This window comes from Microbacterium pseudoresistens, assembly GCF_013409745.1.
Classification (GTDB): domain Bacteria; phylum Actinomycetota; class Actinomycetes; order Actinomycetales; family Microbacteriaceae; genus Microbacterium; species Microbacterium pseudoresistens.
The window spans coordinates 167,649-223,870 of sequence record NZ_JACCBH010000001.1; the positions used below are offsets into that span (position 1 = coordinate 167,649).

Consider the following 56,222-nt stretch of genomic DNA (forward strand, 5'->3'; position numbering starts at 1 on the left):
TACGCCGACGGCGTGAAGCCGAGCGCGGTGCGGAACTCGTTGCTCAGGTGCGCGTGATCGGCGAAGCCGTACTCGGCCGCGATCGTCGCCAGATCGACGCTATGGTCGTCGCGCACCCGTTGGGCGGCTTCCTGCAGGCGTCGCCGCCTGATCATCGCTGCCGGCGACAGACCGACGTGGCGATGCGCCATCCGCTGCAGCGTGCGCTCGGAGACCGCGAGCCGGGCCGCCGCCTGCGCGGGTGTGCGCACCGAGGAGTCCATCATGAGGAGATCGGCCATCGCGTTCGCATGCCGGGCGGGCTCGGAAACAGTCCCGACTCGCGCGGCCAGCCAGTGGGCGAACTCCTCGACCGCGCGTTCCCTGTGCCCCTCTCCTGCTGCCATCGCAGCGGTCACCGCGGTGCGCAGAACCGGTTCGTCGACGGCGCGTTCGGCGTCGACGAGCGCCGCGGGATCCTCGATCAGCGCCGCGACCGCCGCTGGGCGCAGCAGGGCACCGACCACCCATCCGCGTCCCACGAGATCCCGGTGCGACGCGCGCGTCGTCGCGCCGGCGAGCGAGGCACCCTCCTCGGCCTGGACCACGAGGTTCAGCGCCGGGTAGCTCACCACCTCCTGACGCGACGACCGCCCGGGATCGAGATTCCATTCCGGGATCCAGAACCAGGCGACGAGCTCGGCCGCCTCGGCCGGTGCGGGCAGCCGATGGAACTCGGGCAGACGCGCCGGGTAGAGAATGCCTCGAGTCGCGTCGATCATGCCGCCAGCCTAGGCATGAGCGCCGTGACCGACGCTGCTCCGATCAGGTTGTCGCGAATCTCCAAGCGCACGATGCCCACCCCTTCCTAGCGTGAAGGCATGACTACAGACACGCAGAACACAGACACGCAGAACACCACCCCCACCGGAGCGACCGGGACCCATACGACCGACGGACGCCCGCATTCGGCGACCTCGCTGACGCCCTTCCTCGCGGTTCGCGACGCGCGAGGCGCCATCGGCTTCTACCGCGACGTCTTCGGTGCCCGGGTCGTCGATGTCACCGAGTTCGGCGGCGTCGTCTCGCACGCCGACCTCGACTTCGGGATGGGACGCCTCCAGCTCGGCGAGCCGAGCGGCGATTTCCACCTCGTCGCCGCTCCCGACGGCGAGGACGACTGCTACTCGCTGGGCCTCTACGTCCCCGACACGGATGCCGTGGTCGCGCGCGCCGAGGCGGCCGGGGCGACCGTGCGCGAGGCGCCGTCGGACTTCGTCTCCGGCGACCGCTACGCCAGCATCCGCGATCCCTTCGGCGTGCGCTGGTCGATCATGACGCGCGTCGAGGACCTCTCCGACGAGGAGAGCGCCGCCCGTGTCGCCGAGTGGGCCGCGTCGTTCACCGCCTCACCGACCGACGCCGGCTGATCCACCTCACCCGAGCGGCTTGACCTCGATCGCGCTCGGATCGTCTCCCGCGCGGACTGCGGCGAACGCCGTGTAGCCGTCGGCGGCGGCGCGCTCCAGCAGCGTCTTGAGGTTCTTCGGCCGCTTCTCCACGCGCACGCGCGCACCGTCGGCGATGAGAGCCGCCTTGTGCGCGAGCAGCTCGGGCGTGGGCACATCGGCATCGTGCACGAGGACGACGGCGGCGGCACCCGCATCCTCACGCTCGGCGACGAGGTCCACGATCCGCTCGAATCCGATCGAGAAGCCGACGGCGGGCACCTGCTGCCCGAGGAACCGCCCGATCATGCCGTCGTAGCGGCCGCCCCCGCCCAGTGAGTACCCGACCGACGGGTGGGCGAGCTCGAAGATGGTGCCCGTGTAGTAGCCCATGCCGCGCACGAGGAACGGGTCGAAGGCCAGCGGAACCGGATCGATGCCCTCCGCCGCGGGTCGCGCCGCGGCCACGGCCTCGCCGAGTCCCACCAGGTGCGCGACGATCTCGTCGGGAGCCCCCTCGGGCAGCGCGCGGCGGATCTGCGCCTCGCCGTACGGGTGGTAGATGGTCGTCTGCGGGCGGCGCAGGAACATCTCGAACGCGTCGACGGCCGTCGACGTCGCGCCGCGCTCGCGAAGCTCGGCGACGATCCCGTCGGGGCCGAGCTTGTCGAGCTTGTCGATCGTGATGAGCACACCAGGGCGCTCGTCATCGCCGAAACCGAAGGAGTCGAGCATCCACTCCAGCGCGCGGCGGTCGTTCACACGCACCGTGCCGCCCTCCAGACCCAGGGCGTCGACCGTGTCGAGCGAGGCGACGATGAGCTCGGCCTCGGCGCGGGCCGAGTCGTCGCCGATGATGTCGATGTCGCACTGCACGAACTGCCGGTACCGGCCCTTCTGCGGGCGCTCGGCACGCCACACGGGTCCGATCTGGATCGAACGGAACACCCCGGGCAGCTGCCCGCGGTTGCTCGCGTAGAAGCGGGCGAGCGGCACCGTGAGGTCGTAGCGCAGGCCGAGGTCGCTGAGCGCCGCCGGGTCGTCGGCACCCGCACGGATCGCCTCGGCGTCCAGTCCGCGGCGCAGCAGATTGTACGAGAGCTTCTCGTTGTCGCCGCCGATCCCCGCGTGCAGCCGCCCGTACTCCTCCACGACGGGCGTCTCGATCTCGTCGAAGCCGTGGGCGCGGTAGCGCTCGCGGATGACGGCGAGCACGCGCTCGCGACGGGCCTTGTCAGCGGGGAGGAAGTCGCGCATTCCACGCGGCGGATTCACGGTTGCCACGCATCCATCTTCCCAGGTCTGATCGGTATCCCTTTCGGTATACTCAAAGTATGACCATGACGACCATCAAGGTCTCGACCGAGCTGCGAGACCGGCTGAAAGAGCAGGCGAAAGCCGAGCACCGGACGATGGGCGAGCAACTGGAGCATCTGGTCGGACAGCACGGCAGGGAACGCGACTTCGCGGCATTGCGCGAAGCGATGTCCCGCATGACGCCCGACGACTGGGCCGACTACCGCGAGGAGACGGCCTGGTGGGATGCCGTCTCGGCACCGGTCACGGATTGAGTGCGGCGATGGCGAAGCTGAACTCGGGTGACATCGTCTGGATGTCGCCCGATGCGACGATCGGTCGCGAACAGCAAGGACGACGACCCGCCGTCATCGTCGCAGGCAATGAGTTCCTGACGCTTGTCGACTCGCTGGCACTCATCGTCCCTGTCACCTCACGCGGGCGCGGATGGCCCAATCACGTCCCGCTCCTCGAACTCCCCGGGCCGTCATGGGCGATGACGGAGCAGCTCCGCCTCGTCTCCCGGGAACGCCTGCACGAGCATCTGGATGTGGTCGACGAACTCGCGATGCAACGCATCCAGCACTGGATACGGCGATTCCTCGACCTCTGAGCGCGGAACAATGGACGAATGCCGCTGATCCTGCCCACCCCCGATCGCTTCGACGAGTGGGTCGAACTCATCGAGGAGTACGGCGGCCCGGATTCTCCTGAGCTTGCAGGATCCGGCTTCCACGGTAACCGTGAGCCACGCACCCCCGCGCTCACCGAGGACGGATACGCCGAGTGGCTGACGATGCTCGAGGAAGAGGCCGACGACTCCGTGCCGCTCCTGCCCGGAAGGGTCCACAGCTCGTCGTTCTGGATCGTGGATGATGCCGGAGCGTGGGTCGGATTCCTCGCCCTGCGGCGCTCCTTGAACGAGTTCTTGAGGGAGTACGGCGGACACATCGGATACTCGATCCGCCCCTCCCGGCGGCGCGAAGGGCACGCTGCGAGGGCACTGCGCGATGCTCTCGGCGAAGCATCCGCCCTGGGGATCGAGCGCGTGCTCATCACCTGCGACGAGGACAACATAGCCTCGGCGCGCACGATTCTCGCCAACGGCGGGATCTACGAGGACTCTCGCGGCGGGAAGCGTCGCTACTGGGTGGCCACAGGGCGCTCCTGACTGTCTGCGCCTCGGGTCAGCAGCCCTCGGCGGCGCGGACGTCGTCCTCCAGGCCGCGGAGGCGCTCGCGCAGGGCGCGCTCAGCGTCCCAGCCGTGTGCGCGGGCCTGGGCGACCAGGGCGAGGAGGGCGTCGCCGAGCTCGGCTTCGGAGATCGGCTCACCTCGTTTCGACTCACCGTCGGTTCGCGGGGCAGCCGGAGCATCGCCGAGGACGGGGGCGGCGCGACCGAGGAGCTTCTGCGCGAGGGCTAGAGCGGGCATGCTCCGGGGAACGCCGTCGAGCACGCTGCGGCGCTCTCGCTTCTCCGCCGCCTTCGCCGCGTTCCAGTGCACGAGCACCTCGTCCGGCGTGCGTGCCACGGCATCACCGAAGACGTGCGGATGCCGGCGCACCATCTTCTCGGTGAGCCCCCGCGCGACGTCGTCGATGTCGAACGGCTCGTCGGCATCCTGCGCGGCGATCGCGGCGTGGAACAGCACCTGCCAGAGCAGGTCGCCCAGTTCCTCCCGCAGCTCCGCACGGTCGCCGGTCTCGACGGCGTCGATCACCTCATGCGACTCCTCGACGAGGTACGGCACGAGGTCCCGATGCGTGATGCGCTGCGACCAGGGGCACTCCTCCCGCACCCGGCCCATCGTCTCCGCCGCCGCGCGCAACGCGTCATCCGATCCGCTCATCGTCTCCGCCGCGCTCATTCGCTCGCCGCAGCGAGAGTGCGGTACCAGCGCGCCCGCAGCGACACCACCGCCGCCGCGATCACGAGCGAAACCAGCGAGCCCACGAGCACGCCGAGGATGGCCTCGTCGCGCACGAGCGGATCGGCGGCGAAGGCGAGGTTGGCCAGCAGCAACGACACCGTGAAGCCGATGCCGCCCAGCGCACCGGCGGCGAGCAGGTCGGCGAACGGCATCGCCGGGGCGCTGCCGCGCGGACGGATGCGCATCGCGAGCCAGCCGAACACCGAGATGCCCACGATCTTGCCCACCGGCAGGGCGATGACGATGCCCCAGAACGCGGGCGAGAGCTCGGAGGGAGACAGCGAGGGGATCACCACGAAGGCCGCGACGAAGGCGAAGATCGGCAGCACGAGTCCGTTCACCGCCGGTTCGAGGCCGTGCCGCACCCGCCCGGCCGGCACGGGCGACATGACCAGCCCGAGCAACACGCCGGCGATCGTCGCGTGCACCCCCGACACCGCGACCAGGCCCCAGCACACGACGCCGACGACCCCCATGGCGACGGCGATCCCGGCATGCCCCGACGCGTGCAGCCACCGGCTGAGCAGCCAGAACACGATCACGGCCACGAGGGCGAGCACGAGCGGCAGCACGCGCAGGTCGTGGGCGAACAGCACCGCGATGAAGACGATGCCGACGATGTCGTCGAGAATGGCGAGCGCCAGGAGGAACACGCGCACCGCGGCGGGAAGCCCCTTGCCGAACATCGCCAGCACACCGAGGGCGAAGGCGATGTCGGTCGCGGTGGGCACCGGCCAGCCGACCGCCGTATCGGCCGAGCGCCCCGCGACGAGCAGATAGACGATGATCGGCACGAGCACTCCGCCGGTCGCCGCGATCGCGGGCTGCACGGCCTTGCCGAAGCTGTCGAGCTCGCCGTGGGTCAGCTCGTGGCGCAGTTCGATCGCGACCACGAGGAAGAAGAGCGCGAGAAGGCCGTCGGAGACCCAGTGCGCCACCGACAGATCCAATGCGGTGCCGGGGATCGCGATGTGCGCGTGCAGCACCTCGGCGATGGGATCGTGTACGGGCATGTTGGCCAGCAGCAGGCCCAGCGCTGCCGCCAGGAGCAGCAGCAGGGCGGGGAACTGCTGGCCTCGCAGCGGGTTCGACGAGATGCGCATCCGTCTCATCGTATTGCCGCCGTCGTCCGGTGCAACGCGGCAGGACGCCGACTCACCGCGGGCTACGCTCGAACGGTGACGTCTCCCGAACCCACACCCACCGAAGCCATCCGTGTCATCAGCCGCTTCGAGGCGAGCGATGGCATTCCCGACGACATGCGCGCCGATGTGCGCATGCTAGGCGCCCTGCTCGGCCAGGTTCTGCGTGAATCCGGCGGAGACGACCTCTTCGACGACGTCGAGCGGCTGCGCCTGGCGACGATCCAGGCGTACACGGATGCGGAGGGCGGAGCGTTCCCGCGCGCCATCGAGATCGCCGAGTCGTTCACGGTACGCCGGGCCGACGAGGTCGCCCGCGCCTTCACCGCATACTTCCACCTCGTGAACCTCGCCGAAGAGCACCAGCGCGTGCGCGTCCTGCGCGAGCGCAACGGCACGCCCGACCAGCGCGAGGCCGTCGACACGGTGGCCGGCGCATTCGCACACCTGCGCGATGAGGTCGGCGACGACGAGGCGCGACGCCGACTGACCGCGCTGCGCTTCCACCCCGTGTTCACGGCGCATCCCACCGAGGCGCGGCGGCGCGCGGTGTCGTCGAGCATCCGCCGTCTGGCAGGTCTTCTCGCCGAGCACGATGCCGCCAGCGACGGCGGTGCCGAGCAGCATCGCACCCGGCGCCGGATGCTGGAGGAGATCTCGACGCTGTGGCGCACCGCCCCGCTGCGCGCCGAGAAGCCCGCGCCCACGGACGAGGTGCGCACGGTGATGAGCGTGTTCGACGAGACGCTGTTCACGACGGTGCCGCACGTGTACCGCCGGATCGATGACGCCCTGCTCGGCGACGCCTCCGGCGGATCGGCGCCGCTGACCCCGGCCTTCGTGCGGATCGGCTCGTGGGTGGGCGGCGACCGCGACGGCAACCCCTTCGTCACCGCCGCCGTCACCCGCGAGGCCGCCGCGATCGCCGCCGAGCACGTGCTGCGCGGCCTGGAGCGCGCTGTGGCCCGCATCGGGCGCACGCTCACCCTCGACGTCGAGGACACCCCCGCCTCGAGCGAGGTCACGGCGCTGTGGGAGCGGCTGAGCGCCGCCGATCCCGGGGCCGCCGCAGCGGTCGCCAAGCGGTCTCCTGCCGAACCGCACCGCCGCGTGCTTCTGCTCATGGCCGACCGGATCGCGGCTACCCGCGACGGCGACGCGTCGCGCGGATACGCGGCCCCCGAAGAGCTGCTGGCGGATCTGCGCGCCGTGCAGGACTCGTTGCGTGCCGCGGGGGCCGTGCGTCACGCCTTCGGCGGCGTGCAGCACCTCATCTGGCAGGTCGAGACGTACGGATTCCACCTCGCCGAACTCGAGGTGCGCCAGCACTCCGAGGTGCACCGCCGCGCCCTCGCAGAGCTCGACGGCACCGAGAAGGGCCACGACGGAGCGACCGTCGGCGAGGGCCTGAGCGAGGTGACCGCGGAGGTGCTCGAGGTGTTCCGCGCCGTGCGCGACATCCAGCACGCCTACGGGCTGCGCGCCGCCGGGCGCTATGTCGTGTCGTTCACGCAGTCGGCCGACGATCTCGCGAACGTGCACCGACTCGCCCGGTACGCCTGCGGCGACGACGTGCCCGTGCTCGACGTCGTCCCCTTGTTCGAGACCTTCGCCGACCTGCAGTCCGCCCCTGGCATCCTCGCCGAGGTCGTCACCCATCCCGAGGTCGCCGCCCGGCTGGAGCAGACCGGCAGGCGCCTGGAGGTCATGCTCGGGTACTCCGACTCCTCGAAGGACGTCGGACCGGTCGCGGCGAACCTGGCTCTCTACGAGGCGCAGGCCGAGATCGGCCGATGGGCGAAGGAGCAGGGCATCGAGCTCACGCTGTTCCACGGCCGCGGCGGCGCGCTCGGCCGCGGCGGCGGGCCGGCGAACTCCGCCATCCTCGCCCAGCCGCCGCACTCGGTCGACGGACGCTTCAAGCTCACCGAGCAGGGCGAGGTGATCTTCGCACGCTACGGCGAGCCCGCCATCGCGATGCGCCACATCGACCAGGTGGCCGCTGCGACCCTGCTCGCCTCCTCCCCTGAGGTCGAGCGCCGCACCAGCGACGCCGCCGAGCGCTTCGCCGACGTCGCCTCGACGATGGATGCCGCATCCCGCGAGCGCTTCTTCTCACTCGTGAAGGCCGAGGGGTTCGCCCCGTGGTTCGCGACGGTGACCCCGATGGAGGAGATCGGACTGCTGGCCCTGGGCTCTCGCCCGGCCCGCCGCGGCCTGTCGGTCGAATCACTCGACGACCTGCGAGCGATCCCGTGGGTGTTCGCCTGGACCCAGGCGCGGATCAACCTCGCCGGATGGTTCGGCCTCGGCACCGCACTGGACGCCGTGGGCGACGAAGAGCTGCTGCGCACCGCCTACCGGGACTGGCCGCTGCTGCGCACCATGGTCGACAACGTCGCGATGAGCCTGGCCAAGACCGATCCGCGCATCGCCCGCCGCTACCTCGCCCTGGGCGACCGGCCGGATCTTGCCGAACTCGTGCTCGACGAGCTGGAGCTCACCCGGTCGTGGGTGATCCGGCTCACCGGCGGCGACGCGCTGCTGGAGAACAAGCCCGTGCTGCAGCGCGCGGTGACGCTGCGCAGCCCGTATGTCGACGCGCTGTCGCTGCTGCAGCTGCGGGCCCTGCGCGCCCTGCGCGATGCCGAGGAGGGGACCCCGCAGGATCCCGATCTGCAGCGTCTGCTGCTGCTCTCGGTGAGCGGTGTGGCCGCCGGCCTGCAGAACACCGGGTGATCCGGCACTCACGCGCCGTTCGGCGGTGAGCCACGAGCGCGCTACAGTGAAAAAGGCCCAATCCGGCCTTCTCCCCGTGCGCGACACGACCGCGCCTTTCGAATCGTCGTCAAGAAAGCCTTCCCCCGCGTGCTTCAGACCACCGCAGTCTCTTCCGAGTTCCACCCCCTGGCCACCGCCGTGCAGCCCGCCTTCGACGCGGTCCAGGCGCGCAGCCCTCACGAACCGGAGTTCCACCAGGCCGTGCACGAAGTGCTGCACTCGATCTCTCCTGTGATCGAGCAGCATCCCGAGTACTGCGACCTGGGTGTGCTGGAGCGGCTCGTCGAGCCCGAGCGCCAGATCATGTTCCGGGTGCCATGGGCGGACGACTCCGGCAAGCTGCAGGTCAACCGCGGATACCGCATCCAGTTCTCCTCCGTGCTCGGCCCGTACAAGGGCGGGCTGCGCTTCCATCCCTCGGTGAACCTCTCGATCATCAAGTTCCTCGGCTTCGAGCAGATCTTCAAGAACGCGCTCACCGGTCAGGGCATCGGCGGCGCCAAGGGCGGAAGCGACTTCGACCCGCACGGCAAGAGCGAGGCCGAGGTCATGCGCTTCTGCCAGTCGTTCATGAGCGAGCTGTACCGCCACCTGGGCGAGCACACCGACGTCCCCGCGGGCGACATCGGCGTCGGCGGCCGCGAGATCGGCTACCTCTTCGGGATGTACCGCAAGATCACCAACCGTCACGAGTCGGGCATGTTCACCGGAAAGGGCACCGGCTGGGGCGGCGCAGAGGTGCGCACCGAGGCGACCGGCTACGGCGCGGTGTTCTTCGCACAGGAGATGCTGGCCGTGCACAACGAGTCGCTCGACGGCAAGCGCGTGGTCGTCTCCGGCTCCGGCAACGTGGCGATCTACGCGATCGAAAAGGCCCAGCAGCTGGGCGCCACCGCCGTGACCGCCTCCGACTCCTCCGGCTACGTCGTCGACGACGCCGGGATCGATGTGGCCCTGCTCCGCCAGATCAAGGAGGTCGAGCGGGCGCGCATCGTCGAGTACGCGAACCGTCGCCCCGGTGCGCGCTTCGTCGAGGGCGGGCGGGTGTGGGAGGTCCCCGGCGACATCGCCGTGCCCTCCGCCACCCAGAACGAGCTGAGCATCGACGACGCAGAGGCGCTCATCGCCAACGGCGTGCGCGCGGTCTCCGAGGGCGCCAACATGCCGTGCCTCCCGGATGCGGCAGCGGCGTTCCAGAAGGCGGGCGTGCTCTTCGCCCCCGGCAAGGCCGCCAACGCCGGCGGTGTCGCCACCTCGGCACTGGAGATGAGCCAGAACGCCTCGCGTCAGCGCTGGACCTTCGGCGACAGTGAGAACAAGCTGCGCGAGATCATGGCCGACATCCACGACGCCGCCTTCCAGGCGGCGGAGCGCTACGACGTCGCCGGAGACTATGTCGCGGGCGCGAACATCGCCGGCTTCGAGCGCGTCGCCACGGCGATGGTCGCCCAGGGCGCCATCTGATCAGACCTCACGGTCGTGGGCGTGGCGGGCCAGTGATCGCCCGTAGCGCTCGGTGAGCTGCACCATCACATCCGGGGTGTCGCGGTCGACGCCGAACACGTAGCCGGGGAAGTCGAGCTCGCGCTGTGCGGCCTCGATCTCCTCGTGCCGCTCGGGGGGCAGGATCCGCAGCGGCTCCCCGACCGCCACCCAGCCGATCGGCACCACCGCGTCCTCGGGAAGGATCGTACGCAGGTGCACGACGCCGTTGATCCGCACCTCGGCGCGGGCGCCGATCTGCGCGCCGTTGAACACGCGCGTGCCCGTGGCGAGGAACACCTCATCGCCCACCGTCGCCCCCGACACGGTGGCGCCAGGACCGATGAGCACATGGTCGCCGATGTGCACAGGGTTGGCGGCGCTCGCGCGCACGATCGCGTTCTCCATGACGATGACGTTCTCGCCGACGGTGATCGGCCCGCCCTCCGCCGTGATGACGGCGCCGTGCAGCACCTGGCAGCCCGGCCCGATCTCGACGTCTCCGGAGACGACGGCGGAGGGGGCGATGACAGCGGTGTCGTCGATGCGGGGCCGAGCCCCGAGGTGCTCGTAGATCATGCCGCCAGCGTAGCCCCGCAGGCATCACCGCTCGCCCGAGAACATGCGAACGCCCGAGAACAGGCGCCTGGCGCAGCAGAATGCCTGATGCCGGGCGTTCGCCTGTTCTCGGACGGACCTCAGGACGTGACCGGGTCCGCCGGAGCGGCCGCCGAGGCCGGGAACAGCGCCGTGAACAGCTGACCGACCCATTCCAGCAGCGCCGCGTCGTCCACCGGCTCCACGCCCACGCCGAGATCGACGGACTGCGTCGGCATCGGCACGACCAGCGCCTCTCCCCCGCCGATGAGCTTCGCCTTCGGATACAACCGCTTCAGGCGCACCTGCATCGACTCCGCCAGGCGCGCAGGCGCCACGCGCAGGTTCGACCCCATCGCGACGACGTCGGTGAGCCCCGCCTTCGCCGCGCGCCGCCGCAGACGTGCGATGGAGACGAGACCCTCCACCTCCTCGGGAAGCTCCCCGTACCGGTCGATCAGCTCCTCCACGACGAGATCGATAGCATCGTCGGCCGCGGTCGCCGTCGCCGCGGACGAGAGCTTCTGGTATGCCTCCAGACGCAGGCGCTCGCTGTCGATGTAGAAATCCGGGATGCGCGCGTCGATGGGCAACTCCAGCCGCAGTTCCGCGCCCGTCTCGGTCGCCTCGCCGCGGAAGGTCGCCACGGCTTCACCGATCATCCGCAGGTACAGGTCGAACCCGACCCCGGCGATGTGTCCGGCCTGCTCGGCCCCGAGGAGGTTCCCCGCACCGCGCAGCTCGAGATCCTTCAACGCCACCTGCATGCCCGATCCGAGATCGTTGTTCACCGCGATGGTCTGCAAACGGTCGGCGGCGGTCTCGGACAGGGGCTTGGCATCGTCGTAGAGGAAGTACGCGTAGGCGCGCTCGCGCCCGCGCCCCACGCGTCCGCGCAACTGGTGCAGCTGCGACAGGCCGTACCGATCGGCACGGTCGATGATGATCGTGTTGGCGTTGGAGATGTCGAGCCCGGTCTCGATGATGGTCGTCGAGACGAGCACGTCGAACTTGCGCTCCCAGAAGTCGTCGACGACCTGCTCCAGCTGGTTCTCGCCCATCTGCCCGTGCGCGACGGCGATCCGCGCCTCCGGCACGAGCTCGGCGAGCTCCGCGGCGACGCGCTGGATCGACTTCACACGATTGTGCACATAGAACACCTGACCTTCGCGGAGGATCTCGCGCCGGATCGCCGCGGCCACCTGCTTGTCGCTCTTGGCCCCCACGAACGAAAGGATCGGGTGGCGGTCCTCGGGCGGCGTCGCCAGGGTCGACATCTCGCGGATGCCGGTGACCGCCATCTCCAGCGTGCGCGGGATGGGGGTGGCGCTCATCGCGAGGATGTCGACGTTGGTCTTCAGCTTCTTCAGCGCATCCTTGTGCTCGACGCCGAAGCGCTGCTCCTCGTCGATGATCATGAGCCCGAGGTCTTTGAAGCGCACCCGCTCGGTGAGGATGCGATGCGTGCCGATGACCATGTCGATCGAGCCGTCCAGCAATCCCTCGACGACCTGTCGCGCCTCCTTGTCGGTCTGGAAGCGCGAGAGCGGGCGCACCTTGACGGGGAAGCCGGCGAAGCGCTCGGCGAAGGTCTCCATGTGCTGCTTGACCAGCAGCGTCGTCGGCACGAGCATGGCGACCTGCTTGCCGTCCTGGATCGCCTTGAACGCCGCCCGCACGGCCACCTCGGTCTTGCCGAAGCCCACGTCGCCAGACAGCAGCCGGTCCATGGGGATCGCGCGCTCCATGTCGGCCTTGATCTCATCGATCGTCTGCAGCTGATCGGGGGTCTCGGCGAACGGGAACGCCTCTTCCAGCTCGCGCTGCCACGGAGTGTCGGCGCCGAACGCATATCCCTTGGCGGCCATGCGCGCCGAGTAGAGCTTGACGAGCTCGACCGCGATGTCGCGCACGGCCTTGCGCGCCTTGCCCTTGGCCGCGGCCCAGTCGCTGCCGCCCATCTTCGACAGGGTCGGCGCCTCGCCGCCCACGTAGCGCGAGAGCAGATCGAGCTGATCGGTGGGCACGTACAGCTTGTCGCCGGGATAGCCGCGCTTGGAGGGCGCGTATTCGAGCACGAGGTAGTCGCGCGTGGTCTTCGTGGCGTTGCGGCCGCCGGTGGTGACCTCGCGCTGAGTCATCTCGACGAACCTCGCGATGCCGTGCGTGGAGTGCACGACGTGATCGCCGGGCTTGAGCTGCATGGGGTCGACGACGTTCTTGCGCCGCGAAGCCAGCTTCTTCACGACCCGCTGGTCGCCGCCGATGGTGCGCCCGTAGAACTCGTTCTCGGTGAGCACGGCCAGGCGCGCATCCGGAATCTGGAATCCGCCCTCGATGCTGCCGACCACGAGCGTGGCGACCCCGGCATCCGGCGCGGACTCGAGGTCGTCGACGATCCGCGCGGCGATGCCCCGGTCCGACAGCACGTCTCGCGCGCGGTCGAGCAGGCCCGATCCGGAAGCGACGAGCACGACGCGCCAGCCCTCCGAGACCCGGGAGGAGACGAAGTCGACGGCGCCGTCGACGTTGCCGTGGAACGACGGGATGGCCGCAGCCGCCTCGCCATCGGCACCCTGCTCGACGAGCGCGTCGTCGGAGCCGGCGTCGAAGGCGCTGAGGCGCCACCACACGCCGTCGCGGACGTGCACGGCCTCGCGCAGCTCCGAGATCGCGAGGAAGTCGCCCTGCTGCAGATCGATCGGGGCGGATGCGCCAGCGGTCGCTGCGCTCCACGCCGCGTCGAGGAACTCTCGGTTGGTCTCGCCCAGGCTCACCGCGCGCGCCGAGGAGCGCTCGGGGTCGACGAGGGCGACGGCCGCGCCTTCGGGCAGGCAGTCGGTCAGCGGCACCACGGGGCCGGCGACGACGGGCAGGATCGACTCCATCCCCTCCACCGGGATGCCCTCGGCCATCTTCTGCAGCATGCCCGCGATGCCCGGATAGGCGTCGACGAGCTCGGCGGCCCGCGCACGCACCGCGGGGGTCAGCAGCAGCTCGCGGCTGGCCGGAAGGGAGACCTCGGCGACCTCGCCGGGCAGTGAGCGCTGATCGGCAACCGAGAAGGCACGGATCTGGTCGACCTCGTCGCCGAAGAACTCCACGCGTGACGGATGCTCGGCCGTGGGCGGGAAGACGTCGAGGATGCCGCCGCGGACGGCGAACTCGCCGCGGCGCGACACCATGTCGACGCGGGTGTATGCCCGCTCGACGAGGTCGGCCGCGACGCCGTCGAGATCGAACCCTCGCCCGCCGACCCGCAGCACGAGCGGTTCGACCTCGCCGAGCCCGGCGGCGACCGGCTGCAGCGCGGCACGCACGGAGGCGACGACGATCAGGGGGCGTTCGCCGTTCCACAGGGCCATCCGGCGCAGCACGTCCAGGCGCCGCCCGACGGTGTCGGGGCTGGGGCTCAGCCGCTCGTGCGGCAGCGTCTCCCACGCCGGGAAGGTGAGCACCTCCGCCTCGGCGAGGTACGAGGCCATGGCCGCGGCCAGCGCATCGGCGCGGCGTCCGGTCGGCACCACGACGAGCAGCGCGGCCGGTCGGCCCGCCGCAGCGCGGCGCGTGAGAAGAGCGGCGAGAGTCGGCGCATCCATCCCCGACGTCGCCAGCAGATCGGCGTCGGTCTGGGCCCAGGTCAGCGCGTCGCCGAACCGCGGCGCGTCCTGTTCCAAGGCGCGGAGTATCCCCTGCAGAGTCACCGCAGAAGTCTACGCGGGGGCGCCGACGCCGGCTCGCACCGTCGCCGTAGGATGAAGGGCGTGAGCGATCTCCAGCAGCCGTCCGTTCCGCCCGTGCCGCCGCCGGGGTATGCGCCGCCGTCTCCGCAGGCGCCCGCTCCCTCGTACCCGGCCTCGTACCCTGCGCCGACGTACGCGCCGGCTCCCGGCTACCAGGCGACCCCGAGCTCTCAGCCCGCACCGACGTACCAGGCCCCGCCCGGTGCTCTGCAAGGCCCGGCCGCGGGATACGCGGCGCCGCTGCCGGCGTCCGCTGAGCCGCGCGGCTCGACGCTCGGTGTGATCGCCCTCGTCCTGGCCGTCATCGCGGGCGTCGGCTGCACCGTGCTCGGAGGCTGGGCATCGTTCGAGATCGGCCGCGGAATCGTCAACGCCAACGACCTCTCCGCGTTCGACGAGTCGTCGCTGCGCTTCCTCTCCCCCGTGCGCGACATCGTGCTGTGGGCCGAGATCGCCTTCTGGGCGGGCACCATCGCCGGCATCACGGGGCTCGTGCTCGGCATCATCGCCGCCGTGAAGAAGCGCGGGCGCGGCGCGGGGATCGCGGCGATCGTGATCGCAGCCCTCGGCCCCATCCTCTTCGTCGTGCTCGCCGTCACCCTGTTCGGCGCGGGTGCGGCCAGCGGCGCCGCCGGACTCCAGGCCTGACCCGCCGCGCCGGCCCCGGCACTCAGGCGCGCGGGGCGTGGTGCCGCTGCTGCGCGGCGACGAGACCCTCGTCGATGAGCTGCTCGACGGCGTCGGCGGCATCCGAGACCAGGATCGGCAGGTTCGCACGTTCGGCCGCACCGAACGGCGAGAGCACCCAGTCGGCCGGATCCTGACGCCCCGGAGGGCGCCCGATCCCCACCCGCACACGGGGGAAGCCGGGCGTGGTCAGGGTGCGCGCGACATCGCGGATGCCGTTGTGCCCGCCGTGCCCGCCGCCCACCTTGAGCTTGATCGTGTCGAACGGGATGTCGAGCTCGTCGTGCACGAGCACCACGCGCTCCGGTGGCACCGAGAAGAAGCGGGCCAGGGCCGCCACCGGCGTGCCCGAGACGTTCATGAAGCTGTTCGGCTTGGCCAGCACGATTCGCGCGCCGCCGGGGCGCAGCCGGGTCTCTGCCACGCTCGCGCCCGCCTTGTGCTGGCGGAAGGACTCACCGCGCCGCGCCGCCAGTTCGTCGACGACGAGCTGGCCGACATTGTGCCGGGTCGCCGCGTAGCGCGGACCGGGATTTCCCAGCCCCACGACGAGCCACGTGTCGGTCACTGCATCCGTCCCCTCCGACGACGGAGCCCGCCTCCACCCGAACAGGCGGCGACGGGCTCCCGACATCTCGGTGCTTACTCGGCGGCTTCCTCAGCGGCCGGGGCGGCCTCGGCCGCCTCTTCGCCCTCTTCGGCCTCGTCGGTCTCGGTCTCCTCGACCTCGACGGTCGGCACGTAGACGGCGACCACGAGCAGCTCGGGGTCGGCGACCAGGGTCGCGCCCTTGGGCAGCTTCACGTCGCCGGCGACGACGTGCGCGCCGTCCTCGAGGCCCTCGACGTCGACCTCGACGTTCTCGGGGATGTGCGTGGCCTCGACCTCGACCGTCAGGGTCGTGGCGTCGAGGTTGGCCACGGTTCCCGCGAAGGGCTCGCCCACGACGACGACGGGCAGCTCGACCTGAACCTTCTCGCCCTTCTTGACGACGAGGAGGTCGATGTGCTCGATGATCTGGTGCACCGGGTCCTTCTGCACGTCCTTGACCAGCGCCAGCTGCGATTTGCCCTCGATGTCGAGCTCGAGCAGCGCGTTGGCACGACGGATGAGCAGGCCGACCTGGTGGCCGGGCAGCGCGACGTGCACCGGGTCGGTGCCGTGGCCGTAGATGACGGCGGGAATCTGACCGGCGGCGCGCAGGCGGCGGGCGAAGCCCTTGCCGAAGCTCGTGCGGAGCTCCGCGGCGACCTTGGTGTCTTGGGACATGATGTTCTCCTTCAGGCGCACGACGTGGCCGTGCGGTGGTCTGGGGTTCTGTCGTCTCGGCGATGGACACGAGGACGAGAACGCCAGTCACCGTGGTGACCGCTTCGCCGCGTCGATCACGGATGGCGCACACGCGTCATCCCTCGCCGAGGAACCCCTCTATCGTACCCGAAACAGCCGATAGGCTGATGCCATGCTCGATGCGGCCTTCCTCTCCCATGTCCTGTTCTGGTTCATCGGCGCCATGACGCTCGCCGGATCGGTGCTCACCGTCGGCGCGCTGTGCGTCATGGGACGCTCCGGCTACCGCAAGGACTGAGCCGCCGCGGCGCCCGACCTACCGCGACGACGCGGCGCCGCCGGACACCCGGCGCGCGTGCTCGTCGAGGAAGGCGACCGCCTCGTCGACGATCCGCACAGGCGCGGCCGCGACGTCGATCACGATGCCGTCCTCATCCGGCTCGAGAGGCTCCAACGATGCGAACTGCGAGCGCAGCAGCGCCGGGGGCATGTACTCGTGCGTGCGTGCGTCGACGCGCTCCGAGATGAGCTCGAAGCTCCCCGAGAGATGCACGAAGACCGTGCCGGGCGCACGGTCGCGCAGCAGATCCCGATAGTTGCGCCGCAGCGCCGAGCACACGACGACGATGTTGTCGCCGCGGTGCGCATCGAGCAGGTCGCCGATCGTGCGCAGCCACGGCTCACGATCCGCATCCGAGAGCGGAACGCCCGCCGCCATCCGCGCGACGTTGTCCGCCGGATGAAGGCGATCCCCGTCGACCGCTCGCCCCCCGGTGCGGGAGGCGAGCAGTTCGGCGATCGTCGATTTTCCAGAACCCTGCACGCCCATCACGACGACGGGCGGATGGAGCACTCGCTGCGTCACCCCTTCGTCGCCCCCGCCGTGAGTCCGGAGACGATGTACTTCTGGGTGAACAGCGCGATGACCATGATCGGGATCGTCACGACGACGGCGGCGGCCATCAGCCCGCCCCAGTCGATGCTCGCGTATCCGACGAAGTCGAAGATCGCCACGGGCAGCGTCTTCGTGCTCGCGCCGGACAGCACCAGGGCGAACATGAAGTTGTTCCACGAGAAGATGAACGACAGGATGCTCGAGGTCGCGATGCCGGGCACCGACAGCGGCAGCGTGATGCGGAGGAACGCCCCGATCGGGGTGAGCCCGTCGACCTGTGCCTGTTCCTCGAGGTCTTCGGGCATGGAGTCGAAGAACGACATCATGATGTAGAGGATCAGCGGCAGCGAAACGAACATGTGCGAGAGCACGAGCGGCGTGTAGGTGCCGACGATCCGCATGTTCGCGAAGACGAAGTACCACGGAACGAGCAGGCTGACGCCGGGGATGACCCGGGCCAGCAGCACGAGCACGGCCGACTTCTTCATCACGAAACGGCTCATCGAGTAGGCCGCGGGCACCGCGAGCAGAAGCGAGAGCACCGTGGCGACGGCGGCGACGAAGAAGCTGTTCCAGATGAACTGGATGTAGTCGGCTTGCCCGAAGACCGTGTCGTAGTTCTTCGTCGTCGGGCTGAAGACGAAGGCGGCGCCCGGGTTGTAGATGTCGACGTTCGTCTTGAAGGAGGCCAGGAGCATCCACAGGATCGGCGCGAGGAAGGTGACCGCGACGAGCACGAGCATGATGACGCGGAAGGTCTTGTACCCGCGCCCGCGGGGGCGACGGCGCTGGACGGGCGAGGTCGTCACCAGCAGCGAGGTGTCTGTCTTGGCCATCAGCGATCGCCTGCCTTCTTCTTGCGAATGGTGAGCAGCCAGATGCAGCCGATGATCATGAGGAAGAAGATCACCAGCACGGCCGACGACTCGCCGTACTTGTTGTAGTCGAAGCTCAGACCGTAGGCGTAGACGTTGAGGGTCTCGACCTCGTGGAACGATCCGCCGCCCTTGCCCTTCGTGGCGTAGAGGATGTCGAAGGTCTTCAGCGCATCGATCCCGCGCAGCAGGATCGCGGTGATGAAGGTAGGCATGACCAGCGGGAAGGTCACATGCCAGAACCGCTGCCAGGCGTTGGCGCCGTCGACGCGGGCCGCCTCGTCGGGCTCATCGGAGAGCGAGGTGAGGCCCGCGAGCAGGATGAGCACGACCATCGGCGTCCACTGCCAGATGTCCACGAAGATCAATGTCGGCAGTGCCGTCGCCTCGCCCGCGAGCCACGGCTGCGCGGGGATCCCCACCCAGGAGAGCAACTGGTTGGCGAACCCGATGGTCGGCTCGAAGATGAGCCGCCACATCATGCCGACGGCCACCGGCGTGGCCACCAGCGGCAGAAGGATGATGACGCGCACGAGGCCCTGGCCGCGGAACGGTCGCCACAGCAACAGGGCGATCGCCATGCCGAGCACCATCTCGATCACCATCGCCCCGACGGTGAAGATCGCCGTACGCCCGACGGCCGGCCAGAAACGATCGACGTCGGTGAGCACATCGAGATAGTTCGCCATCCCGATGAAGTCGTGCGGCGCGCGGATCGATCCCGACGCGTCGGTGAGGCTCAGGTAGAGCGTCCAGCCGAGGGGGAAGGCGATGAGGAGCGCGACGAATACCATCGCGGGGGCCGCGAACACCCATTTGCGGTGCCGATTGGCCCACCCGGACAGCGATGCGCTGCTCCTCCCCTTCCGGGATCCGGTGATTGTTGTCATGGTCGTCTCTCGTCGTGGTGGCCGGCGGCGCTGCGAAGGTGCACGCCGCCGGCGTCGGAAAGTCGGAAATCGAGAAGAGATCACGCCGGTCGTGCGACGGCGGGCGCCGCACGACCGGCGATGCGGGTCAGGAGTTCTCGTCGTCCAGGAACGCCTGGAAGTCGGCCTGCGCCTTGGCGATGGCCGCATCGACGTCGCCCCCGGTGATCGCCTCCACGATCGGCGCGCCCACGATCTCGCGGGCCTCGGCGACGTTGATCACGAGCGGACGGTCGTAGCCGAACCCGGTCTCGGAACCGATCGAGATCGCCTCGGCCAGCTGTTCCGGGAAGCTCGCCGTGCCCTGCGGGTCGGACCACACCGACGCGCGAGCCGCGGGAACGCCGGCGGTCTGCACCTCGAGGGTCATCTCCGGGCTGGTCAGCCACTTCACGAACTCGAAGGAGAGATCCTTCTTGCTCGAGTCGTTGTTGATGCCCAGCGCCCACGACGGAACGTTGTAGGGCACCGACCCGGCCTTGCCCGACGGGAACGGCGCGTAGCCGACCTTGTCCCAGACCGTCGAGTTCTCCTCGAGGGCGAGGTTCTGGTACAGGCTGGACGCGTCGGTGTAGAAGGCGACCTGCCCCTGCGCGAAGAGCGCGGCGGCGTCGGGCCAGCTCATGTCGGTCGACACGTTGTCGGGGCCGTACTGACCGATCAGGCGGCCGTACAGCTCGTAGGCGGCCTTGGCCTCATCCGAGTCGATGGTGGCCTTGGTGTAGTCCTTGTTGGCGAAGTCGCCGCCCTCGCTGAACAGGAAGCTGGAGAACTGCGTCACCGCTGCCGAGACGCCGGTGCGGGCGACGAAGCCGGCGATCTGGCCCTGCTCCTTGATCTGCTTGGACGCCGCCTCGAGCTCCTCGAGCGTGGACGGAACCGCGATGCCGAGGCTCTCGAGCACGTCGGTGCGGTAGTACAGCACCTCCTGCTCGGTGATGATGGGCACGCCGACGACCGCGCCGTCGAAGGTCGTGGCTTCAACGGGGCCGGACTGGAAGTCGTCCCAGTCCCACTCGGCGTCCTGCGTGACATAGTCGCTGAGGTCGGCCAGATAGCCGTTCTGCGCGAAGAGTTTGCCCTCTTGCAGCGGGCGGTACATCATCACGTCGATCTCGTCGGTGCCCGCATTGAGCTTGACGTTGTACTGGTCGGACAGCTGGTCCTCGCCCAGCTGCGTCACCTCGACGGTGACCCCCTCGTGCGCCTCCTCGAACTCGGAGATCTTGTCCTTGACGATGTCCGTCCACACGTGGTTGGCGAGCGTGACCCGGAGAGTCTGCTCGCCGCCCTCGCCACCGCCGGAGTCGGCGGAGGAGCATCCGGCGAGGAGGCCCGTGGTCAGCGCTGCGATCGCGACACCTGTGGTCGCGACTCGAATCGAACGATGCTTCACTGCATCTCCCTTCATTGGGCACGAATCTCATCCTCCGTGGATGACGTGCTGTGTTAAGGTCGAATAACCCCTATAAATAATACTAGTACCACGAAGCGCCGATAGTCACGAAGCAGTAACGTGTCGGTTCCGCGCCTCGCGGCTCACACGCAAGGAGGCTCACTGTGGACATCACTCTCACCGGACAGGTCGCGATCGTGACGGGCGTCGGGCAGGGGATCGGGCGCGAGATCGTCAAGACCCTCGCCGCCGAGGGCGTGACGACCGTCGCGCTCGACATCAACGAGGGCGACCTCGCCAGCCTCGACAAGGAGCTGTCCGAGATCGGCGGCGAGCACGTGCAGTACGTGTGCGATGTGCGCGACGGCGCGCGCATCCGCGAGATCGTCGCCGATGTGGATGCCCGCTTCGGGCGCATCGACATCCTCGTCAACAACGCGGGCGTCGGCGGCGACGGCCTGGTCTCCGAGCTGAGCGAGGACGTGTGGGACCTCTGCTTCGACATCAACGTCAAGGGCACCTACCTCACCTGCCAGGCCGTGCTGCCGATCATGAAGCGCCAGCGCCGCGGACGCATCATCAACGCCGCATCGTTCGCCGCGATCGTGCCGATTGTGGGCTCCGCCGCCTACGCCGGCTCCAAGTCGGCCGTCAACCAGTTCACCCGCGCCCTCGCCGGCGAGGTGGGCCCCTGGAACATCACCGCCAACGCCTATGCGCCCGGCATGGTGCCCACCACGCTCAACCACTTCACCGAGCGCGACCAGGCCGAGCAGGACCGACTTCTGGACACCCTCACGCTGCGCAGCTGGGGCGAGAAGGCCGACATCGCGAACCTCGTCTGCTTCCTCGCCTCCGACCAGGCTCGGTACATTACCGGTACGTTGATCGATATCAGCGGCGGCAAGCTCGCCACTCAGGTTCCGCGTCTCGCCTACGAGCACGCCGGCGCGCTCTGAGCGCCCCACGTCTGAAGGACACCATGGTCGATCTCACCTCCTCGGGTTCTCCGAGCGCGAAGCACCGCAGCCGCGTGGGCAGCGGACTCTACGCGCACGTCTTCGAGATCCTCGGTCAGGAGATCATCGACGGGACCCTTCCCGTCGACAGCATCGTCTTCGCCGAGCAGATCTCCGAGCGCTTCGGGGTCTCGCGCTCCGTCGTGCGCGAGAGCCTGCGCTCGCTGAGCTCGATGGGCCTGCTCGAGTCCCGCCCGCAGGTGGGAACGCGCGTGCAGCCCAGAGAGAGGTGGGACCTGCTCAACCCGCACGTCGTGTACTGGCGATCGCAGGGGCTCGACTACCGCCAGCAGATGCGCGAGCTGCTCGAGCTGCGTCTCGGGCTCGAGCAGGCTGCCGCGCGCTTCGCGAGCGAACGCATCACGCCCGAGCAGGCGGAGGGCCTCATCGCCGCCGCCGACGGGATGCGGGCCGCGATCGAGGAGAGCCACGACCTCCGGGCGTTCTTCGACGCGGATGCGAAGTTCCACCGGCTTCTTCTCGAAGGAACCGCGAATCCCGTCATCGCCCAGCTGTCCGACACCATCGGCGCCACCCTGCACGCCCGCGCCATGGACACCCGGCCGGGGATGCACGACATCACCGAGACGTCGATCGAGACGCACAGCGCTCTCGCCGCGGCGATCGCCGCGCACGACGGGCCCGAGGCGGAGCGGCTGGCGAAGCTGCTCGTCGCCGACACGCTCGACGAGTTCTCGTGAACGCGATGACGGCGGGCGGCCGCGCAGGCCCGCCCGCCGTCATCGCGTCCGGTCTGTCCGCGAGCGAGATCAGTCGAAGACCATCACGCTCTTGATGTTGCGCCCCGACTCCATCGCCTCGAATGCTTCGAGCCAGTCCGCCAGCGGATAGACCCCGCCGAGCACCTTCTCGGTCTCCAGGCGGCCCGTGGAGAACATCGACAGCACCGCCTCCCACGTCGTCCAGGTGTGCGAGAACGAACCGGCGAGAGTGACGGCCTTGGCCACGAGCGGGTCAAGGCTGAAGTTCAGCGGCTGCGGTCCCCATCCGACCTTGACGATCGTGCCGTAAGGGCGCACGATATCGAGCCCCTGCTTGAGGGCGATGCTCACGCCGGTGGCGTCGATCACCGTGTGCGCGCCGAGCCCGTCGCCCAGGCTGCGCACGAACGCGGTGGCGTCCTGGGCCGTGATGTCGATCGCGTGATCGACACCGAGCTCCTTCGCCTTCGCGAGCCTGGCCGCATCGATGCCGGTGCCGAGCATGACGATCTCGCCCGCTCCGCGCAGTCGCGCCATCTGCGCGGCGAGCTGCCCGATCGTGCCCGCGCCCTGGATGACCACGACGTCGCCGGGCTTGATGTCGGCGCGCTCGACGACAGCGGTGTACGCCACCGCGAACGGCTCTGTCATGGCCGCCTGCTCGAAGCTCACGTTGTCGGGGATGCGGTGCAGCACCCTCGGCTCGGCGACGAGGAACTCGCCGAAGGCGCCGTCACGGATCGCGCCGTACCCTTCGCGCTCGGGGCAGAGGTTGTAGCGGCCGGTGCGGCACAGGGCGCACACGCCGCAGATCTTGGCGGCCGTCTCGCAGACGACCCGGTCGCCGGGCTGCCAGCCGCTCACGTCATCGGCGACGGCGGCGATGACGCCCGCCGTCTCATGGCCGAGCACCAGCGGCAGGGCGATCTCCCAGCTCTGCCCGTTGCGCAGCATGTGGATGTCGGATCCGCAGACGCCGACCGCCCGGGTGGCGATCAGGACGGTTCCGGGCTCGAGCTGCGGTTCGGTGACCTCTCGGATCTCGACGGCTCCGTCTTCGAGCCCGTACTTCACCAACGCCTTCATCGTGCGATCTCCCGTCCGCGCGCGAGCGCGTCGTCCTCGATATCGGGTCGCGCGAGGCTCTCCAGCCCCGCCGCGGCGCGCGCCGCCTCCTGGGTGGCGACCCGGACGGCGGTGGATCCGCCGAAGTACACTTCCCGCGCCTCGCGCAGGAAGAGAACCGACTCGTGCATCTCGTCCATCCCGTTGACGCCGTCCTCGATGCTGACCCAGCCGTCGTAGCCGACGTCGGCGAGCGCGCGGAAGATGCGCGGGTAGTCGTTCATGCCCTTGCCGATCACGCCGTGCTGCAACGCGGGCGAGTAGCCGATCGTGCCGTCGGCGAGCCGGAGGTCGTCGAGGGTGGTCCCGGGGGCGAGGAAGCGATCGGATGCCTGCATCGTGACGACGCGATCGATCACCTCGTCGAGGAAGTCCGCCGAGTCCATGCCCGCCGTGATGGCGTTGGAAGGATCGAACTGCACGCCGAAATGCACCCGATCCTCGATCGCGTCGACGATCTCGCGGAAGACATCGCCCTTCTGGGCGAACTCGACGTGCTGCCAGCTGCCGTCCTTGTAGTGGTTCTCCATGCCGAGCGTGATGTCGAGCTCGCGGGCCACGGGAAGCAGCCGCTCGTAGGCGTCGACGACCCAGGCGACCCCCTGCTCGCGGGAGACCCCGGGGTGCTTCTGCCCCGACAGCACCCGCGTGCTGGCCCCAGCTCCCCCCAGGCGGCGGGTGATGCGCATCATCTCGAGCTGGCGATCGAACTCGGATTCGCGCACCGAGGCGTCGGGGTGCGTGAAGTCGGGCGAGGTGCAGAGCATCGGCATCTCGAACCCCTCGGCGTCAAGGGCCTCCCCGATCGCATCCAGGTGATCGTCGTCGGTGCGCCAGAACATGCCCGAGTAGAGCTCGAGGCCGTCTGCCGGCAGGGTCGACGCCTTGGTGATCCACTCGAAGACGGTCATGGTGCGGGCGTCGCTGAGGGCGGCCAGGTCGCCCTTCGGGAAGACGCTGATTCTCATTGCAACCTCTTTGTCGATGATCTTCACGGGACAGAACGTCCACGTCGAATAAATCTTACCTATAAGATCAGTAGACGCACTGGCATCGTCGCCGAAAGGATTCCGGAATGCCCATCGCCGCACACCGCCTTCAGCAGTGGGTCACCGACCTGCTCACACGCTGGAACTATTCACCCGTCGACGCGGAGTACCTCGCCGATACCCTCGTCGACGCGAACCTGCGCGGCGTCGACTCCCACGGGGTCATCCGTCTCGGCGCGTATCGCGCGCGGCTCGACGCCGGCCTCACCAGCGCGACCGCCGAGCCCGTGCTGAAAGGCACGGGTGCCGCACTGAGCGTCGATGCGAACGGCGCCGCGGGGCAGATCGCCGCGCGGCTGGCGGTGACCGCCGCCCGCGATGCGGCCCGCGAGCACGGCATCGCCGCCGTCGCGATCCACGGCAGCACCCATTTCGGGGCGGCGGGGTACTACGCGCGCGCCCTTGCCGACGACGGCCTCGTCGCGATCGTCGTCTCCAACTCCGAACCCATCGTCGTGCCCTTCGGCGGCCGCGCCCCCCTGTTCGGCACGAACCCGTTCGCGTTCGCCGCCCCGACCAGCACCACCCCGATCAGCCTCGACATGGCCACGAGCACGTCGGCCATGGGCAAGGTGATGGTCGCCCAGGCCGAGGGTCGCCAGGTCCCCGCGGACTGGGGCGTCGACGCCGGCGGCAACCCCACCACCGATCCTCACGAGATCACCGCGCTGGTGCCCGCCGGCGGCCCCAAGGGCTACGCGCTCGGCTTCCTCGTGGAGATCCTCGGCGGCGTGCTCACCGGCGCGGCCATCACCCACGGCATCGGCAACATGTACAACGACTTCTCACGCCCGCAGGACGTCGGCCACTTCATGATCGCGATGGACCCGACCCGCTTCATCCCGTTCGACGACTTCACGGCGCGGATGGATGCGCTCAGCGCGGAGGCGCACAGCGTCTCCCCCGCCCCCGGCTTCAGCGAGGTGCTCGTGCCGGGCGAGCCGGAGGAGCGCACCAGCCGCACCCGGGCCGAGACCGGCATCCCGCTGGCCGCCGCCACGGTCGATGAGCTCCGCGCGCTCGGCGCCGACGCCGGCCTGCCATTCCCCGAGGAGGGCGAATGAAGGTTCTGCTGCCCTCGACTCTCGCGTTCGACATCACTCCGATCGAGGGCGTCGAATTCATCGAGTACGACGTCGACGCCGCCGTTCCGGCCGAACACCACGACGCCGAGGTGCTCGTCACCTGGGCGAACCCGACCGGACCGCTGGAGCAGGCCGCCGCCGCCCTCACCCGGCTGCGCTGGATCCAGACGCTCTCGGCAGGTTCCGATCAGGTGCTGGCCGCCGGCTTCACCCCGAACGCGGTCATCACGTCGGGCCGCTCGCTGCACGATCTCACCGTGAGCGAGCACGCGCTCGCCCTCACCCTCGCCGCAGCGCGAAGCCTGCACACCACCACGCGCGCACAGATCGGGCACCGCTGGGCGGGCGAGCTCGGCGGTGCGCAGCCGATCCACGATCCCGACCGCTTCACCACGCTGCGCGGCGCCCACGTGCTGATCTGGGGATTCGGCTCCATCGCGCACACGCTGGCCCCGCATCTCACCGCGCTCGGCGCGCACGTCACCGGCGTCGCCCGAAGCGCCGGCGAGCGGGGCGGGTATCCGGTCATCGCCGAGTCCGATGTCGACGACGCCCTACCAGGAACCGACGTGCTGATCATGATCCTCCCCGGCACCCCTGAGACCGCGGGGATCCTCACCGCGGAGCGGATCGCGCTGCTGCCACGGCGCGCATGGGTCGTCAACGTCGGGCGCGGCACAACGATCGACGAGCCCGCGCTCGCCGATGCACTGCGCCGCGGGTCGCTCGGCGGTGCCGCGCTGGATGTCACCTCCGTCGAGCCGTTGCCCGCGTCGTCCGAGCTATGGGATCTTCCCCGCGCCATCATCACCCCGCACGCCGCGGGCGGACGCCCCATCGGCGCCGACGACCTGATCGCCGACAACCTCCGCGCCCTCCTCGAGGGCCGCGCCCTCACCAACGTCGTCGCACGCTGAACCGCGACCCTCATCCCCGGGAGCACCCATGTCCACGACCATCCGACACCTCACCCGTGAGAACCTCACCCGCCCGCTCGTGCAGATCTCGCTCGATCTGACCAACAACGACGAGGCGCTGCGCACCGCGGCGGTCGCCGTGGAATCCGGCGTGGACTGGATCGAGGTGGGCACGCCCCTCGTGCTGGCCGAGGGCCTGCACGCCGTGCGCGCCCTGCGCAAGGAGTTCCCCGACAACCCGATCGTCGTCGATCTGAAGACCATGGACGGCGGATACCTCGAGGCCGAGATGATGGGCGATGCGGGCGCGGATGCCGTGCTCGTCATGGCGCGCGCGCACGATGCGACCATCGAAGCCGTCGTCAACGCCGGCGAGCGCTTCGGGATGCTCGTGATGGGCGACGACCTCGCGGAGCCCGACCGGGTGGCGGCCTGCCGGCGCCTGGAGGGGCTGGGCGTGGGGATGCTCATCCACCACATCGGCTACGACCACCGCAACATGCATCCGGAACTCGGCCTGAGCCCGCTCAGCGAGCTCACCGACATCGTCGCCGCCACCTCCGTGCCCGTGCAGGCCGTCGGCGGCCTCACGATCGACGAGGCCATCCGCTGCCCCGAGGCGGGAGCGCCCGTCGTCGTGTTCGGCGCGCCGCTGGCCATCGACGGCAAGACCTTCAGCCCCGCGTCGGGCGATCTCGGCCGGGTGCTGACCGAGGCGGCCTCCCGCGTGCACGCCGCCGAGATCCGCTACCCCGCGAGCGCCTGAGATGACCACGAACAGATCACCGCGCCGCGTCGCCTGGATCACGGGCGGAGGCAGCGGCACGGGCCGCGCCGTCGCCGTCCGCGCCGCCGCGAGCGGGCGGGCGGTCGCCATCAGCGGCCGTCGCACCGAGGCGCTCGAGGAGACGTCCGCGCAGATCGTCGCGGCGGGCGGCGAGGCGCCGCTGATCGTGCCCCTCGACGTGCGCGACCCGGAGGCGCTCGCCGCCGCGCACTCGCGCGTCGCCGCAGAGCTCGGCGCCGTCGACGACCTGGTGCTCGCCGCCGGAGTCAACACCCCTCAGCGCACCTGGGCGGATCAGTCGATCACCGAGTTCGCCGCGATCGTCGAGACCAACCTCACCGCCGCGGCCCGCGCCGTCGACCTCGTGCTGCCCGGGATGCGCGAGAGCGGCGGCGGAACGATCGTCGTCGTGTCGTCGATCTCGGCATGGCGCCTCTCACCCGGCGCGGGCGTCGCCTACACGGCGAGCAAGCGCGGCCTGAAGGCGCTCACCGAGACGCTCAACGGCCAGGAGGGGCGCGCGGGCATCCGTGCCACCCTGCTGCTGCCGGGCGACATCGACAGCGAGTTCCTGCGGCTGCGGCCGGAGGAGCCGGGCGAGGCGGAGCGTGCGCGGATGCTGACCCCCGACGATGTCGCGAGCACCGTGCAGTGCGTGCTCGATCTCCCCGCGCACATCACCGTCGACGAGCTCGTCGTGAGTCCGACCGGCTTCTGACGAGGCGTGGGCGGGCTCGGCTCACCCGTCAGTGCATTTCGACTTGCACGCCGCCGACGTCGAACTCCCCCGCCTGAAGATTGCGGATGCGGCGGACGCCGATCTCGCGCGCGGAGAAGCCCTCGATGGAGGGAATCGCCCGCAGCAGGTACCACTCGTGCTCGTCATTCATGGCGGACAGGATCCCCGCGGCCTTGCCCAGACCGCGCATCCATCCCGGCACCTCTGCACCGAGCTGATCCAGCGCCTCGGTCGCGTTCAACGCGACATCGATGCGGAGGGTGCGCGACTGCCCCGGCTCGATCGTGCATGGCTCACGATAGAACACGTTGAGACCCTCGTAGCGGCCGCGGACCTTCTGAGTGCTCACCGGGTTCTCCCGGTCGTCCTCGGCGAGCTGGATGCGCACTTCCTCGACGCGGCGCTGCTCGTCGGCACCGTTGGTGATCGTCACTGCGACAGCGATGGACGGGTCGCTCCAGCGGAAGGTCTTCGGCGCCTCGAGCATGACGTCGATGCCGCCGTCATCGAACATGTGCGTGATCTTGTCGAAGAAGCCCATGTCCCCACTGTGCGATCCGAAATGCGGAACGGCATCCGTGCCCGCCACGGGGGTGTGCCCCACCGCGAACTCGGCGACCGTTCCGGCCGGACACACCCTGGTGCCGTGTACGGATGCCTCGGTCGGCAGCGCCGCCTACCGTCGAGCCCATGACCGGGACTCTTCTCCGCAGACGCCGCTTAGCCGGGATCGGCATCGCCGCTGCACTCTCGGCGGCCCTAGCCGCATGCGCGACCCCTGCCGCGCCGGATGCGGCGGGTCCGGCATCGGAGGAACCCCCGAACACCCCGGCATCGGTTGCCGACGGTCTCTGCGCGCATGCGGACGAGGTGGCGAAGCTCATCACCACGGCGAACCTGAACGAGGTCGCCGACCCTTCGGCGGTTCCGCAGCGGGTCGCGGATGCGGTGGCGCTGTTCGACGAGGTCGAACCCCCGGACGAGATCGCCGAGGCGTGGGGGCGGGTGGGCCAGCTCTTCACCATGCTCGATGAGGCGCTGGAGGGCAAGACGATCACCTCAGCGGACGATCTGCGCACGGTGCTGCCGCAGGATGATCCGGAGGCCTTCGCCCTGGTGCTGCTCGTTCCCGGTCAGGCGGAGATCGTCGGGCTGCACCTGCAGGACGAGTGCGGTGTCGAACTGGGCCTGTCCACTCCCGCGGTCGCCGATGCCTGCTCGGTGATCGATCCCCTTCAGCTCGGCTCGGTCTTCCCCTCCGGTGCTCCCGCCGGCAAGCCCGTGCGCTGGCCCAACGCCACCGTGGAGTGCACGTGGAGTGGCGACGAGAACGAGGTCGGCGTCGTGTTCGGACCGGGTGAGGCGCTCATCGCCGAGACGTTCCGCGACATGGCGCCCGTGGAAACCGTCGCCGGGGATCCCGAGGTGCTCGTCTACGACGGCGCGCTGGGCCCGTTGCGGTTCCGGGGCGGTCGTACGGCGGTGGTCCAGAAGGAGGTGGCCGCGGTGCTGGTCTCGGTCGCGGCCGGAGGTGACCGGCGCGCTGAGGCCGACAAGGCGATCGCCCTGGCGATGTCCGCGGCGCTCGCGCTGGGCGACTGACCTCACCCCTCCAGCGCGGAGGCGAGGTCGTCACGGCCCGAGATCTCGAGTTTGCGGAACACCTTCGAGAGGTGGAACTCCACGGTGCGTTCGGAGATGAACAGCCTTCGCGCGGCCTCCGCGTTGGTCGCCCCGGTGGACACCTCTTTCGCGACCTCGAACTCACGGGGTGTGAGGGTTGCGACGACAGGGGGCGCCGTCTCGGGGACCGCCGCCCGGCGTGCTCCGCACGCCGCCAACTCAGAACGCACGACGTCGCACAGTGGCGCGCATCCGAGCCGGGTGAACACCTCCTCAGCGAGGTTCAACTGCTCGTACGCATCGGACTTGCGCCGGGCGCGGCGCAGCCGTTGCCCCCACAGCAACCGCGTCCGTGCCGTCTCGAACTCGTCCCCGATGTGCGTGAGGATCGCGACGGCCTCGGCGAACAAGGCATCGGCGCTCTCCTGCTCCTGCGCCGAGACGGCGCGACAGCGTCGAGCCATGCCCCGCATCCCCGCGTGATCCAGCGCCTCAGCCGCGTGCTCGTACTCGCCCAGCTCATCGTCGAGGATGTGCGCCCGGCCCAGGTGCCACGCCGCCTCGACGGCGTCGGGGAGCGTGGAGAGGAATCCGGAGACCACCGAACCCGAACTCTGCTCGATCTCTCGCATCCGCGCCCGATGCTCGAGCGCTCCCTCGAAGTCACGGGCCATCAGAGACTGCGTCGCCCGCACGGCGCGGTCCAGGTGCTCCAGTCCGTCCATCCAGACCCGCGCGTTCACCCGCGCCCGCGCACGGACCGCCTCGCACTCCTCCTCTTCGCCCTGGATGGCACGCAATTGCGCGTAGCGCAGGAGGAAGAACGGCAGCGGTGCGTCGAGATCCGTGTCGCGCAGGGTGCGCTCCAGAGTGGCGAACTCGGGCACCACGCGTTGCCAGTGCCCCGTGGACTGGGGCAGGTACCATGCCAGCGTCCGCAGGACCGAGAGCCCGGTCGCCGTCGGGCCGGACTCGTCGATCACCCTCAGACATCGATCCAGGATGCGCCGCACCTGCGCGTGTTCGCCGAGCCAGTTGAGCACGACCGAGATGAATCCCATCGACGCGCCGAGCTCGTGCACCCGGTCCCATGCGAAGGCGTCGACCCAGTCCGAGCGGAGCACGGCACCCGCGCCGGGTGCGGCGATCATCGTCGCGGCAGCATCCGCGAGCAGCCGCTGCTCAAGCGAGGAACTGCCGGCGCGAAGATCAGTGCCCAACTCGTGAGCCTCGCGGTAGCGGCCGGAGGCGAGCGCCGCCGAGGTGAGGATCTCGAGCAGGCGTGCCGCCGATTCCCGCTCGGCCGCCTCGCCCTCCGCACGTACGCGTGCGCACAGCGCGCGCAGACGGTCGATGTCTTCAGACATGACGGAATGCAGCCACAGATCGAGGACGGCGCGGCGGACGGCGGCTGCCACCCGAGCGCCGTCGGTGCGCGCCTCCTCCTCCAGTCGTTCGATGATCCGCTCCGCCTTCGGGGCGGACCCCGCCCGCAGGTAGCCATCGGCGGCCAGCAGGAGGTGCTGCCACCGCCCGGCGCCATCGTCCGTCTGCGCCAAATGCTCCCGGTACATGCCGGCATCGGCATGTGCGTGATGACGCTCGGCGTACTCGGCCGCCGCCGCCCACGCAATGCGCAGTTCGGTCACGGACGCCTCGGTGCAGCGGCTGAGGTGGAAGGCATAACGCAGCGGGTCGTCGGCGTGGAGATCGGCAAGCGCACGATGCACCCGATCCCGCTCGGCGCGATACGCCGCACGTCGCATCGCTGCGGGGATCACCGGATGCCGGAAGTGCTGCGCATTCGCGTCGAGCCGGATCAGTCCCATCCGCTCGGGCGCGTCCAGATCGCCGTGGTCGCATCCCACCGCGGACAGGAGTGTCGAGCGTTCCTGTTCGTCGACGCTGTCGAAGCTCAGCGCCAGCAGGGCTATCCTCTCCCGCGGCGCGAGAGCGGCGAGGCGCTGCGCGAACAGACCCTCCAGGGATTCACCGAGCGGCAGATCCTCCGGCAGCGGGTCGGCGCCCCGTCGCTGACGGGTGCTGAGCTCGACCGGAATCTCAGAGAGCGCCAGGGGGAGCCCGGCCGACTGTTCGGCGATGCGCGCGATCACCTGTCCCGACGCGTCCGGGGCGACCCGGCTCAGCAGTGCGGCGGCCTCCTCGTCGGTGAACGGCTCCAGCGTCAGCGTCGTGCCGAGTTCGCGCACGTACTCGTCGGCGTCGCCCGGTCTGACCGACAGCACCAGGCACACGGCATCGGCATCGAGCCGACGGCAGGCGAACACGAGGGCGCGCCTGCTCGGCGCGTCGAGCCAGTGCACATCGTCGACGAGCACGAGCACCGGCCGGCTCTCTGCCGCCGCGGCCAGCGATTCCAGCAGCCGGATCGCCATCCGCAACGGGTCGTCTTCCTCGGGCAGAGGGCCGTCGAGCGCGCGAAGCAGTCCATCGATGCCTGCTCCTGGCAGCTCGGTCTCGGCGGGGTGGCCGGCGGCGCGCACGACACGGAAGCGGTCGCGCGCGTCGTCGGCGACGGCATCCAGCAGCGCGGTCTTGCCGATGCCGGCCGGGCCGCGCACGACGATCGTGCGTGCCGAGCCGTCGGCGGCCGCCTCGAGCGCCTGCGCGATTGCGGCCCTCTCCACCGCCCGGCCGATCAACTCCGTCGCCGCCATTCCGCCAGCTTAGAGTGACGGAACCGCGCGGCGCAGAGTGTCCGACGGCGCGGTCACCATTGGCCCGGGATGCGCCGGGCGGCGTCGCGGATCGGGCCGGACGCCGCCCGCGACGTCACTCGCCCACCCGCGCCCTGCGTCGACGCAGGAGCAGTCCGCCGAGCCCGATCAGTGCCGCTCCCAGCACGGCCTCGGCGGTCGCCGCCGGGCCGCCGGTGGCCGGCAGGCCGTCCAATCCGTCCGGCCCACCGGGAACCGAGGGGGCAGGATCCGGGTCGGGAGCAGGATCCGGATCGGGAGCAGGATCGGGATCGGGATCGGGATCCGGATCGGGGTCCGGCGTCACACTCACGCACTTCTCCGGCATCGCGAAGTCCACCGCACCCCACGGGCTTCGCGTGCCCGCGGCATCGACGCGCTCGATCTCCACGGCCACCTGATATCCCATGGAGCTCGGCGGTGCCAGCGCACTGTGATCGCGCAGGTCGAATGTCCAGGTGCCGTTGGAGCCGACGGCATCGTTGTCGCTGTTGAGCTGCTGTCCGGTGACGAGGGGCGTGAAGGCGCCCGAGCCGTAGCCGGCGATGTCGACGAACGCGTTCGAGTCGCCGATGTTGAACGTCTCGAACGTCAGGGTGCACACGTCGAGCGTCTGGACGTCGCCGGTGATCATCCAGTCCGCCACCCCGATGCCGTTGATCTGCGCATAGGCGTCATCGACCGGTGCGGGATCCAGTTCCTCCACGGTCACATCGTCGATGGCCACGGCGGTGTCGGGACAGCCGCGCAGTGGTGCGGTGCCGGAGACGCCGTTGCCCTCCCGGTCTATGGCGGTGACGCACAGATCCAGCTGTCCGACGATGTCGGGAGGGAAGGTGATGACGGTGTCGAAGGGCTCGACATCAGCGCCGTTGTCGCGCCGCGTGAGATACCCGTACGGGCCGATCGACGAGCCCGCTCGCGCGAAGATCTGAATGGCGACCACGCCGCTGCCGGCGTCGCTCGCGCTGGCGCTGAGCACCAGAGGCGCGGGATGCGTGGTGCCCGTCGACGGGGTGAGGACCGTCACGACCGGCGCATCGGAATCGGGCGGCGGCGGTGCCCCATTGCTGGCGTTCGGGGTGACGTCCGAGCCGGAGCGGATCTCCCACTCCGTGCTGCCGTCGTGCACGCGCGCGTAGCTCTGCCCCGGCGCCAGAGCGGGGTAGGTGACGACGTCGACTCCGCCGCCGGTGTTGTGCAGGGTGATCGTCTCGCCGCCGTCGTCGAGGAAAGGCGGATCGACCCAGCGCAGCGCGAAGTCGGCGACCATGTTGCCGCATCCCGCCGAGGTGCTGTTGCCGTCGTCGTCGGTGATCTCGCAGATCGTGGCCCCGATGGCCCCCGTCGTGGGGTCGTAGACCTCGACCCACTCCGTTCCCGTGGCCGGGTTCGCGAAGATCTCGTTGATCACGACGTGACTGCGGATGGTGTCGGCCGAGGCTGCCGGTGCGGTCAGTGCCGCACCACCCAGCACGGTGAGCAGGAGGGTTGCGAACACGCGAGCGGTGCGATTTCGATGGGGCATGGGTCTCCAAGGGCAAGGTACGGACGGGGGTCACCACGGCTTCACAATCCAATCCGGACGGCCCGCACGGGCGCATCCGGGGTCGCCACCGGGGTGTACAGCGCACGCGCCCGCGCTCGACCAACCGCCCGGCGTCTCGGTCCGCCTTCGCTCAGCGATACTCTGGGACGACACCCCGCCACTTCGAGGAGATCAGACCGTGCCCACAGCTTCAGCGAACATCGGAGTCGTCGGACTCGCCGTGATGGGATCGAATCTCGCACGAAACCTCGCCAGCCGCGAAGGCAACACCGTCGCCGTGTACAACCGGAGCCGCGAGAAGACCGATGAGCTGATCGCCGAGCACCCCGAGGCGGGATTCGTGCCGGCCTTCGGCTATCGTGAGTTCGCCGATTCGCTGACCACGCCGCGCACGGCGATCATCATGGTCAAGGCCGGTGCCCCCACGGATGCCGTGATCGACTCGCTCGTCGAGGTTTTCGAGCCAGGAGACATCATCGTCGACGGCGGCAACGCCTATTTCCCCGACACGATCCGCCGCGAGAAGGCGGTGCGCGAGAGCGGGATCAACTTCGTCGGCGCCGGCATCTCCGGCGGCGAGGAGGGCGCGCTGAACGGCCCCTCGATCATGCCGGGTGGGTCGGACGAGTCGTGGGTCACGCTCGGACCGATCCTGCGCTCCATCGCCGCGGTCGCCGAAGGCGAGCCGTGCGTGACGCACGTGGGCCACGACGGCGCCGGGCACTTCGTGAAGATGGTGCACAACGGCATCGAGTACGCCGACATGCAGCTCATCGCCGAGGCCTACGACCTCATCCGTCGCGGCACGGGCAAGAGCCCCGCCGAGATCGCCGACGTGTTCGCCGAGTGGAACCAGGGCGAGCTGGAGTCGTACCTCATCGAGATCACGGCCGAGGTGCTGCGCCAGAACGATGCGGAGACCGGCCTGCCCCTGGTCGACGTGATCCTCGACCAGGCCGGCGCCAAGGGCACCGGCGCGTGGACCGTGCAGACCGCGCTCTCGCTGGGCGTTCCCGTCTCGGGCATCGCCGAGGCGACCTTCGCCCGCTCGCTGTCGTCGCACCCCGAGCAGCGCGAAGCGGCAGCCGACCTGCCCGGCCCCGACGAGGGCTTCGCGGTGGCCGCCGGTGATGTCGACGCGTTCATCGAAGACGTGCGCCTGGCGCTGTACGCCTCCAAGATCGTCGCCTACTCGCAGGGCTTCGACGAGATCCGTGCGGGCGCCACCGAATACGGCTGGAACATCGACCTCGGCGCGATCAGCAAGATCTGGCGCGGCGGATGCATCATCCGCGCGCAGTTCCTCAACCGCATCGCCGACGCCTACGCCGAGACGCCGGATCTGCCGCTGCTCATGGCCGCGCCGTACTTCGCCGAAGCGCTCGGCCGCGGCCAGGCCGCGTGGCGCCGCGTCGTCGTCGCCGCCGCGGAGGCAGGCATCCCCTCCCCCGCCTTCGGCTCGTCGCTGTCGTACTACGACGGCATCCGCGCCGACCGCCTCCCCGCCGCCCTCGTGCAGGGGCAGCGCGACTTCTTCGGCGCGCACACCTACAAGCGCGTCGACAAGGACGGCACGTTCCACACCCTGTGGTCGGGCGATCGCACCGAGATCGAAGCGGTCGACGCGCACTGACGACCGTCAGCGGATGATCGCGGCTCGCACCGCAGCCGTGGGCGCACGTCGCTCGCTCACAGACCACGCATAGCATTCTCCATAGAAATCACATAGGTGATTCCTATGATCGGAGTCATGAGCGATCATTCCCTGCCCGAGCTGCGGCGCCCCGACGGCTCCCCCCTGCGCATCCTGGCCGTCGACGACGAGCCGATGCTCACCGATCTCCTGGCCATGGCCCTGCGGATGGAAGGCTGGGAGGTGCGCACCGCGGCCTCGGGCATGGAGGCGCTCCAGGTCGTGCGCGACTTCGGTCCCGACGCGATCATCCTCGACGTCATGATGCCCGACCTCGACGGTCTGGGCGTGCTGCGCCGGCTGCGCGAGGCCGGCAACCTCGTCCCCGTGCTCTTCCTCACCGCGAAGGATGCCGTGGCCGACCGCATCGCCGGTCTCACAGTGGGCGGCGACGACTACGTGACGAAGCCGTTCAGCCTCGAAGAAGTCGTGGCGCGGCTGCGCGCCGTCATCCGTCGCAGCGGCGGGGCCGCCACGGCCGAAGGGGAGTCGATCCTGCAGGTGGGCGATCTGACGCTCAACGAAGACAGCCACGAGGTCATCCGCGCCGGCACCGAGGTGGAGCTGACCGCGACCGAGTTCGAACTGCTCCGCTACCTCATGCGCAACGAGCGGCGAGTGCTGTCCAAGGCGCAGATCCTCGACCGGGTGTGGAGCTACGACTTCGGCGGGCGATCCAGCGTCGTCGAGCTGTACATCTCGTACCTGCGCAAGAAGCTCGACGCAGGCCACACGCCGCTCATCCACACGGTGCGCGGGGTCGGCTACATGATCAAGGCGCCGCAGTAAGCCCGCCCGCGATGGCCGACCCCGTCCCGCCGCATCCGTCGCCGAAGATGCGCACGCCGCTCACGTTGCAGACCCGCCTCATGGGCGCGGTCACGGGCATCGTCTCGCTCATCGTGGTGATCATCGCGATCATCACCAGTGCGGCGCTCAGCCAAGCGCTGGAGAACGCCCTGGCCGAGCAGCTGCGCACCACCGCGACGACGACCACGAGCCTCGTCTCTCAGCGCGAGAAGCTCGCGGCGCAGAACGGGATCCCCCTGACCACCGCGTTCGTGCTGGAGGGCACGCAGGTGCAGGGCGCCGACCTGCTGCTGGCGCTCTCGCCTGCCGACAGCGCACCCAGCGGCCGCACCGTGAGCGGAAACTCGAGCACCCCGCTCACCGATGCGCAGCTGCTGCAGATCGACCATGCCCTGCGCTCCGAGAATTCCACCACCGTGACACTCGGCAGCCTCGGCTCGTACCGGATCACCGTCACCCAGACGTCCAACGGCACCGCCGTGGTGACCGGGCTCTCCCGCGAGTCGAACCTACGCACGATCACCCAACTGTTCGTCGTCATCGCCCTGGCCACCGTGGGCGGCCTTCTGCTGCTCGCCATCACCACCGTCATCACCATCCGGGTGAGCCTTCGCCCGCTCCGGTCGGTCGCGGCCACCGCCACGCGGGTCGCCAACCAGCGCCTCGACCAGGGTGCCGTGTCGATCACCGAGCGCGTGCCGACCGCCGAGGCCGATCCGCGCACCGAGACGGGCCTGGTCGGCGCGGCCGTCAACACCATGCTCGACCACCTCGACTCCTCCCTCGCCGCCCGCCAGCGCAACGAGGAGAAGATGCGACGCTTCGTCGCCGATGCCAGCCACGAGCTGCGCACACCCCTCGCCTCCATCCGCGGATACTCGGAGCTCTCCCTGCGGCACACCGACCTGCCCGAGGCGACGCACACGGCGCTCGAGCGCATCCAGGCGCAGTCGCTGCGCATGACGCACCTGGTGGAGGATCTGCTCCTGCTGGCCCGTCTCGACGAGGGGCGGGAGCTCGTGCTCTCCCCCATCGACCTCTCGCGCCTGGCCGTCGAGGGGGTCGAGGACGCCCGTCCCACCGCGCCCGACCACGAGTGGGAACTCGACGTCCCGGAGGAGTCCGTCGATGTGCGCGGCGACCTCGGCCGGCTGCAACAGGTCGTCACGAACCTGCTCGCCAACGCCCGCACCCACACTCCCGCGGGCACCCGCATCGCCGTGGAAGTCCTCCGGGACGGAGGACACGGCGTCCTGCGCGTGCGCGACGACGGCCCCGGCATCGATCCCGCCGTGCGCGAGACGCTCTTCGCCCGCTTCGCCCGCGGCGACAGCTCCCGCACCCGCGCCACCGGCGGCACCGGGCTGGGGCTCGCGATCACGAAGGCGATCGTCGACGGCCACGGCGGATCCATCGCCGTGGAAAGCACGCCCGGAAACACCGTGTTCACCGTGCGCATCCCGCTCAGCAACGCCGAGACACCGGCGACGCCCTCAGGGGCGATCAGCTCCCAGGGCGGTCACGCAATCCCCGACCGCACGTCCTCCGACGATTGAGCGCGCCCCGATCCACGCCGCTGTCGCCGTGCTTCATAGCCGCAGGATGCGCCGAGCTCAGCGGCGCAGGATGTCGCGGGTCGTCGTTGCCGGGTCGAGGTCGAGCCGGCGCAGCAGCTGCGCGTTGAGGGCGACCACGATCGTCGACAGCGACATCAGGATGGCGCCCACCGACATCGGCAGGATGAACCCGAGAGGAGCGAGCACCCCCGCTGCCAGGGGCACGGAGAGGAGGTTGTACCCCGCCGCCCACCACAGGTTCTGCCTCATCTTCCGGTATGCGGCACGCGACAGCTCGATCACGGAGAGCACCGACCGCGGGTCGTCGCCCGCGAGGATCACACCCGCCGAGGCGATCGCGACGTCCGTTCCCGCTCCGATCGCGAGTCCGACATCGGCCTGTGCGAGAGCCGGGGCGTCGTTGACGCCATCGCCGACCATCGCGACCTTCTTGCCCTCGCGCTGCAGCTCCTGAACCTTCGCCGCCTTGTCTTCGGGACGAACCCCGGCGAAGACGCGATCGATTCCGAGACCCTGCGCCACCGCCTGCGCCACAGCATCCGCGTCGCCCGTGATCATCACGACCTGCAGGCCGCGCTCATGCAGGGCGTCGATCGCCTCGCGCGACTCCGATCGCACCTCGTCGGCGAGCTTCATCGCGCCGATGACGCGCCCGTCCTGGATGACGTGCAGGATGATCGCGCCGTCCGAACGCCACTCCGAGGCGACCGGGAGCTCATCCGCCTGCTCCTCCGCGAGCAGGTGTGGCCCGCCGACGCGCACGACGCTGTCGTCGAGGGTCGCGGTGACACCCACCGCGGGTGAGGAGGCGAACCGGGAGCTGCGGGGAATCGCGAGCTGCTTCTCTTCGGCCGCGCGCACGATCGCGCGCGCCAGCGGATGCTCGCTATCGGCCTCCGCCGCGGCCGCCAGCGCGAGCACCTGATCCGGCTCAGAACCGTCGACCGCCGAGACGTCCGAGACCACCGGCTCGCCCTTCGTCAGCGTGCCCGTCTTGTCGAAGAGCACGGTGTCGACCGCGCGCATGCTCTCCAGCGCCAGGCGATCCTTGACCAGCACGCCCGCGCGCGCAGCGCGTTCGGTGGCGATGGAGACGACCAGCGGAATCGCCAGGCCCAGGGCGTGCGGGCAAGCGATCACCAGCACGGTGATCGTCCGGACCACCGCCGCGTCGGGGAAGCCGACGAGCGTCCACACGATCGCCGTGATGATCGCCGCTCCGAGCGCGAACCAGAACAGCCACCCGGCGGCCGTGTCCGCGAGGCGCTGTGCGCGCGAGGACGAACTCTGCGCTTCGGTGACGAGGCGCTGGATGCCCGCCAACGTCGTGTCATCGCCGATCGCCGTGATCTCAACGCGGAGCCCCGAGTCGGTCGCGACCGTGCCTGCCGTGACATGATCGCCGGTGCCTCGTTCGACCGCGCGGGACTCGCCGGTGACCATCGACTCGTCCATGGAGGCGCGTCCGTCGACGATGCGCCCGTCCGCGGGAACACTGCCGCCCGGCCGCACGATGACGACATCACCGACGACGAGGTCAGAGGGCGAGACAGTGACGACCTCGTCGCCATCGAGTCTCTCGGCTTCATCGGGGAGGAGGGCGGCGAGGGAGTCGAGCGCCGAGGTGGTCCGCGCAAGGGAGCGCATCTCGATCCAGTGCCCGAGCAGCATGATGACCACCAGCAGCGCGAGCTCCCACCAGAAGTCGAGTTCGTGATGCAGCACACCAAGGGTCGCGCCCCACGACGCGATGAAGGCGACGGTGATCGCGAGCGCGATCAGCAGCATCATGCCGGGCTTGCGCGCACGAAGCTCGCTCACCGCACCCGCGAGGAACGGACGTCCTCCCCACACGTACATGACCGTCCCCAGAACCGGAGACACCCCTCTCAAGCCCGGGACATCGGGAAGGGTGTAGCCGAGGATCGACGCGAACATGCCCGACAGCGCCACGGTGGGAACGGCCAGCACCAGCATGATCCAGAACAGGCGACGGAACTGTGCGACATGGTCTCCGTGACCCGAGTGGTGACGGTGACCGCCGTGACCGGAATGCTCTTCGTTCCCGGTGCGGTCGTGATGAACGTGGTGCTCCGGCGCACCCTCGTGGGGAGAATGGCTCATGGAACTCGTCTCCTGGAGGTCGAGGGCTGACATCTCGTCTGAGTCGACAACAAGATACCCCTGTAGGGTATTCCCATCCTCGCCGAGGTGAGGTGCATCCCCCGATCTCGACATGCCGCCGTCGCTGAGACGATCGGCACGCGGTCGCGCCTACGCGTCGCCGCCGAACATGCTCGTGACCGAGCCGTCTTCGAACACCTGACGGATGGCGGCGGCCAGCAGCGGGGCGATCGGCAGGATCGTCAGCGTCTCCCAGCGGCGCGACTCGGTGAGCGGGATGGTGTCTGTGATGACGACCTCGTCGATCGCGGCATCCTGCAGGCGCTCGGAGGCGGGATCGCTGAAGATCGCATGCGTGGCGGCGACGATCACGCGGCGCGCACCGTTCTTCTTGAGCGCCTGAGCGGCCTTGACGATCGTGCCGCCGGTGTCGATCATGTCGTCGACCAGCAGACACGTGCGGCCCTCGACCTCGCCCACGATCTCGTGCACCGAGACCTGGTTGGCGACCTTGGGATCGCGGCGCTTGTGGATGATGGCCAGCGGCGCACCGAGGCTGTCCGACCAGGTATCGGCCACGCGCACGCGCCCCATGTCGGGGGAGACAATCGTCAAGGTCTCACGATCCTCCGGCGTGAGCGTGCTCCGGAAGTGCTCGAGCAGCACGGGCTTGGCGAAGAGGTGGTCGACGGGCCCGTCGAAGAAGCCCTGGATCTGCGCCGCGTGCAGATCGACGCTCATGACGCGGTCGGCCCCGGCGGTCTTGAGCAGATCGGCGACGAGGCGGGCGCTGATCGGCTCGCGTCCGCGGCCCTTCTTGTCCTGCCGGGAGTAGGGGAAGTACGGCGCGACGACCGTGATCCGCTTGGCGGAGGCGCGCTTGGCGGCATCGAGCATGATGAGCGTCTCCATGAGCCACTCGTTGACCGGTTCGCCGAAGGACTGCACGATGAACAGGTCGCAGCCGCGGATCGACACCTCGAAGCGGGCGTAGATCTCGCCCGACGCGAAGGTGCGGTGCTCGACCGGGGCGATCTCGGTGCCGAGCACGTCGGCCACCTGCCGGGTGAGGTCAGGGACCGAACGCCCGCCCGCGACGACGAGCCGCTTCTTGGTCTTGGCGATAAGCCCTGGCGCGATGCCGTTGTCGCGATCAAGCTCGATCTTCTTCTTGCGCCCCATCGGACCCGCCTATTCCGCCGTCTGTGACCGGGCCGCCGCCTCTGCGGCACCCGTGCCCGCCCTGTTCTTCTCGACCCACCCCTCGATGTTGCGCTGAGGGGCGACGCTCATGGCAAGCGCACCGGCGGGAACGTCCTTGCGGACGACGGCGCCGGCACCTGTCTTCGCACCGGCTCCCAGCTTAACGGGAGCGACGAGCACCGTGTGCGAACCTGTGTGCACCTCGTCGCCGATCTCGGTGCGGTGCTTGCTCACGTCGTCGTAGTTGGCCGTGATCGTGCTCGCGCCGAGGTTGACGCCGCGACCGATCGTGGCGTCGCCCACGTACGACAGGTGCGGAACCTTGCTGCCCTCGCCGATCTCGGCGTTCTTCGTCTCGACGTATGCGCCGATCTTGCCCTCGGCGCCGAGCACGGTGCCGGGACGCAGGTACGAGAACGGGCCGACCGTGGCGCCCGCCCCGATCACGGCGAGGTTCGCATCCGTGCGGCGCACCGTGGCGTCGGCGCCGACCTCGCAGTCCGCGAGCGAGGTGTCCGGCCCGATCACCGCCCCCGACTCGATCACCGTCGCCCCGACGATGTGCGTGTTCGGCAGGAGCGTGACGTCGGCGGCGAGCTTCGCCTCGTCATCGATCCAGGTCGTGGCGGGATCCACGATCGTCACGCCCTCGAGCTGCCAGCGGCGCACGATGCGGGCGTTGAGCAGGCGGCCCACTTCCGCGAGCTGGGCGCGGTCGTTGACCCCGTAGGTGACGGAGACGTCGGAGACGACGGAGGCGCCCACGCGCTGGCCGGCGCCGCGCAGCAGCCCGGGCACGTCGGTGAGGTACTTCTCCCCCTGGGCGTTGTCGACGCCGACCCTCGCGAGGTTCTCGCGCAGCGCGGCGGCGCGGAAGACGTACATGCCCGCGTTGATCTCATTGACGGCGGCCTCGTCGACCGTGGCATCCTTCTGCTCCACGATGCGGTCGACGTCGCCTGCGTCGTCACGGATCACGCGGCCGTAGCCGGTGGGGTCGTCGACGACGGCGGTCATCAGCGTCGCCGACGCCCCCGTGGCGCGATGCTCGGCGACGAAGGCACTCAGCGTCTGTTCGTCGGCCAGCGGGCAGTCGCCGGAGAGGATGAGCACATCGCCGTCGAAGTCGGGAATGGCCTCGAGCGCCACCTCGACCGCGCGACCCGTACCGGGGATCTCGTCCTGGTCGACGACATCGGCGTCGGGGTGCTGCGCGGCGATGACGCCGACGACCTGGTCGCGCTCGTAGCGCACGACGACTTCGATGTGCCGGGCCTGCAGACGCGTCGCGGTCGTGAGCACGTGCCCGACCAGCGGTCGCCCGGCGATCGGATGCAGCACCTTGGGAAGGCGCGACTTCATGCGCGTGCCCTGTCCTGCCGCGAGGACGATGATCGCGAGATTGTTATCGGTCATGCTCCGCCGCCAGGATTCGAACCTGAACCTCACAGCTCCAAAGGCTGTCGTGCTGCCGTTACACCACGGCGGACCACGGCGCCGTCGACATGCGAGGCCCGCGGATCAAGTCTGCCATGCGCGAAGATGGACGAATGAGCACGAGCGATGAGGTCGACCGCATCGTCGGCGCCTGGAACACACAGCGCGCCGACCTGGATTTCTCGCCCCTCGAGGTGCTCTCCCGCGTCGACCGCCTCTCGCGCCATCTCGACCGGGCCCGGCGCGAGGTGTTCCGCCGCAGCGACCTCGAGCCGTGGGAGTGGGACGTGCTGTCGGCCCTGCGCCGCGCGGGCGATCCGTTCCAGCTCTCGCCCAAGAGCCTGCTGCAGCAGACGCTGGTCTCCAGCGGCACGATGACCAACCGCATCGACCGTCTCGTGGGGCGCCGATTCGTGCGGAGGGTGTCGGATCCGGGCGATGGGCGCAGCGTTCTCGTCACCCTCACCGACGACGGCCGGGTGCGGGTGGATGCCGCCATCACGCGCCTGGTGGATGCGGAGGCCGAGCTGCTGGCCCCGCTGGCGCGCGGCGACCGCGAACGCCTCGCCGCGCTGCTGCGCAAGCTCAGCCTGAGCTTCGACTCCTGAGCGGTCCGGAGATCCGATGGCCATGCGCTCGCCCCTGCCCGTCCGCGACGGGGTCGGCGCGACCCGGCTGCACGTGCCGGTGGAGGGGCCGTGGCCCACGATCGCCGCGTACATGGCCGAGCGCTTCTTCCACCTCGAGCCCGAACGGCTGCTGCGCCGCTTCGACCGGGGCGAGATCGTCGCCCGCGACGGCACGCCGCTGGCCCGCGAGACACCGCTGGGGGCCTACGAGTTCGTCTGGTATTACCGTGAACCGCCGGCGGAGAAGCAGATCCCCTTCGACATCGAGGTGCTGCATGTCGACGACGACCTCGTCGTGATCGACAAGCCGCACTTCCTGCCCACCACCCCGGGCGGCAAGTACCTGCAGAACTCGGCCCTCGTGCGCCTGCGGAACCTGCTCGACAACCCCGATCTCACACCGATCCACCGGCTGGATCGCGCCACGGCCGGCCTACTGATGTTCTCGGCCCGCCCCGTCACGCGCGGCGCGTACCAGCTGCTGTTCGAGCGCCGCGAGGTCGAGAAGGTCTACGAGGCGGTCTCGGCGCTGCCGCAGGGGTGGGATGCGGATGCTCCCGCCCTCGCCGGGCGCGCATTCCCGATCGTGTACCGCAACCACATCGAGAAGCTCCGCGGCAACGTGTGCGTCCGCGTGGACGATGACCGCGAGCCCAACGCCGAGACGCTCATCGAGTTCGTGAACGCCGACGAGCGCGTGCTGCACACGTTGCTGCGCCCGCACTCCGGACGCATGCATCAGCTGCGGGTGCACCTCGCGGCCCTGGACGCCGGCATCCTCAACGACGGCTTCTATCCCAAGCTGCTGCCCGAGACGCCCGACGATTTCACCAGGCCGCTGCAGCTGCTCGCCCGCAAGCTGCGCTTCACCGACCCGCTCAGCGGCCGCGGGCGCGAGTTCACCACTCGCCGCACGCTGCAGGACGCCCCGCGCTGATCAGCGGCGCATGACAACGCGGGCAAGGCCGGTGCCGAGCGTCTGCACGAGATGCACGAACACGACGATGAGCACGATCGCGGCCCACATGACGACGGGCTCGAACTGACGGAAGCCATAGATCTGGGCGAAGGCGCCGAGGCCCCCGCCGCCGATGAGGCCGGCCATCGCCGTCATGTCGATGAGTGCGACGACGATGAACGTGTAGCCGAGGATCAGCGGACCCAGCGCCTCGGGGAGCACGACGGTGAGCAGGGTCCGCCAGGGGCCCGCGCCCATCGCCCTGGCTGCTTCGATGACACCCGGTGGCACCGAGACGAGGTGCTGCTCGACGATGCGGCCGATGGCGAAGGATGCCGCCAGTCCGATTGCGAAGGCGCCGGCGTTGATGCCGATGCCCGTGCCGACGACGGCCCGCGTGAAGGGCTGCGCCACGGCGATGAAGATGACGAACGGGATGGGCCGGAAGAAGTTGACGATGAACTCGATCACGACGTTCACGGGCTTGTTCTGCAGCAGTCCGCCACGGCGTGTGACATAGAGCCCCAGCCCGATGACGGTGCCGAGCACGCCGCCCATGACGAGCGCGAACGTCGTCATGTACAGCGTCTCGACGGCGGCGGCCCAGAACTCGGGCTGCAGTTCGATGAGGCGATCCATCAGCGCACCTCCTCCGGCTCGACGTCGATCTCCGTGACGGCGGCGTGCTCCCCGATGGCCACCAGGGCCCCGTCGATCGCGGCGTCGTCGCCGCGGATCGCGAGGGTGAGGTGGCCGAACGCCTTGCCGCGGATGTCGTTGATCCCGCCATAGACGAGCTCGAACTCGAGCCCGGCCTGAGCGAGATCGACGAAGACCTGCGCCTGCGACGAGTCTCCGTCGCGGAACGAGAAGGTCACCAGGCGTCCGCGATGCCGCTCGCGCAGCAGCGAGCGCTCGGACGGAGACGGGATGCCCTTGATGACGGTGCCGACGAAGCGCTGCGACGCCGGGTTCTGCGGCGCGGAGAAGACGTCGAAGACATCTCCCTGCTCGACCACGCGCCCCTTCTCCATCACTGCGACTCTCGTCGCGAGGGTCTGGATCACATCCATCTCGTGCGTGATGACGACGATCGTCACGCCCTGCTCCTCGTTGACCCGGCGCAGCAACGCGAGCACCTCGTGCGTGGTCTGCGGATCCAGGGCGCTGGTCGCCTCGTCGGCGAGGAGGATCGCGGGACGGGTGGCGAGGGCGCGGGCGATGCCGACGCGCTGCTTCTGACCGCCGGAGAGCTGTTCGGGAAAGGCCCGGGCCTTATCCGACAGCCCAACGAACTCGAGCAGTTCGGCGACGCGCGCATCCGTGTCGGCTCGGCTCCATCCGGCGAGCTTGAGCGGGTAGGCGATGTTCGCGCGCACCGACTTCGCGGAGAAGAGGTTGAACTGCTGGAAGATCATGCCGATCCCCCCGCGCACGGCGCGCAGCTTCTTCTCCGGCAGACGCGTGACGTCGACGCCGTCGACGACGATCTCGCCGGAGGTCGCCGGCTCCAGCGCGTTGATCAGTCGCACGAGGGTCGATTTGCCCGCACCGGAGTACCCGATGATGCCGAAGACGTCGCCTTTGTCGATGTCGAGGCTCACGTCGTCGACCGCCACGACCTCTTCGCCGCCGCGGTCGGCGGGCGGGTACGCCTTGGTGACGTTGGTCAGCGTGACGATCGGCATGGTTCTTCTCCGGTGAGCGACGGACGGAGGCGGTGGACGCAGGAATCGGGCGGCGCTTCGCGCACCGCCCGATTCTCCCGCATTACTGCATCAGTTGTTGGCGGCGATGTCCTTCTGAACCTTCTCCAGCGAAGCCACGAGATCCTCGGCCGGGGTCTGCAGCGCCACGGCCGTATCGCCGGACGACTTCTGCAGACCGGCCTGCACGGCCTCGTTCGTCTGGAAGATCTCGACGAGCGTGCGATACGTCTCGTTGTCGGCATCGTCCGCACGGGCGGCGAAGATGTTCACGTAGGGCAGGGCGTTCGGATCGCTCGGGTCGTCCTGGGCGATCGCATCGTCGAACGACAGGCCGGCGGCCTCCACGAAGTCGTTGTTGAGGATCGATGCGGCCACGTCCGGCAGGGAGGTGGGCAGCAGAGCCGCCTCGAGTGCGGTGACCTTCACCTTCGACTTCTCGGTGTCGACGTCGGCAAGGTCCGACAGCGTCGTGCCGCCGCTCTTGAGCTCGATGAGCCCGGCCGACTGCAGCACGAGCAGGGCGCGCGCCTGATTCGACGCGTCATCGGGAACGGCGACCGTCTCCCCGGCGGGGATGTCCTTCACGTCGTCGTACTTGGTCGAATACAGCCCGAGCGGGTAGATCGCCGTGGATCCGATCGGCACGAGGTCGTCGCCCGAGGCCTCGTTGTACTGCGCGAGGTAGATGATGTGCTGGAACTGATTGAGGTCGAGCTCGCCCTCCGACAGGGCCGGGTTGGGCTGCTCGTACGACCCGAAGTCGACCAGCTCGACGGTGATGCCCTCTTCGGCGGCGGCCGCGACGAAGGCCGGCCACTGCTCGTCGGACTTGCCGACGACGCCGATGCGCACGACCTCGTCGGAGCTCTGGGCCTCGCCGGTGGAGTCGCCGGATCCGGAGGCGCATCCGGTGAGCGCGGTGAGCAGGACAGACGCCGCGAGGGCGCCAGCGAGGGTGAGACGGCGGCGGGACATGGGCGTGTGATTCCTCTCGTGGGGGCTCGGCAACAGTAAGCGCGCGTGCGCGAGCACACCGAATCGATTCGTCACACGGAGTCATAGGCCGCAAGATGGAGGCGTGACCGCTCCCGAGACGACGCCTCCGCCGAGGCATCGCGCACCGCGACGGCTGGGCCCGCGGGCGTGGACGCTCATCGCGGCGATCGGCGTGCTCGCCCTCACGCTCATCGTCATCGTGGCGATCCTGCTCTGGCCGCGTCCCGAGCCCGAACCCGCCGCGGCGCCGACTCCTCCCGCCATCGCCTCCCCCACGACGACCCCCACTCCGACGCCGACGGGCTTCCCGGCGAACACCGGCGTCTATGACGTTTCGACGCTGCCGCAGGTCGACGTGTTCGCGGTCATCCCCGCGCTGCCCGTCGACATCGCCCCCGAGGCCCCGTTCGCGGGCTTCACCGCGCATGCCGCCGCGCCCGCGATCCCCGTGTGGGCGGACCCCCTGGGCGATCCGGTCGCCGCGCTGCCCGCGGAGTACACCTTCGACGGCACGACAGTGGCGGTGATCGAGAATCAGGACGACTGGGTGCACGTGCTCCTCACCGGTCGGCAGGCGCTGCCCTCCGAGGGCAGCCCCGCGCAACTGACGGGATGGCTGCGCACGGCCGACGTGCAGCTGTCGCCCGTCGACGCGCACGTGGAGGTGAGCATCTCGGCGCGCACCATCGACATCGTGCGCAACGGAGTGCCCGAGCGCATCGCCACCGACTTCGCCTGGGGCGCCGATGAGACGCCGACGCCGATCGGCCGTGCATTCATCATGATGACGCGCGTGGTGCCCGAGTTCGAGTACACGCGCGGCAACCCGATGGTGTACCTGTCGGTGCAGTCGCCGACGCTCGACGGCTTCGGCGGAGCGGATGCGGCGGTGACGGCCTTCCACTACCACGACGAGCGCACCGGACCGATCTCGAACGGCTGCATCCGCGTCGACGAGGCGATCATCGCCCGTCTCGCCGAGCTGCCCCAGGGCACCGGGGTGTCCATCCGCCCCTGACCGGATATCGCTGCGCGAACGGCGCGGGGTGTTGACGCGGAGCGTGCGTCGGGCCACAGTGAGCCGTGAAGGAGGTTCTGCCATGCGCGAGTACTCGTTCGACAGGATCCCGTTCGCGCGACGCCGCGACGGGGCCAAGCCGCAGGGCGATTACCGCGAGGTGATCCGCGAGCGCGCAGCCGACGGATGGGAGTTCGTGCAGGCGGTCTCGTTCGAGACCGCGGCGCAACCACACCTCGATCTGGTGTTCACACGGAAGGTAGGGCAATGACGCATCCACTTCGCCTGCTGCAGGCGTTCACGCTGTTCTGCGCGGGACTGTTCGGCCTGTTCGTGTTCATGGGCAACCTCATGGACTACGACTCCAACTACCAGTTCGTCAAGCACGTGCTGTCGATGGACACCACCTTCGAGGGCAACGCGCTGATGTGGCGGGCGATCACCGTGCCCTGGATCTGGACGGTCGGATACATCGGCATCATCATCGCCGAGGGCGTCTTCGCCGGCCTCGGGCTCATCGGCGGCGTGAAGCTGTTCCTCCGTCGCAACGCCGATGCCGCACACTTCGACAGCGCCAAGGGGTGGGGCTACGGCGCATACGCCGTGGGCTTCGCGATCTGGTTCGTCGGATTCATCGTGATCGGCTCGGAGTGGTTCGCGATGTGGCAGTCGAGCAGCTGGAACGGCAAGGACACCGCGATGCCCCTCGCCATCCTCTGGGCCGGCTTCGCCGTGCTGCTCGCACTGAGCGAGCCCGAGCGCACAACCGCGGACTGAGGCCGCCGCCACCAGGGAAGCCAACCGCGGTCGCCGACCACCGCATCGACGAACCCCTCGGCGCGCGCGACGATGAGTCGCCACGTCGACTCCGGACCGGAGACGAGCAGCACGACGCGCCCGCCCGGCATCTCGCCCACCGCGTCGCGCACATCCGAGACCAGACCCTCACGGATCCAGAGCACCTCTCCGTCGAGCGAGACGTCGAACATCGTGAAGTACCAGCCGGTGGCGCCATGCACGGCGCAGACGATTCCGACGAGCAGCCATCGCACGAGGCTCCACGGGACGAGCCGGAGCGCCCGAGAATAGTGTCGGCGGAGGGAAGTATCGCTGAGGGAAGTATTCCGCTCAGCGCAGCTCGTCGACCAGCCGCTCGATGCGGGCGCGTATCTCGTCGCGGATCGCGCGCACGGCGTCGATGTCCTGGCCGGCGGGGTCGTCGAGCTTCCAATCCTCGTAGCGCTTGCCAGGGAAGAACGGGCAGTCGTCCCCGCATCCCATAGTGATCACGACGTCGGAGGCCTGAACAGCCTCGGTCGTGAGCACCTTAGGACGCTCGGCGGCGATGTCGATGCCGGCCTCGCGCATGGCCGCCACCGCTATCGGGTTGATCTGGTCGGCGGGCATGGACCCGCCGGAGCGAACCTCGATCCGGTCGCCAGCGATGTCGCGGAGGAAGCCGGCGGCCATTTGCGAGCGACCCGCGTTGTGCACACAGACGAAGAGGACGGAGGGCCTGGTCATGACAGCACTCCCCGCAACGGACGATCGCCGGATGCCACGGTCGGCGCTGGCGCGGCGCAGCAGCTGCTGCCTTCGGCATCGAAGCCCCCGGTGCCGCCGCACACCCCCGTGCCGGGGAGGACGAGTTCATCGCGCTCAGCTGCCTCGTGGTCACCGGCAAGGTGAGCGACGACGCTGCGCACCTGCTCGTAACCAGTGAGGGCCAGGAACGTGGGCGCGCGGCCATACGACTTCGCGCCGATGATGAACAGATCCTTCTCGGGCTGCGCGAGCTGGCGCGCGCCCGTTGCTCCGACGGAGCCGCAGGAGTGGATATTCGGGTCGATCTCCGCTGCGATGCCGGCCACCGCGTCCAGCGACCCGTCCAGGTCGATGCGCACCTCGCGCAGGATGCTGGCATCGGGGCGGAATCCAGTGAGGGCGAAGACGTGTGCGGCACCGGAGATCTTCTGGCCGTTCTCGGCAATGATCGTGAGGCTGTCGCCGTCCTGCGTGAACTCCGCGATACGAAACCCAGTGACCACCTCAACGGCGCCGGCCTCGATGACCTTGCGGGCACGGGATCCGAGCTCAGCCCGCTCAGGCAGCTCATCGCCGGAGCCGCCACCGAACACGTTCACGGCGCTCCCGCGCCGCAGCAGCCAGGTCACCCGGGTGCCGGGCTCGCGACGGGCAAGCTCGCTCAGGCGGAGGACCGCATGCGTCGCCGAGTGGCCGGCGCCGACGACGACCACGTGCATGCCGGCGAGAGCAGACACATCATCGGGGATCCGGTACGAGATGCGCTCCGAGGCAGCCGCCTCACCGAGGGCTGGGTATCCGTCGGCACCCGCCGGATTCGGGAGCGACCATGTGCCGCTTGCGTCGATCACAGACCTTGCGAGAATGCGACCATCGCGCCCGTCCTGGTCGACGGTGTGCACGACGAACGGCTGCGCCTTCCGGCCGCTCATGATGACCTTGTCCCGCCCTCGCCGCGCGATGCCGCTGACGGTCGTGCCATAGAGGATCCGGTCACCCAGAGCGTCGGCGAGCGGCGACAGATAGCTGCTCACCCATTCAGCTCCGGTCGGATAGCCGCTTCTGGGCTCCGTCCAACCGGTCGGCTCGAGCAGGCGTCGCGCTGCGGCGTCGGTGAGCTCCGACCACCCGGAGAACAGACGCACGTGCCCCCACTCGGACACAGCAGCGCCGGCCGAGGCTCCGCGCTCGACGACCACGGCGTCAACGCCGCGCTCCGTCAGGTGGGCCGCAGCTGCCAGGCCTTGCGGCCCGGCACCGATGACGACGACAGGAAGCTCGGACACCATATCTCCTCAGATCGAAGAACTTCAATACGAGTATGTTCGTTCGCCTATCGAAGTTTGTCAATACGTGTCAGAATATCTGTATGAGCCTGCCTGTGACCATCGAGCAGAACACGTGCTGCGTACCGCGCATCACCGCGTCGATCTCCCTCGAGGAGGCCGAGCGTTCCGCCCGAGTATTCAAGGCAATCGGTGACCCCACCAGGGTGATGCTGCTCTCGCTCATCGCCGGAAGTGAAGGCCGAGAGGCCTGCATCTGCGACCTCATCGAGCCGATCGGCCTGTCGCAGGGGACGGTCTCGCACCACATGAGGATCCTCACCGATGCCGGACTCGTCGCTCGCGAGCAGCGCGGCAAGTGGGCCTACTTCACACTCAACGACGGAGCACTCGAGGCCGCCGCGGACGCTCTGCGGCCGGCTGCGCTGGGCATGGCGAGCTAGAAGCCAGAGTCACACGGCTGCGTAGTCGGACCAGATCCCGCCGGCTTGCTCTTGCGCCGGTCTGCGGTGTGGTCGCCAGGAATCGGATCTGGCGCCTGTGCTCGCTCTCGACGCAGCGACGCTCGCGGATTATCCGGACGGGATTGCGACGAAGCATCGACCACTGACGACATCGACCGTCCGTGTCGCGGCGGGGAGACGCGCGTTCGGCGTTCCGGAGACAGCCGGATTCTCTCTCACACACACACGTATCTGAGTTCTGGTTCAGCCAAGCTGCTCCGTGAGGTCGAACCAGCGCAGCTCGAGTTCTGCGACCTCGTCTTCGAGGGCGGTGATGTCCGTCATCTTCTCGGCGAGCCCTGCGTAGTCGGACTGAGCGTGATCGGCGAGGGAATGCTTGGCGGCGTCGATCTGCGCCGTGAGCTTCTCGATGCGGCGTTCGAGGGAAGACGCCTCCTTCTCGGCGGTGCGGCGTGCGGCGCCGTCGAGCGCCGGTGACGCGGAGACTCCGGGGGGCGACTCGCCTGGTCTCGTCTCGCTTCGCTCGCTCGACGACCGGGATGAGAGGGCCGACCGCAGCGTCAGATACTCGTCGACGCCTCCGGGCAGATGGCGCAACCTGCCGACGCCATCGGCGCCGGGGAGGATCGCGTACTGCTGGTCGGTGACGCGCTCGAGGAAGTATCGGTCGTGCGAGACGACCAGAAGCGTGCCGGGCCAGGAGTCCAGCAGGTCCTCGATCGCGGCGAGCATGTCGGTGTCCATGTCGTTGGTCGGCTCATCGAGGATGAGCACGTTCGGCTGATCCAGCAGCACGAGCAGCAGCTGCAGACGCCGCTGCTGGCCGCCGGAGAGGTCTTTCACCGGCGTCGACAACTGCGCAGAGCTGAATCCGAGCCGCTCCAGAAGTTGCCCGGGGGTCAACTCCTGCGCCTTCGATCCCGTGCCGAAGGTGTAAGAGGTGCGCAGGCCGGCGATGACCGTGCGCACTGGATCGCGCCACACCTCGGTGAGCTCGTCGAGACGCTGCGTGAGGGTTCGCACCCGCACGGTCTTGCCCCGCTTGATCCGGCCCGCCGTGGGCGCGACCGCACCCGACACGAGCCCGAGCAGCGTCGACTTGCCCGCGCCGTTGACGCCGAGGATGCCGGTGCGCTCCCCCGGCGCGATGCGCCACTCGACGTCGCGCAGCACCTCGCGCTCGCCGTAGGTCAGCCCCGCGTCGATCAGGTCGACGACGTCTTTGCCCAGGCGCGAGACGGCGAGGGACTGCAGCGAGACGGAATCGCGCACCGGCGGCTCATCGGCGATGAGGGCGTTCGCGGCGTCGATGCGGAACTTCGGCTTCGACGTGCGCGCCGGTGCGCCGCGGCGCAGCCACGCGAGCTCCTTGCGCGCGAGGTTCTGCCGCTTGGCCTCGGTGGCCGCGGCCATCCGATCGCGCTCGACGCGCTGGAGGATGTATGCGGCGTAGCCGCCCTCGAAGGGCTCGACGATGCGGTCATGCACCTCCCACGTCTCGGTGCACACCTCATCGAGGAACCACCGGTCGTGCGTGACCACGAGCAGCGCCCCGGCGTTCGCCGGCCAGCGCTTCTTGAGGTGGCCCGCGAGCCAGGTGATCGCCTCGACGTCGAGGTGGTTGGTGGGCTCGTCGAGGGCGACGATGTCCCATTCGCCGACGAGCAGCGCGGCCAGCGCCACCCGGCGGCGCTGACCGCCGCTGAGACCCGCCACCGGCGCATCCCAGTCCAGATCCGCGAGCAGCCCCCGGATGACGTCGCGCACCCGCGCGTCGCCGGCCCACTCGTGCTCGGGCACGCCGCCGACGACCGACTGCGCGATCGTGAGCGAATCGTCGAGGGTGTCGGCCTGGTCCAGCACGCCGATGCGGGTTCCGGCGCGCATGGTCACGCGACCGGCATCCGGGGTCATGCGCCCGGCCAGCATCGCCAGCAACGAGCTCTTGCCGTCGCCGTTGCGGCCGACGATGCCGATCCGATCACCCTCCTCGAGCCCTAAGGTGATGGAGTCGAAGACGACCTTGGTCGGGAATTCCAGGTGGAGGCCCTCGGCCCCGAGAAGATGTGCCATGTCGTCTCCAGGGTAGACGTCCACGCGCACGGCGACGGGCCGCCCGGAAGTCTCTCCGGACGACCCGCGGGTGCGCAGCGGATGCGGCGCTCGCCTACTGGTACTGATTGACGATGTCGAGCAGGCTCGGCACGTTCTTGTACGCCTCGGCGGCATTCGCCTTCGTGACGATGATCGGGTCGAGCAGGTACGCCGGCACGATCTTCACACCGTTGTCGTACTGCTCGGTGTCGTTGACGTCGGCCTCCTCGCCCTTCTGCAGCTGGCCGACCATCTTCACGCTCTGCTCCACGAGCAGAGCGGTGTCCTTGTTGATCGTGGAGTACTGGATGCCCTCCATGATCGACTTGACCGACTCCACCTCGGAGTCCTGACCGGTCACGACGGGCACCGGCTTGCCGGACTGCTGCACGGAGGTGATGATCGCACGGGCGAGGGTGTCGTTCGGCGAGAGCACGCCGTCGATCACCTTGTCGCCGTAGTCGGCCGTGAGGATGGTGTCCATGCGGTTCTGAGCGTTCTCCGCGAGCCAGCCCTCGGTCGCCGTCTGGCCGATGTCGGTCTGCCCCGAGCCGACGACGAGCGTGCCGTCATCGATCTTCGGCTGCAGCACATCCATCGCGCCGTTGAAGAAGACCTTGGAGTTGGCGTCGTCGGGCGAGCCCGAGAACAGCTCGATGTTGTACGGCGCCTCGTGGCCCGCGCGCTCGGCGAGGCCGTCGAGCAGCGCCTGCCCCTGCAGCTGGCCGACCTTGAAGTTGTCGAACGCGACGTAGTAGTCCACCGCGTCGGTGTTCTCGATCAGACGGTCGTAGGCGATCACGGCGGCGCCGGCGTCGTGCGCGGCCTGCACCTGGGTGGCCAGCTGCTTGCCGTCCTTGGCGCCGATGATGATGACCTTGGCCCCGCCGGTGACCATCGCCTGGATCTGGTTCTGCTGCTCGGCGACCGTGTTCGATGCCGGTGCGTACTGCACGTCGGGCTTGAACCCGGCCTCGGTGAGCGCATCGGTGAACAGCTGACCGGCGAGCACCCAGTTCTCACTGGTCTTGTCGGGCAGTGCCACGCCGATGGTGGCACCGGCGTCGAAGCCGGCGACCGGCGCGTCGGTCGATCCAGCGTCGCCTGTACCGCCGCGCTCGCCCGAGCATCCGGTGAGGGCGAAAGCACCTGCGACGACGAGCGCTGTCGCCGACAGAAGGATTCTTCCAGTCTTCATGTGATCTCTTTTCTGGTGGCGGGTGATCGCGATGCGATCCCCTACTTGCCGCGCACCGTGTCGGCGGCGGGGGTCTGGAACGGCTCCGGCTCGCGTCGGGAGAGCCGTCGCGTGAGGAAGCCGATGATCGAGGGGCGGCCCTGCTGCTTGTTCCACACGTCGATGCCGACGGCGAGCAGGAGCACGAGGCCCTTGACCATGGAGACGACGTCGGCGGGGAAGCCGAGCAACGCCATGCCGTTGTTGAGGAAGGCCATGACGAGGCCACCGATGATGGAGCCGATCACGGTGCCGATGCCACCGGAGACGGCCGCGCCGCCGATGAAGACCGCGGCGATCGCGTCGAGCTCCCACATGTTGCCGTCACCGGGACCGGAGGCCTGCGAGCGGGCGACGAAGATCATGCCGGCCACGGCGGCGAGCACCGACATGTTCATGATGACGAAGAAGTCGACCCAACGATCCTTCACGCCCGACAGACGTGCGGCCTGCCGGTTGCCGCCGACGGCGTAGATGTGCCGGCCGAAGACGGTGTTGCGGGTGAGGAACGTGTAGAGGATGACGAGCGCGAGCAGGATGACGCCGGAGATCGGGAATCCGGTGCCGGGGCGCCCGTTGGCGAACTGCCATCCGGCGAGCAGGATGATGACCGACAGTGCGACGACCTTCACCACGCTCACCCACAGCGGGGCCGACGCCGACCCCATCCGGTGCTGCACGCGGCGAGTGCGGATCTCATAGAACACGACCCACGCCACGGCGAGGAGCGCGAGCACCATCGTGAGCACATTGAAATTGAAGGGGCCCCCGACCTCGGGCAGGTAGCCCGCGCCGATCACGACGAAACCCTTGGGTACGGGCACCGTGGTCGACTGGCCGATGAACTGGTTGGCGCCGCGGAAGAAGAGCATGCCCGCCAGCGTCACGATGAACGCGGGCACTCCGACATAGGCGACCCAGAAGCCCTGCCACGCGCCGACCAGCGCTCCCACGACGAGGCCGAGCAGGATCGCGAGCGGCCAGGGCAGGTTCCAGTCCGCCATGGATTTGGCCACGATGATCCCCACGAACGCGGCCACCGAGCCGACCGACAGGTCGATGTGCCCCATGATGATCACCATCACCATCCCGATCGCGAGGATCAGGATGAACGAGTACTGGTTGATGACGTTGATGAGGTTGCCCGACGACAGCGTCGTGCCGTTGGGCTTGAGGATCATCGTGGCGATCTGGAAGATCAGGATGATCACCACGAGCGATCCGAGGATGCCGAACTGGCGCAGCGACGACTGCGCGCCGCCGAACATGGCCCTCAGATCGGAGAATTGGAACCCGCGCGGGGACTCGGTACCGGTGGTGCCGCTCATGCGCTCGCCTTCTGGTTGGTGGAGGTCATGCTGCGCATGAGCGCCTCCGGGGTGGCTTCGGATGCGGGGATGCAGTCGGTGACGCGCCCCTCGAAAACGGTGTAGATGCGATCGGACATGCCCAGCAGTTCGGGCAGCTCGCTGGAGATGACGATCACTCCCTTGCCCGCCGCGGCGAGTTCGTTGATGATCGAGTAGATCTCGTACTTGGCCCCGACGTCGATGCCGCGGGTGGGCTCGTCGAGGATCAGCAGATCGGGGTCGGTGAACATCCACTTGGCCAGCACGACCTTCTGCTGGTTCCCCCCGGA

Annotated in this window: 54 protein-coding genes and 1 tRNA gene (3 of these 55 running past the window's edge); 25 read left to right on the top strand and 30 right to left on the bottom strand. The window is 69.3% G+C overall.

The annotated features are described in order from the left end of the window. Positions 1-16 carry the final stretch of an APC family permease gene (locus BKA02_RS00840; RefSeq protein ID WP_179430399.1) on the top strand. 1,235 nt of this gene lie to the left of the window's left edge, so 16 of the gene's 1,251 nt are visible here — the last part of the coding sequence; its start codon lies beyond the left edge, outside the window; it ends in the stop codon at positions 14-16. Here the strand turns inward: BKA02_RS00840 and BKA02_RS00845 are convergent. After that, a protein-coding gene (locus BKA02_RS00845) for an AraC family transcriptional regulator (RefSeq protein ID WP_179430401.1) crosses the window boundary here: on the bottom strand, positions 1-761 show its 5' portion. Its footprint begins 43 nt before the window's first position; 761 of the gene's 804 nt are visible here — the first part of the coding sequence; its start codon is at positions 759-761; its stop codon lies beyond the left edge, outside the window. The genes BKA02_RS00840 and BKA02_RS00845 overlap by 59 nt on opposite strands. Before the next feature lie 99 nt (positions 762-860). Here BKA02_RS00845 and BKA02_RS00850 point away from each other — a divergent pair, with 99 nt between their 5' ends. After that, positions 861-1,409 (top strand): VOC family protein, encoded by a 549-nt coding sequence (locus BKA02_RS00850; RefSeq protein WP_179430403.1) that lies wholly within the window; start codon positions 861-863, stop codon positions 1,407-1,409. Between the two features lie 6 nt (positions 1,410-1,415). Here BKA02_RS00850 and hisS read toward each other — a convergent pair whose 3' ends face one another. After that, the gene (gene hisS, locus BKA02_RS00855; protein ID WP_218844626.1) at positions 1,416-2,684 is read right to left on the bottom strand and encodes a histidine--tRNA ligase; all 1,269 of its coding nucleotides are present in this window, start codon (positions 2,682-2,684) and stop codon (positions 1,416-1,418) included. Between the two features lie 77 nt (positions 2,685-2,761). Between hisS and BKA02_RS00860 the strand changes: the two genes are divergently transcribed. From BKA02_RS00860 to BKA02_RS00870, 3 genes are read left to right on the top strand one after another with little or no spacing between them, the layout of a single operon-like run. Beyond that, complete coding sequence (locus BKA02_RS00860) at positions 2,762-2,998, top strand: hypothetical protein (RefSeq protein WP_179430407.1); 237 nt, start codon at positions 2,762-2,764, stop codon at positions 2,996-2,998. Positions 2,999-3,006: 8 nt separating this feature from the next. Next, complete coding sequence (locus BKA02_RS00865; RefSeq protein WP_179430409.1) at positions 3,007-3,336, top strand: type II toxin-antitoxin system PemK/MazF family toxin; 330 nt, start codon at positions 3,007-3,009, stop codon at positions 3,334-3,336. 18 nt (positions 3,337-3,354) lie between these two features. Further along, the gene (locus BKA02_RS00870) at positions 3,355-3,894 is read left to right on the top strand and encodes a GNAT family N-acetyltransferase (protein WP_179430411.1); all 540 of its coding nucleotides are present in this window, start codon (positions 3,355-3,357) and stop codon (positions 3,892-3,894) included. Between the two features lie 16 nt (positions 3,895-3,910). Here the strand turns inward: BKA02_RS00870 and BKA02_RS00875 are convergent, their stop codons facing one another. Both BKA02_RS00875 and nhaA read right to left on the bottom strand, forming a co-directional pair. Next, complete coding sequence (locus tag BKA02_RS00875) at positions 3,911-4,573, bottom strand: nucleoside triphosphate pyrophosphohydrolase (RefSeq protein WP_246285947.1); 663 nt, start codon at positions 4,571-4,573, stop codon at positions 3,911-3,913. Positions 4,574-4,587: 14 nt separating this feature from the next. Beyond that, positions 4,588-5,757: a Na+/H+ antiporter NhaA gene (nhaA, locus tag BKA02_RS00880; protein WP_179430415.1), complete on the bottom strand. Its 1,170-nt coding sequence runs from the start codon at positions 5,755-5,757 to the stop codon at positions 4,588-4,590. A gap of 75 nt (positions 5,758-5,832) precedes the next feature. Between nhaA and BKA02_RS00885 the strand changes: the two genes are divergently transcribed. Next, positions 5,833-8,535 (top strand): phosphoenolpyruvate carboxylase, encoded by a 2,703-nt coding sequence (locus BKA02_RS00885; RefSeq protein WP_179430417.1) that lies wholly within the window; start codon positions 5,833-5,835, stop codon positions 8,533-8,535. A gap of 168 nt (positions 8,536-8,703) precedes the next feature. Next, positions 8,704-10,041, top strand: coding sequence for an NADP-specific glutamate dehydrogenase (gene gdhA / locus BKA02_RS00890; protein ID WP_218844629.1), 1,338 nt, complete (start codon positions 8,704-8,706; stop codon positions 10,039-10,041). Here the strand turns inward: gdhA and BKA02_RS00895 are convergent, their stop codons facing one another. Both BKA02_RS00895 and mfd read right to left on the bottom strand, forming a co-directional pair. Further along, positions 10,042-10,638 carry a gamma carbonic anhydrase family protein gene (locus tag BKA02_RS00895; RefSeq protein WP_179430421.1) on the bottom strand — a complete coding sequence of 199 codons (597 nt, stop codon included), beginning with the start codon at positions 10,636-10,638 and terminating at the stop codon, positions 10,042-10,044. It lies immediately after the preceding gene. 119 nt (positions 10,639-10,757) lie between these two features. Further along, positions 10,758-14,360, bottom strand: a complete 3,603-nt coding sequence (gene mfd / locus BKA02_RS00900; RefSeq protein WP_179430423.1) for a transcription-repair coupling factor — start codon at positions 14,358-14,360, stop codon at positions 10,758-10,760. Positions 14,361-14,420: 60 nt separating this feature from the next. Between mfd and BKA02_RS00905 the strand changes: the two genes are divergently transcribed. Beyond that, positions 14,421-15,047, top strand: coding sequence for a hypothetical protein (locus BKA02_RS00905; RefSeq protein WP_179430425.1), 627 nt, complete (start codon positions 14,421-14,423; stop codon positions 15,045-15,047). Between the two features lie 22 nt (positions 15,048-15,069). On the opposite strand, the gene pth is transcribed toward BKA02_RS00905, so the two are convergent. Both pth and BKA02_RS00915 read right to left on the bottom strand, forming a co-directional pair. Further along, positions 15,070-15,654, bottom strand: coding sequence for an aminoacyl-tRNA hydrolase (gene pth / locus BKA02_RS00910; protein ID WP_179430427.1), 585 nt, complete (start codon positions 15,652-15,654; stop codon positions 15,070-15,072). Positions 15,655-15,728: 74 nt separating this feature from the next. After that, on the bottom strand, positions 15,729-16,355 hold the full coding sequence (locus BKA02_RS00915) for a 50S ribosomal protein L25/general stress protein Ctc (RefSeq protein ID WP_179430429.1): 627 nt from the start codon (positions 16,353-16,355) through the stop codon (positions 15,729-15,731). Positions 16,356-16,548: 193 nt separating this feature from the next. On the opposite strand from BKA02_RS00915, the gene BKA02_RS14460 reads away from it, so the two are divergent. Beyond that, complete coding sequence (locus tag BKA02_RS14460) at positions 16,549-16,674, top strand: hypothetical protein (RefSeq protein ID WP_281370255.1); 126 nt, start codon at positions 16,549-16,551, stop codon at positions 16,672-16,674. A gap of 18 nt (positions 16,675-16,692) precedes the next feature. Here BKA02_RS14460 and BKA02_RS00920 read toward each other — a convergent pair whose 3' ends face one another. From BKA02_RS00920 to BKA02_RS00935, 4 genes are all read right to left on the bottom strand, one after another. After that, a complete protein-coding gene (locus BKA02_RS00920; protein WP_343045310.1) occupies positions 16,693-17,229 on the bottom strand; it encodes a gluconokinase in 537 nt (178 codons plus the stop codon). An 8-nt stretch (positions 17,230-17,237) separates the two neighbouring features. Beyond that, positions 17,238-18,107, bottom strand: coding sequence for a carbohydrate ABC transporter permease (locus tag BKA02_RS00925; protein WP_179430431.1), 870 nt, complete (start codon positions 18,105-18,107; stop codon positions 17,238-17,240). After that, complete coding sequence (locus BKA02_RS00930; protein WP_246285948.1) at positions 18,107-19,036, bottom strand: carbohydrate ABC transporter permease; 930 nt, start codon at positions 19,034-19,036, stop codon at positions 18,107-18,109. Before BKA02_RS00930 ends, BKA02_RS00925 begins: the two co-directional genes overlap by 1 nt. Before the next feature lie 127 nt (positions 19,037-19,163). Continuing rightward, entirely contained in the window at positions 19,164-20,471 is a 1,308-nt protein-coding gene (locus BKA02_RS00935) for an ABC transporter substrate-binding protein (protein ID WP_343045311.1), read from the bottom strand. A 164-nt stretch (positions 20,472-20,635) separates the two neighbouring features. Here BKA02_RS00935 and BKA02_RS00940 point away from each other — a divergent pair, with 164 nt between their 5' ends. Continuing rightward, on the top strand, positions 20,636-21,430 hold the full coding sequence (locus tag BKA02_RS00940) for an SDR family NAD(P)-dependent oxidoreductase (protein WP_179430435.1): 795 nt from the start codon (positions 20,636-20,638) through the stop codon (positions 21,428-21,430). A gap of 23 nt (positions 21,431-21,453) precedes the next feature. After that, positions 21,454-22,191, top strand: a complete 738-nt coding sequence (locus tag BKA02_RS00945; RefSeq protein WP_179430437.1) for a FadR/GntR family transcriptional regulator — start codon at positions 21,454-21,456, stop codon at positions 22,189-22,191. 69 nt (positions 22,192-22,260) lie between these two features. Here the strand turns inward: BKA02_RS00945 and BKA02_RS00950 are convergent, their stop codons facing one another. Further along, positions 22,261-23,298, bottom strand: coding sequence for a zinc-dependent alcohol dehydrogenase (locus BKA02_RS00950; protein WP_179430439.1), 1,038 nt, complete (start codon positions 23,296-23,298; stop codon positions 22,261-22,263). Then, positions 23,295-24,305, bottom strand: coding sequence for a sugar phosphate isomerase/epimerase family protein (locus BKA02_RS00955; protein WP_179430441.1), 1,011 nt, complete (start codon positions 24,303-24,305; stop codon positions 23,295-23,297). Before BKA02_RS00955 ends, BKA02_RS00950 begins: the two co-directional genes overlap by 4 nt. Before the next feature lie 107 nt (positions 24,306-24,412). On the opposite strand from BKA02_RS00955, the gene BKA02_RS00960 reads away from it, so the two are divergent. The 4 genes from BKA02_RS00960 to BKA02_RS00975 are packed head-to-tail and all read left to right on the top strand — an operon-like array spanning position 24,413 to position 27,893. Next, on the top strand, positions 24,413-25,450 hold the full coding sequence (locus BKA02_RS00960) for an Ldh family oxidoreductase (protein ID WP_179430443.1): 1,038 nt from the start codon (positions 24,413-24,415) through the stop codon (positions 25,448-25,450). Next, complete coding sequence (locus tag BKA02_RS00965) at positions 25,447-26,388, top strand: phosphoglycerate dehydrogenase (protein WP_179430445.1); 942 nt, start codon at positions 25,447-25,449, stop codon at positions 26,386-26,388. Before BKA02_RS00960 ends, BKA02_RS00965 begins: the two co-directional genes overlap by 4 nt. A gap of 28 nt (positions 26,389-26,416) precedes the next feature. Further along, positions 26,417-27,154, top strand: coding sequence for an orotidine 5'-phosphate decarboxylase / HUMPS family protein (locus BKA02_RS00970; protein WP_179430447.1), 738 nt, complete (start codon positions 26,417-26,419; stop codon positions 27,152-27,154). Between the two features lies 1 nt (position 27,155). Beyond that, positions 27,156-27,893, top strand: coding sequence for an SDR family oxidoreductase (locus BKA02_RS00975; RefSeq protein ID WP_179430449.1), 738 nt, complete (start codon positions 27,156-27,158; stop codon positions 27,891-27,893). A 28-nt stretch (positions 27,894-27,921) separates the two neighbouring features. Here BKA02_RS00975 and BKA02_RS00980 read toward each other — a convergent pair whose 3' ends face one another. Further along, entirely contained in the window at positions 27,922-28,551 is a 630-nt protein-coding gene (locus BKA02_RS00980; RefSeq protein WP_179430451.1) for a hypothetical protein, read from the bottom strand. Between the two features lie 53 nt (positions 28,552-28,604). Here BKA02_RS00980 and BKA02_RS00985 point away from each other — a divergent pair, with 53 nt between their 5' ends. After that, positions 28,605-29,516: a hypothetical protein gene (locus BKA02_RS00985; RefSeq protein ID WP_179430453.1), complete on the top strand. Its 912-nt coding sequence runs from the start codon at positions 28,605-28,607 to the stop codon at positions 29,514-29,516. Between the two features lie 2 nt (positions 29,517-29,518). Here the strand turns inward: BKA02_RS00985 and BKA02_RS00990 are convergent, their stop codons facing one another. Together BKA02_RS00990 and BKA02_RS00995 are read right to left on the bottom strand one after the other, a co-directional pair. Continuing rightward, on the bottom strand, positions 29,519-32,215 hold the full coding sequence (locus BKA02_RS00990) for a helix-turn-helix transcriptional regulator (protein WP_179430455.1): 2,697 nt from the start codon (positions 32,213-32,215) through the stop codon (positions 29,519-29,521). 115 nt (positions 32,216-32,330) lie between these two features. Then, on the bottom strand, positions 32,331-33,755 hold the full coding sequence (locus tag BKA02_RS00995; protein ID WP_179430457.1) for an LPXTG cell wall anchor domain-containing protein: 1,425 nt from the start codon (positions 33,753-33,755) through the stop codon (positions 32,331-32,333). 226 nt (positions 33,756-33,981) lie between these two features. Between BKA02_RS00995 and gndA the strand changes: the two genes are divergently transcribed. The 3 genes from gndA (at position 33,982) to BKA02_RS01010 (ending at position 37,862) form a co-directional block, all read left to right on the top strand. Continuing rightward, complete coding sequence (gene gndA / locus BKA02_RS01000) at positions 33,982-35,436, top strand: NADP-dependent phosphogluconate dehydrogenase (RefSeq protein WP_179430459.1); 1,455 nt, start codon at positions 33,982-33,984, stop codon at positions 35,434-35,436. Between the two features lie 117 nt (positions 35,437-35,553). After that, entirely contained in the window at positions 35,554-36,285 is a 732-nt protein-coding gene (locus tag BKA02_RS01005) for a response regulator transcription factor (RefSeq protein ID WP_246285949.1), read from the top strand. Positions 36,286-36,296: 11 nt separating this feature from the next. After that, on the top strand, positions 36,297-37,862 hold the full coding sequence (locus BKA02_RS01010) for a sensor histidine kinase (protein ID WP_179430463.1): 1,566 nt from the start codon (positions 36,297-36,299) through the stop codon (positions 37,860-37,862). A gap of 57 nt (positions 37,863-37,919) precedes the next feature. On the opposite strand, the gene BKA02_RS01015 is transcribed toward BKA02_RS01010, so the two are convergent. The 4 genes from BKA02_RS01015 to BKA02_RS01030 all read right to left on the bottom strand — a co-directional run bounded on the left by BKA02_RS01015 (position 37,920) and on the right by BKA02_RS01030 (position 42,699). Next, complete coding sequence (locus tag BKA02_RS01015) at positions 37,920-40,007, bottom strand: heavy metal translocating P-type ATPase (RefSeq protein WP_246285950.1); 2,088 nt, start codon at positions 40,005-40,007, stop codon at positions 37,920-37,922. A 150-nt stretch (positions 40,008-40,157) separates the two neighbouring features. Next, positions 40,158-41,189 carry a ribose-phosphate diphosphokinase gene (locus BKA02_RS01020; RefSeq protein ID WP_179430467.1) on the bottom strand — a complete coding sequence of 344 codons (1,032 nt, stop codon included), beginning with the start codon at positions 41,187-41,189 and terminating at the stop codon, positions 40,158-40,160. 9 nt (positions 41,190-41,198) lie between these two features. Further along, entirely contained in the window at positions 41,199-42,626 is a 1,428-nt protein-coding gene (glmU, locus tag BKA02_RS01025) for a bifunctional UDP-N-acetylglucosamine diphosphorylase/glucosamine-1-phosphate N-acetyltransferase GlmU (protein WP_179430469.1), read from the bottom strand. A gap of 1 nt (position 42,627) precedes the next feature. Next, positions 42,628-42,699, bottom strand: a tRNA-Gln gene (locus BKA02_RS01030). A 61-nt stretch (positions 42,700-42,760) separates the two neighbouring features. Between BKA02_RS01030 and BKA02_RS01035 the strand changes: the two genes are divergently transcribed. Further along, positions 42,761-43,255, top strand: a complete 495-nt coding sequence (locus BKA02_RS01035; RefSeq protein ID WP_179430471.1) for a MarR family winged helix-turn-helix transcriptional regulator — start codon at positions 42,761-42,763, stop codon at positions 43,253-43,255. Positions 43,256-43,277: 22 nt separating this feature from the next. Next, positions 43,278-44,213, top strand: coding sequence for a pseudouridine synthase (locus BKA02_RS01040; protein ID WP_218844634.1), 936 nt, complete (start codon positions 43,278-43,280; stop codon positions 44,211-44,213). Here BKA02_RS01040 and BKA02_RS01045 read toward each other — a convergent pair whose 3' ends face one another. The 3 genes from BKA02_RS01045 to BKA02_RS01055 form a co-directional block, all read right to left on the bottom strand. Further along, the gene (locus BKA02_RS01045; protein ID WP_179430475.1) at positions 44,214-44,873 is read right to left on the bottom strand and encodes a methionine ABC transporter permease; all 660 of its coding nucleotides are present in this window, start codon (positions 44,871-44,873) and stop codon (positions 44,214-44,216) included. Next, positions 44,873-45,922, bottom strand: a complete 1,050-nt coding sequence (locus BKA02_RS01050; protein ID WP_179430477.1) for a methionine ABC transporter ATP-binding protein — start codon at positions 45,920-45,922, stop codon at positions 44,873-44,875. Before BKA02_RS01050 ends, BKA02_RS01045 begins: the two co-directional genes overlap by 1 nt. Before the next feature lie 90 nt (positions 45,923-46,012). Then, on the bottom strand, positions 46,013-46,918 hold the full coding sequence (locus tag BKA02_RS01055; protein WP_179430479.1) for a MetQ/NlpA family ABC transporter substrate-binding protein: 906 nt from the start codon (positions 46,916-46,918) through the stop codon (positions 46,013-46,015). 103 nt (positions 46,919-47,021) lie between these two features. Here BKA02_RS01055 and BKA02_RS01060 point away from each other — a divergent pair, with 103 nt between their 5' ends. The 3 genes from BKA02_RS01060 (at position 47,022) to BKA02_RS01070 (ending at position 48,734) form a co-directional block, all read left to right on the top strand. After that, positions 47,022-47,957, top strand: coding sequence for a L,D-transpeptidase (locus tag BKA02_RS01060; protein ID WP_343045312.1), 936 nt, complete (start codon positions 47,022-47,024; stop codon positions 47,955-47,957). Between the two features lie 82 nt (positions 47,958-48,039). Continuing rightward, a complete protein-coding gene (locus BKA02_RS01065; protein WP_179430481.1) occupies positions 48,040-48,228 on the top strand; it encodes a DUF4177 domain-containing protein in 189 nt (62 codons plus the stop codon). Then, positions 48,225-48,734 carry a DUF2165 family protein gene (locus BKA02_RS01070; protein WP_179430483.1) on the top strand — a complete coding sequence of 170 codons (510 nt, stop codon included), beginning with the start codon at positions 48,225-48,227 and terminating at the stop codon, positions 48,732-48,734. Before BKA02_RS01065 ends, BKA02_RS01070 begins: the two co-directional genes overlap by 4 nt. Positions 48,735-49,085: 351 nt before the next feature. Here BKA02_RS01070 and BKA02_RS01075 read toward each other — a convergent pair whose 3' ends face one another. Both BKA02_RS01075 and BKA02_RS01080 read right to left on the bottom strand, forming a co-directional pair. Continuing rightward, positions 49,086-49,481, bottom strand: a complete 396-nt coding sequence (locus tag BKA02_RS01075) for an arsenate reductase ArsC (RefSeq protein ID WP_179430485.1) — start codon at positions 49,479-49,481, stop codon at positions 49,086-49,088. After that, positions 49,478-50,791 carry an NAD(P)-binding domain-containing protein gene (locus BKA02_RS01080; RefSeq protein ID WP_179430487.1) on the bottom strand — a complete coding sequence of 438 codons (1,314 nt, stop codon included), beginning with the start codon at positions 50,789-50,791 and terminating at the stop codon, positions 49,478-49,480. The genes BKA02_RS01075 and BKA02_RS01080 overlap by 4 nt, the downstream gene beginning before the upstream one ends. 80 nt (positions 50,792-50,871) lie before the next feature. Here BKA02_RS01080 and BKA02_RS01085 point away from each other — a divergent pair, with 80 nt between their 5' ends. Further along, positions 50,872-51,231 carry an ArsR/SmtB family transcription factor gene (locus BKA02_RS01085; protein WP_179430489.1) on the top strand — a complete coding sequence of 120 codons (360 nt, stop codon included), beginning with the start codon at positions 50,872-50,874 and terminating at the stop codon, positions 51,229-51,231. 264 nt (positions 51,232-51,495) lie between these two features. Here BKA02_RS01085 and BKA02_RS01090 read toward each other — a convergent pair whose 3' ends face one another. The 4 genes from BKA02_RS01090 to mmsA form a co-directional block, all read right to left on the bottom strand. Further along, complete coding sequence (locus tag BKA02_RS01090) at positions 51,496-53,325, bottom strand: ABC-F family ATP-binding cassette domain-containing protein (protein ID WP_179430491.1); 1,830 nt, start codon at positions 53,323-53,325, stop codon at positions 51,496-51,498. 94 nt (positions 53,326-53,419) lie between these two features. Beyond that, positions 53,420-54,544: a substrate-binding domain-containing protein gene (locus BKA02_RS01095; RefSeq protein WP_179430493.1), complete on the bottom strand. Its 1,125-nt coding sequence runs from the start codon at positions 54,542-54,544 to the stop codon at positions 53,420-53,422. Between the two features lie 41 nt (positions 54,545-54,585). Beyond that, positions 54,586-55,911 (bottom strand): multiple monosaccharide ABC transporter permease, encoded by a 1,326-nt coding sequence (gene mmsB, locus BKA02_RS01100; RefSeq protein WP_179430495.1) that lies wholly within the window; start codon positions 55,909-55,911, stop codon positions 54,586-54,588. Beyond that, positions 55,908-56,222: the 3' end of a multiple monosaccharide ABC transporter ATP-binding protein gene (mmsA, locus tag BKA02_RS01105; RefSeq protein ID WP_179435095.1), read on the bottom strand. 1,236 nt of this gene lie beyond the right edge of the window; the window shows 315 of its 1,551 coding nt (coding positions 1,237-1,551); its start codon lies beyond the right edge, outside the window; the stop codon is at positions 55,908-55,910. The genes mmsB and mmsA overlap by 4 nt, the downstream gene beginning before the upstream one ends.

Excerpts from the sequence above, each read along its gene's own strand:
- BKA02_RS00875 (WP_246285947.1), bottom strand. The coding sequence starts at position 4,573 with ATGAGCGGATCGGATGACGCGTTGCGCGCGGCGGCGGAGACGATGGGC.
- BKA02_RS00955 (WP_179430441.1), bottom strand. The coding sequence starts at position 24,305 with ATGAGAATCAGCGTCTTCCCGAAGGGCGACCTGGCCGCCCTCAGCGAC.
- BKA02_RS01080 (WP_179430487.1), bottom strand. The coding sequence starts at position 50,791 with ATGGTGTCCGAGCTTCCTGTCGTCGTCATCGGTGCCGGGCCGCAAGGC.
- BKA02_RS01065 (WP_179430481.1), top strand. The coding sequence starts at position 48,040 with ATGCGCGAGTACTCGTTCGACAGGATCCCGTTCGCGCGACGCCGCGAC.
- BKA02_RS00960 (WP_179430443.1), top strand. The coding sequence starts at position 24,413 with ATGCCCATCGCCGCACACCGCCTTCAGCAGTGGGTCACCGACCTGCTC.
- BKA02_RS01010 (WP_179430463.1), top strand. The coding sequence starts at position 36,297 with ATGGCCGACCCCGTCCCGCCGCATCCGTCGCCGAAGATGCGCACGCCG.
- BKA02_RS01090 (WP_179430491.1), bottom strand. The coding sequence starts at position 53,325 with ATGGCACATCTTCTCGGGGCCGAGGGCCTCCACCTGGAATTCCCGACC.
- BKA02_RS00985 (WP_179430453.1), top strand. The coding sequence starts at position 28,605 with ATGACCGGGACTCTTCTCCGCAGACGCCGCTTAGCCGGGATCGGCATC.
- BKA02_RS01095 (WP_179430493.1), bottom strand. The coding sequence starts at position 54,544 with ATGAAGACTGGAAGAATCCTTCTGTCGGCGACAGCGCTCGTCGTCGCA.
- BKA02_RS00950 (WP_179430439.1), bottom strand. The coding sequence starts at position 23,298 with ATGAAGGCGTTGGTGAAGTACGGGCTCGAAGACGGAGCCGTCGAGATC.
- BKA02_RS01020 (WP_179430467.1), bottom strand. The coding sequence starts at position 41,189 with ATGGGGCGCAAGAAGAAGATCGAGCTTGATCGCGACAACGGCATCGCG.
- BKA02_RS00990 (WP_179430455.1), bottom strand. The coding sequence starts at position 32,215 with ATGGCGGCGACGGAGTTGATCGGCCGGGCGGTGGAGAGGGCCGCAATC.
- BKA02_RS00970 (WP_179430447.1), top strand. The coding sequence starts at position 26,417 with ATGTCCACGACCATCCGACACCTCACCCGTGAGAACCTCACCCGCCCG.
- BKA02_RS01055 (WP_179430479.1), bottom strand. The coding sequence starts at position 46,918 with ATGTCCCGCCGCCGTCTCACCCTCGCTGGCGCCCTCGCGGCGTCTGTC.
- BKA02_RS14460 (WP_281370255.1), top strand. The coding sequence starts at position 16,549 with ATGCTCGATGCGGCCTTCCTCTCCCATGTCCTGTTCTGGTTCATCGGC.
- BKA02_RS00925 (WP_179430431.1), bottom strand. The coding sequence starts at position 18,107 with ATGGCCAAGACAGACACCTCGCTGCTGGTGACGACCTCGCCCGTCCAG.
- BKA02_RS01005 (WP_246285949.1), top strand. The coding sequence starts at position 35,554 with ATGAGCGATCATTCCCTGCCCGAGCTGCGGCGCCCCGACGGCTCCCCC.
- BKA02_RS00895 (WP_179430421.1), bottom strand. The coding sequence starts at position 10,638 with ATGATCTACGAGCACCTCGGGGCTCGGCCCCGCATCGACGACACCGCT.
- BKA02_RS00870 (WP_179430411.1), top strand. The coding sequence starts at position 3,355 with ATGCCGCTGATCCTGCCCACCCCCGATCGCTTCGACGAGTGGGTCGAA.
- BKA02_RS00850 (WP_179430403.1), top strand. The coding sequence starts at position 861 with ATGACTACAGACACGCAGAACACAGACACGCAGAACACCACCCCCACC.
- BKA02_RS00860 (WP_179430407.1), top strand. The coding sequence starts at position 2,762 with ATGACCATGACGACCATCAAGGTCTCGACCGAGCTGCGAGACCGGCTG.
- BKA02_RS01075 (WP_179430485.1), bottom strand. The coding sequence starts at position 49,481 with ATGACCAGGCCCTCCGTCCTCTTCGTCTGTGTGCACAACGCGGGTCGC.
- BKA02_RS00975 (WP_179430449.1), top strand. The coding sequence starts at position 27,156 with ATGACCACGAACAGATCACCGCGCCGCGTCGCCTGGATCACGGGCGGA.
- BKA02_RS00965 (WP_179430445.1), top strand. The coding sequence starts at position 25,447 with ATGAAGGTTCTGCTGCCCTCGACTCTCGCGTTCGACATCACTCCGATC.
- hisS (WP_218844626.1), bottom strand. The coding sequence starts at position 2,684 with ATGCGCGACTTCCTCCCCGCTGACAAGGCCCGTCGCGAGCGCGTGCTC.
- BKA02_RS00945 (WP_179430437.1), top strand. The coding sequence starts at position 21,454 with ATGGTCGATCTCACCTCCTCGGGTTCTCCGAGCGCGAAGCACCGCAGC.
- BKA02_RS01015 (WP_246285950.1), bottom strand. The coding sequence starts at position 40,007 with ATGAGCCATTCTCCCCACGAGGGTGCGCCGGAGCACCACGTTCATCAC.
- BKA02_RS00930 (WP_246285948.1), bottom strand. The coding sequence starts at position 19,036 with ATGACAACAATCACCGGATCCCGGAAGGGGAGGAGCAGCGCATCGCTG.
- BKA02_RS01050 (WP_179430477.1), bottom strand. The coding sequence starts at position 45,922 with ATGCCGATCGTCACGCTGACCAACGTCACCAAGGCGTACCCGCCCGCC.
- BKA02_RS00865 (WP_179430409.1), top strand. The coding sequence starts at position 3,007 with ATGGCGAAGCTGAACTCGGGTGACATCGTCTGGATGTCGCCCGATGCG.
- BKA02_RS01070 (WP_179430483.1), top strand. The coding sequence starts at position 48,225 with ATGACGCATCCACTTCGCCTGCTGCAGGCGTTCACGCTGTTCTGCGCG.
- nhaA (WP_179430415.1), bottom strand. The coding sequence starts at position 5,757 with ATGCGCATCTCGTCGAACCCGCTGCGAGGCCAGCAGTTCCCCGCCCTG.
- BKA02_RS01045 (WP_179430475.1), bottom strand. The coding sequence starts at position 44,873 with ATGGATCGCCTCATCGAACTGCAGCCCGAGTTCTGGGCCGCCGCCGTC.
- BKA02_RS01085 (WP_179430489.1), top strand. The coding sequence starts at position 50,872 with ATGAGCCTGCCTGTGACCATCGAGCAGAACACGTGCTGCGTACCGCGC.
- BKA02_RS00915 (WP_179430429.1), bottom strand. The coding sequence starts at position 16,355 with ATGTCCCAAGACACCAAGGTCGCCGCGGAGCTCCGCACGAGCTTCGGC.
- BKA02_RS01040 (WP_218844634.1), top strand. The coding sequence starts at position 43,278 with ATGCGCTCGCCCCTGCCCGTCCGCGACGGGGTCGGCGCGACCCGGCTG.
- BKA02_RS01035 (WP_179430471.1), top strand. The coding sequence starts at position 42,761 with ATGAGCACGAGCGATGAGGTCGACCGCATCGTCGGCGCCTGGAACACA.
- mmsB (WP_179430495.1), bottom strand. The coding sequence starts at position 55,911 with ATGAGCGGCACCACCGGTACCGAGTCCCCGCGCGGGTTCCAATTCTCC.
- glmU (WP_179430469.1), bottom strand. The coding sequence starts at position 42,626 with ATGACCGATAACAATCTCGCGATCATCGTCCTCGCGGCAGGACAGGGC.